The 57,671-nt window shown below is 36.6% G+C and carries 55 protein-coding genes (1 of these 55 only partly in view); 28 read left to right on the top strand and 27 right to left on the bottom strand.

The genetic code is table 11. The annotated features are described in order from the left end of the window. Positions 1–255 carry a hypothetical protein gene (locus tag J0871_RS17275; RefSeq protein ID WP_243870404.1) on the bottom strand — a complete coding sequence of 85 codons (255 nt, stop codon included), beginning with the start codon at positions 253–255 and terminating at the stop codon, positions 1–3. Between the two features lie 190 nt (positions 256–445). Between J0871_RS17275 and J0871_RS06160 the strand changes: the two genes are divergently transcribed. Next, positions 446–1,915, top strand: a complete 1,470-nt coding sequence (locus tag J0871_RS06160) for an SLC13 family permease (RefSeq protein ID WP_208224269.1) — start codon at positions 446–448, stop codon at positions 1,913–1,915. A 46-nt stretch (positions 1,916–1,961) separates the two neighbouring features. On the opposite strand, the gene J0871_RS06155 is transcribed toward J0871_RS06160, so the two are convergent. The 3 genes from J0871_RS06155 to J0871_RS06145 form a co-directional block, all read right to left on the bottom strand. Beyond that, on the bottom strand, positions 1,962–3,662 hold the full coding sequence (locus J0871_RS06155) for a SusD/RagB family nutrient-binding outer membrane lipoprotein (RefSeq protein ID WP_208224267.1): 1,701 nt from the start codon (positions 3,660–3,662) through the stop codon (positions 1,962–1,964). Between the two features lie 12 nt (positions 3,663–3,674). Further along, complete coding sequence (locus J0871_RS06150; RefSeq protein WP_208224265.1) at positions 3,675–6,764, bottom strand: SusC/RagA family TonB-linked outer membrane protein; 3,090 nt, start codon at positions 6,762–6,764, stop codon at positions 3,675–3,677. Between the two features lie 678 nt (positions 6,765–7,442). Next, positions 7,443–8,465, bottom strand: a complete 1,023-nt coding sequence (locus J0871_RS06145) for an AraC family transcriptional regulator (protein ID WP_208224263.1) — start codon at positions 8,463–8,465, stop codon at positions 7,443–7,445. Between the two features lie 578 nt (positions 8,466–9,043). Between J0871_RS06145 and J0871_RS06140 the strand changes: the two genes are divergently transcribed. From J0871_RS06140 to mptB, 9 genes are all read left to right on the top strand, one after another. After that, positions 9,044–9,379 carry an arsenosugar biosynthesis-associated peroxidase-like protein gene (locus tag J0871_RS06140; protein WP_075325720.1) on the top strand — a complete coding sequence of 112 codons (336 nt, stop codon included), beginning with the start codon at positions 9,044–9,046 and terminating at the stop codon, positions 9,377–9,379. A gap of 66 nt (positions 9,380–9,445) precedes the next feature. Further along, entirely contained in the window at positions 9,446–10,504 is a 1,059-nt protein-coding gene (arsS, locus tag J0871_RS06135) for an arsenosugar biosynthesis radical SAM (seleno)protein ArsS (protein WP_208224261.1), read from the top strand. A 24-nt stretch (positions 10,505–10,528) separates the two neighbouring features. Then, positions 10,529–11,146, top strand: a complete 618-nt coding sequence (locus tag J0871_RS06130) for a TIGR04282 family arsenosugar biosynthesis glycosyltransferase (protein WP_208224259.1) — start codon at positions 10,529–10,531, stop codon at positions 11,144–11,146. A 3-nt stretch (positions 11,147–11,149) separates the two neighbouring features. Beyond that, on the top strand, positions 11,150–11,962 hold the full coding sequence (locus tag J0871_RS06125) for a purine-nucleoside phosphorylase (protein ID WP_208224257.1): 813 nt from the start codon (positions 11,150–11,152) through the stop codon (positions 11,960–11,962). Positions 11,963–12,061: 99 nt separating this feature from the next. Continuing rightward, entirely contained in the window at positions 12,062–13,348 is a 1,287-nt protein-coding gene (locus J0871_RS06120) for an NAD(P)/FAD-dependent oxidoreductase (RefSeq protein ID WP_208224255.1), read from the top strand. Continuing rightward, the gene (locus J0871_RS06115) at positions 13,345–14,928 is read left to right on the top strand and encodes a 4Fe-4S dicluster domain-containing protein (RefSeq protein WP_208224254.1); all 1,584 of its coding nucleotides are present in this window, start codon (positions 13,345–13,347) and stop codon (positions 14,926–14,928) included. Before J0871_RS06120 ends, J0871_RS06115 begins: the two co-directional genes overlap by 4 nt. Positions 14,929–15,015: 87 nt before the next feature. Next, positions 15,016–15,714, top strand: a complete 699-nt coding sequence (locus J0871_RS06110; protein WP_346014332.1) for a glycosyltransferase family 2 protein — start codon at positions 15,016–15,018, stop codon at positions 15,712–15,714. Beyond that, positions 15,714–17,180 (top strand): cellulose synthase family protein, encoded by a 1,467-nt coding sequence (locus tag J0871_RS06105; RefSeq protein ID WP_208224252.1) that lies wholly within the window; start codon positions 15,714–15,716, stop codon positions 17,178–17,180. The genes J0871_RS06110 and J0871_RS06105 overlap by 1 nt, the downstream gene beginning before the upstream one ends. 124 nt (positions 17,181–17,304) lie before the next feature. Next, entirely contained in the window at positions 17,305–18,714 is a 1,410-nt protein-coding gene (mptB, locus tag J0871_RS06100) for a polyprenol phosphomannose-dependent alpha 1,6 mannosyltransferase MptB (protein WP_208224251.1), read from the top strand. Here mptB and J0871_RS06095 read toward each other — a convergent pair. From J0871_RS06095 to mvaD, 11 genes are all read right to left on the bottom strand, one after another. Beyond that, the gene (locus J0871_RS06095; protein ID WP_075325712.1) at positions 18,685–19,311 is read right to left on the bottom strand and encodes a lipid-A-disaccharide synthase N-terminal domain-containing protein; all 627 of its coding nucleotides are present in this window, start codon (positions 19,309–19,311) and stop codon (positions 18,685–18,687) included. The genes mptB and J0871_RS06095 overlap by 30 nt on opposite strands. 102 nt (positions 19,312–19,413) lie before the next feature. Beyond that, a complete protein-coding gene (locus tag J0871_RS06090) occupies positions 19,414–20,385 on the bottom strand; it encodes a deoxyhypusine synthase family protein (RefSeq protein WP_075325711.1) in 972 nt (323 codons plus the stop codon). Next, the gene (gene speB, locus J0871_RS06085) at positions 20,378–21,253 is read right to left on the bottom strand and encodes an agmatinase (RefSeq protein ID WP_075325710.1); all 876 of its coding nucleotides are present in this window, start codon (positions 21,251–21,253) and stop codon (positions 20,378–20,380) included. Before speB ends, J0871_RS06090 begins: the two co-directional genes overlap by 8 nt. A 46-nt stretch (positions 21,254–21,299) precedes the next feature. Then, on the bottom strand, positions 21,300–22,703 hold the full coding sequence (locus J0871_RS06080) for an arginine decarboxylase (protein WP_208224250.1): 1,404 nt from the start codon (positions 22,701–22,703) through the stop codon (positions 21,300–21,302). 285 nt (positions 22,704–22,988) lie between these two features. Continuing rightward, positions 22,989–23,831 (bottom strand): pseudouridine synthase, encoded by an 843-nt coding sequence (locus J0871_RS06075; protein WP_075325708.1) that lies wholly within the window; start codon positions 23,829–23,831, stop codon positions 22,989–22,991. A gap of 95 nt (positions 23,832–23,926) precedes the next feature. Beyond that, positions 23,927–24,403, bottom strand: a complete 477-nt coding sequence (locus tag J0871_RS06070; RefSeq protein ID WP_208224249.1) for a nucleoside deaminase — start codon at positions 24,401–24,403, stop codon at positions 23,927–23,929. Positions 24,404–24,424: 21 nt separating this feature from the next. Beyond that, complete coding sequence (locus J0871_RS06065; RefSeq protein WP_208224247.1) at positions 24,425–25,330, bottom strand: geranylgeranylglycerol-phosphate geranylgeranyltransferase; 906 nt, start codon at positions 25,328–25,330, stop codon at positions 24,425–24,427. A gap of 12 nt (positions 25,331–25,342) precedes the next feature. Further along, complete coding sequence (locus J0871_RS06060) at positions 25,343–26,281, bottom strand: mevalonate kinase (protein WP_208224245.1); 939 nt, start codon at positions 26,279–26,281, stop codon at positions 25,343–25,345. A 34-nt stretch (positions 26,282–26,315) separates the two neighbouring features. Further along, positions 26,316–26,642 carry a hypothetical protein gene (locus J0871_RS06055; protein ID WP_208224243.1) on the bottom strand — a complete coding sequence of 109 codons (327 nt, stop codon included), beginning with the start codon at positions 26,640–26,642 and terminating at the stop codon, positions 26,316–26,318. Further along, positions 26,630–26,830 carry a hypothetical protein gene (locus J0871_RS06050; RefSeq protein ID WP_208224241.1) on the bottom strand — a complete coding sequence of 67 codons (201 nt, stop codon included), beginning with the start codon at positions 26,828–26,830 and terminating at the stop codon, positions 26,630–26,632. The genes J0871_RS06055 and J0871_RS06050 overlap by 13 nt, the downstream gene beginning before the upstream one ends. 53 nt (positions 26,831–26,883) lie before the next feature. After that, the gene (mvaD, locus tag J0871_RS06045) at positions 26,884–27,984 is read right to left on the bottom strand and encodes a diphosphomevalonate decarboxylase (RefSeq protein ID WP_208224239.1); all 1,101 of its coding nucleotides are present in this window, start codon (positions 27,982–27,984) and stop codon (positions 26,884–26,886) included. 231 nt (positions 27,985–28,215) lie between these two features. On the opposite strand from mvaD, the gene J0871_RS06040 reads away from it, so the two are divergent. Then, positions 28,216–28,692, top strand: coding sequence for a TspO/MBR family protein (locus tag J0871_RS06040; RefSeq protein ID WP_208224237.1), 477 nt, complete (start codon positions 28,216–28,218; stop codon positions 28,690–28,692). On the opposite strand, the gene J0871_RS06035 is transcribed toward J0871_RS06040, so the two are convergent. Together J0871_RS06035 and J0871_RS06030 are read right to left on the bottom strand one after the other, a co-directional pair. Next, positions 28,689–29,909, bottom strand: coding sequence for an NAD(P)/FAD-dependent oxidoreductase (locus J0871_RS06035; RefSeq protein ID WP_208224236.1), 1,221 nt, complete (start codon positions 29,907–29,909; stop codon positions 28,689–28,691). The two genes, J0871_RS06040 and J0871_RS06035, sit on opposite strands and share 4 nt — an antisense overlap. A 50-nt stretch (positions 29,910–29,959) precedes the next feature. After that, the gene (locus J0871_RS06030) at positions 29,960–30,646 is read right to left on the bottom strand and encodes a glycerophosphodiester phosphodiesterase family protein (protein ID WP_208224234.1); all 687 of its coding nucleotides are present in this window, start codon (positions 30,644–30,646) and stop codon (positions 29,960–29,962) included. 203 nt (positions 30,647–30,849) lie between these two features. Between J0871_RS06030 and J0871_RS06025 the strand changes: the two genes are divergently transcribed. From J0871_RS06025 to J0871_RS06000, 6 genes are all read left to right on the top strand, one after another. Further along, entirely contained in the window at positions 30,850–31,698 is an 849-nt protein-coding gene (locus J0871_RS06025) for an SDR family oxidoreductase (RefSeq protein ID WP_208224232.1), read from the top strand. A gap of 33 nt (positions 31,699–31,731) precedes the next feature. Beyond that, entirely contained in the window at positions 31,732–32,256 is a 525-nt protein-coding gene (locus J0871_RS06020) for a YetF domain-containing protein (RefSeq protein WP_208224230.1), read from the top strand. 3 nt (positions 32,257–32,259) lie between these two features. Further along, a complete protein-coding gene (locus J0871_RS06015; protein ID WP_208224228.1) occupies positions 32,260–32,529 on the top strand; it encodes a SemiSWEET transporter in 270 nt (89 codons plus the stop codon). 104 nt (positions 32,530–32,633) lie between these two features. After that, positions 32,634–33,332 (top strand): guanitoxin biosynthesis heme-dependent pre-guanitoxin N-hydroxylase GntA, encoded by a 699-nt coding sequence (gntA, locus tag J0871_RS06010; RefSeq protein ID WP_208224226.1) that lies wholly within the window; start codon positions 32,634–32,636, stop codon positions 33,330–33,332. A 2-nt stretch (positions 33,333–33,334) separates the two neighbouring features. Further along, a complete protein-coding gene (locus tag J0871_RS06005; RefSeq protein WP_208224224.1) occupies positions 33,335–33,952 on the top strand; it encodes an FMN-binding negative transcriptional regulator in 618 nt (205 codons plus the stop codon). Then, on the top strand, positions 33,943–34,521 hold the full coding sequence (locus tag J0871_RS06000) for an urea carboxylase-associated family protein (RefSeq protein WP_208224222.1): 579 nt from the start codon (positions 33,943–33,945) through the stop codon (positions 34,519–34,521). The genes J0871_RS06005 and J0871_RS06000 overlap by 10 nt, the downstream gene beginning before the upstream one ends. Before the next feature lie 78 nt (positions 34,522–34,599). Here J0871_RS06000 and clpX read toward each other — a convergent pair whose 3' ends face one another. The 8 genes from clpX to J0871_RS05960 form a co-directional block, all read right to left on the bottom strand. Next, positions 34,600–35,832 (bottom strand): ATP-dependent Clp protease ATP-binding subunit ClpX, encoded by a 1,233-nt coding sequence (gene clpX, locus J0871_RS05995; protein ID WP_208224220.1) that lies wholly within the window; start codon positions 35,830–35,832, stop codon positions 34,600–34,602. A gap of 52 nt (positions 35,833–35,884) precedes the next feature. Continuing rightward, a complete protein-coding gene (clpP, locus tag J0871_RS05990) occupies positions 35,885–36,562 on the bottom strand; it encodes an ATP-dependent Clp endopeptidase proteolytic subunit ClpP (RefSeq protein ID WP_075325692.1) in 678 nt (225 codons plus the stop codon). Between the two features lie 107 nt (positions 36,563–36,669). Further along, entirely contained in the window at positions 36,670–37,992 is a 1,323-nt protein-coding gene (gene tig, locus J0871_RS05985; RefSeq protein WP_208224218.1) for a trigger factor, read from the bottom strand. Positions 37,993–38,081: 89 nt separating this feature from the next. Further along, positions 38,082–38,423: a phage holin family protein gene (locus tag J0871_RS05980; protein WP_208224216.1), complete on the bottom strand. Its 342-nt coding sequence runs from the start codon at positions 38,421–38,423 to the stop codon at positions 38,082–38,084. A gap of 87 nt (positions 38,424–38,510) precedes the next feature. Next, positions 38,511–40,046, bottom strand: a complete 1,536-nt coding sequence (locus tag J0871_RS05975; RefSeq protein ID WP_208224214.1) for a G-D-S-L family lipolytic protein — start codon at positions 40,044–40,046, stop codon at positions 38,511–38,513. A 10-nt stretch (positions 40,047–40,056) separates the two neighbouring features. Next, positions 40,057–41,304: an outer membrane protein transport protein gene (locus J0871_RS05970; RefSeq protein ID WP_208224212.1), complete on the bottom strand. Its 1,248-nt coding sequence runs from the start codon at positions 41,302–41,304 to the stop codon at positions 40,057–40,059. Between the two features lie 119 nt (positions 41,305–41,423). After that, positions 41,424–42,188: an alpha/beta fold hydrolase gene (locus tag J0871_RS05965; RefSeq protein ID WP_208224210.1), complete on the bottom strand. Its 765-nt coding sequence runs from the start codon at positions 42,186–42,188 to the stop codon at positions 41,424–41,426. A 25-nt stretch (positions 42,189–42,213) separates the two neighbouring features. Beyond that, entirely contained in the window at positions 42,214–42,927 is a 714-nt protein-coding gene (locus J0871_RS05960; protein WP_208224208.1) for a pyridoxine 5'-phosphate synthase, read from the bottom strand. 90 nt (positions 42,928–43,017) lie between these two features. On the opposite strand from J0871_RS05960, the gene J0871_RS05955 reads away from it, so the two are divergent. The 8 genes from J0871_RS05955 to murI all read left to right on the top strand — a co-directional run bounded on the left by J0871_RS05955 (position 43,018) and on the right by murI (position 50,986). Beyond that, complete coding sequence (locus J0871_RS05955; protein WP_208224206.1) at positions 43,018–43,674, top strand: CBS domain-containing protein; 657 nt, start codon at positions 43,018–43,020, stop codon at positions 43,672–43,674. Beyond that, positions 43,671–44,555, top strand: a complete 885-nt coding sequence (locus J0871_RS05950) for an NAD kinase (protein ID WP_075325684.1) — start codon at positions 43,671–43,673, stop codon at positions 44,553–44,555. Before J0871_RS05955 ends, J0871_RS05950 begins: the two co-directional genes overlap by 4 nt. Before the next feature lie 100 nt (positions 44,556–44,655). Further along, a complete protein-coding gene (locus tag J0871_RS05945; protein ID WP_208224204.1) occupies positions 44,656–45,360 on the top strand; it encodes a DUF6089 family protein in 705 nt (234 codons plus the stop codon). A 1-nt stretch (position 45,361) separates the two neighbouring features. Then, positions 45,362–46,102 (top strand): isoprenyl transferase, encoded by a 741-nt coding sequence (locus J0871_RS05940; RefSeq protein WP_208224202.1) that lies wholly within the window; start codon positions 45,362–45,364, stop codon positions 46,100–46,102. A 7-nt stretch (positions 46,103–46,109) separates the two neighbouring features. Continuing rightward, positions 46,110–48,728, top strand: a complete 2,619-nt coding sequence (bamA, locus tag J0871_RS05935) for an outer membrane protein assembly factor BamA (protein WP_208224200.1) — start codon at positions 46,110–46,112, stop codon at positions 48,726–48,728. Positions 48,729–48,761: 33 nt separating this feature from the next. Further along, complete coding sequence (locus tag J0871_RS05930) at positions 48,762–49,565, top strand: OmpH family outer membrane protein (protein ID WP_208224198.1); 804 nt, start codon at positions 48,762–48,764, stop codon at positions 49,563–49,565. 43 nt (positions 49,566–49,608) lie between these two features. Continuing rightward, positions 49,609–50,118, top strand: a complete 510-nt coding sequence (locus tag J0871_RS05925; protein ID WP_075325679.1) for an OmpH family outer membrane protein — start codon at positions 49,609–49,611, stop codon at positions 50,116–50,118. 70 nt (positions 50,119–50,188) lie between these two features. After that, a complete protein-coding gene (gene murI, locus J0871_RS05920) occupies positions 50,189–50,986 on the top strand; it encodes a glutamate racemase (RefSeq protein ID WP_208224196.1) in 798 nt (265 codons plus the stop codon). Here murI and J0871_RS05915 read toward each other — a convergent pair. Beyond that, complete coding sequence (locus J0871_RS05915; protein WP_346014331.1) at positions 50,983–51,951, bottom strand: type IX secretion system membrane protein PorP/SprF; 969 nt, start codon at positions 51,949–51,951, stop codon at positions 50,983–50,985. The two genes, murI and J0871_RS05915, sit on opposite strands and share 4 nt — an antisense overlap. 150 nt (positions 51,952–52,101) lie before the next feature. Between J0871_RS05915 and J0871_RS05910 the strand changes: the two genes are divergently transcribed. After that, the gene (locus J0871_RS05910; RefSeq protein ID WP_208224193.1) at positions 52,102–53,025 is read left to right on the top strand and encodes a NifU family protein; all 924 of its coding nucleotides are present in this window, start codon (positions 52,102–52,104) and stop codon (positions 53,023–53,025) included. An 11-nt stretch (positions 53,026–53,036) separates the two neighbouring features. Here the strand turns inward: J0871_RS05910 and J0871_RS05905 are convergent, their stop codons facing one another. Then, positions 53,037–55,289, bottom strand: coding sequence for an inorganic phosphate transporter (locus J0871_RS05905; protein WP_208224191.1), 2,253 nt, complete (start codon positions 55,287–55,289; stop codon positions 53,037–53,039). A gap of 238 nt (positions 55,290–55,527) precedes the next feature. On the opposite strand from J0871_RS05905, the gene J0871_RS05900 reads away from it, so the two are divergent. Both J0871_RS05900 and J0871_RS05895 read left to right on the top strand, forming a co-directional pair. Further along, complete coding sequence (locus J0871_RS05900) at positions 55,528–55,728, top strand: dodecin family protein (protein ID WP_075325675.1); 201 nt, start codon at positions 55,528–55,530, stop codon at positions 55,726–55,728. Positions 55,729–55,795: 67 nt separating this feature from the next. After that, on the top strand, positions 55,796–57,671 hold the 5' portion of the coding sequence (locus J0871_RS05895) for a thioredoxin domain-containing protein (protein WP_208224189.1). The gene runs 167 nt beyond the window's last position; 1,876 of the gene's 2,043 nt are visible here — the first part of the coding sequence; it begins with the start codon at positions 55,796–55,798; the stop codon falls past the right edge of the window.

Below are 57,671 nucleotides of genomic sequence, written 5' to 3'. Positions count from 1 at the left end.
TTAGGTTCGTTCGCGATCTTTATACGCCTCTTTTATAGAATCTGCAATGTATTGACCCTCGCTGGAAAATCGCGAAACCTTATTACCAATAAACAATACCATAGTTTCATTCTGGATAGACTCAACATCTGTTGAATCTATTTGCCAGGTAAGGTCGTAAGTAGCTTTGTATTTAAATTGATCTTCTATCTCTTTGTTTTGTGCAAAAGTGGAAGAAAAAATCAGGCTGAAAATAATCAAAAGGAAGGTCTGCATTAGTGATGATATATTAATAATTAGATTGAAATGATGAATAATTCTTCAATATTAAGAATATATTTATCCTAATGAAAATTTTAACTAAATAAATAGTAGTTAAACTAAAAAAAAAGTTGTTTCTATATTTAAAGAATTATCGGGCTTTATTAAATTTAATATCTTGGTAGCTCCTTGAGAACCTTATCTAATGAATAAATTTATAAGAGCGCTAATTTTAATAGCGGGGCCATTATTATTTTTTATCCTTCAAATCATTGGGGCACCGCAATCTATGCCGCCGGCAGCTTTTGATATCCTTTGTATTACCATTTGGATGGCGCTCTGGTGGGTTACCGAGGTAATCCCAATTTCGGTCACCGCTTTATTGCCCATTGTTATGTTCCCCTTAACCGGCGCTTTAGATATTGAAGCCACCACCGCTGCTTTTGGGCATAAATACGTGTTTTTATACCTGGGCGGATTTGTTCTCGCGGTAGCTATAGAAAAATGGGATCTACACCGAAGAATTGCCCTTAACATCATCAACCTTATTGGAAGCAAAATAAAATTTATAATCCTCGGCTTTATGATAGCCACAGCATTTCTTTCTATGTGGATCTCCAATACCGCAACTTCAGTTATGATGCTTCCAATTGGCACCGCAATAATAAGTCAGTTAAAAAACAATCCTTTTAGCAACGAAAATGAACCTTTAATCTTTGGTAAAGCATTAATGCTAGCTATTGCCTACAGCGCCTCTATTGGTGGAATTGGAACGCTAATAGGAACACCACCAAACCTGGTTTTTGCTGGAATTGTTGAAGAGTTATACGGAATAGAGATCAGTTTTTTAAAATGGGCAATGTTAGGGATTCCTATCTCGGTTTTCCTGTTGTTTATCTGCTGGAAATACTTAACCAGTTTTGCTTTTAAATTTGATAAAGCTGAATTCCCCGGTGGAAAAGCCGAAATTAACAAACTACTGAAGTCTTTAGGAAAAATAAGCAAGCAGGAAAAAAGGGTGCTGGTTATCTTCGGTTGCACCGCTTTTTTTTGGATCACAAGATCATTTTTAATTCAGCCTTTTTTACCCTTTATAGATGATACTATAATAGCTATTGTTGCGGCAATCGCACTCTTTATTGTTCCATCGGGAAAAGAAACAAAACCTTTATTAAACTGGGAAGAAGCGGTGAAAATTCCGTGGGGAATTATTTTACTTTTTGGCGGCGGAATGGCACTGGCAAAAGGTTTTAGTGAAACAGGTTTAGCCGTTTGGATAGGTGAACAACTCACTTATCTACAAAACCTGCCCTTATTTCTATTAATATTAATTCTTGTCGCTGCCGTTAATTTTCTAACCGAAGTAACCTCTAACCTGGCTACTACGGCAATGCTACTTCCAATTTTAGCGCCTATGGCTTTGGCAATGGGACTTCACCCCTATTTATTATTAATAAGCGCTACACTGGCCGCATCCTGCGCTTTTATGTTGCCGGTAGCAACTCCTCCAAACGCGGTAGTCTTTGGTTCGGGTTATTTAAATATTCCAGACATGATAAAAACCGGATTATGGATGAACCTGTTTTCTATTCTTTTAATAAGTATTTTGGTGTATTTCTTTTTACCAAGCATCTGGGGTTTTAAAGTGAACGAGATCCCAGAAGTTTTTGCATAAAAAAGGGGGAAATAATTTCCCCCTTTTTCATTCAATTAAATTCAGGCTAATTCTGTGCCCACCATAATTCAGTTCCCTGTTCATCTGGTCCCTGTTCCTGTATGGCCGCTTCAACATTTGCTCCGTTAGTATTGTATTCCTGGTTTCCATATCTCATTCGTTGAGGATATTTCCCATTAAGGGTCCCAGCCGCGTAGATATCAAAATCTGACACTCCACTCGCTAATTCAGATGGATAGCCTGTATCTCTTACAACTGCCCATGCTTCAAAACCATCGGTATAAGAAACAATCCATCTTTGGATAGCGATTTTCTCTAAGTTTTCTTCATCGGTTCCGTTTAATTGAGCCATTTCTTCATTCGCAATAAAGGTCTCGATCTCACTCTCCTCTACTCTCCAAATTTTCATCGCCTGTCTTATCCCTTCCTGATATAATTCTTGCGCATCACCAGTACCAAGTCCTTTTATAATAGCTTCCGCTTGTAAAAAATTTCCTTCGGCTGCAGTGAACACAATTTCCGGAAATATTTCAAGTCCCTGGTTTTTTGGGTTAATAATCCAATCTGCCGGTTCAGAAAACAAATCGTTTTTAACGTGTGGAAAAATTTCAGGATTCAACCTTGATGGTTGCCCTACATAATAATCCTGATCTTGAGGAACTGAAATGGTAAATTCATCTCCCGATCCATTTCTAGTATAAGGAACCCCCGCATTATCTAACTCCCCTAATACGAAATCAACATGTTTATCAAAAAGAGAAGATCCTGAACCTTCTGCCGGTTTTGTGAATGTAAATTCGCCTCCAATTATTGGTTTGGCATATCTTGATAATCTAGGATCATTATTCTCCCGTAAATAGTCAATTAAAGTTTTGCTTACATTCCAATGAGAACCAATTCCCGCAAAATTATGCCATACATCTCCGTAAGCAGCATTTCCAAACTGATCTATCTCAGTATCTTTTTCCATAAGCGCATTATCCATTTCACTACTTAGCAGCGGTGCCTGGAGTGCTTCAGAAATAGCTGTTCCAGCAAAATCTGCTCCTGGTGCACCCTGTGCTCTTAACGCCATTCTAAGTTTTAAAGTGTTTGCCAACTTTTTCCATTGTTGAAGATCTCCATTAAAAAACAAATCGTTTTCTGCGAGAAGTTCAATTCCCTCTCCAGTTTCTGTTTGATCTCCAATAATCGCCATGGCCTCATCTAACTCTGCTATTACGCCACGATAAATTTCAGATTGACTATCTAATTTGGGAGTAATAATATCTGGATCTAAAGCTTCAGAATAAGGTACCATTCCAAAGGTATCTGTATACATTTGATAGTAAAGACCTTTCATTACTAACCCAATAGCGTAGAAGTTTTGGTTTTCCAGATCACCACCTTCTTTCACAAAATTCTGATAAACACTTAAATTACTCACATAACCAGCAATCCAATCATAAGCAGCATCGGTATAGGCAGAATTATAATCATAAGCGAGTGCACCGGTCCACCATGCTCCATTAAATCCAAAGGTAAATTGGCCAGCATACCTATCAGCATGTATTAACTGTGCTCTCCAATAAGGAAAACGATTGGGTGCATAAAGTTCTATCTGAATGCCTGTAAGAAAGTATTTAGCACTTACTTCATCAGATCCAAACGCATCAGGTCTTGTATTGATCTCCTCAAAATCGGAACATCCTGCAAGTACAAAAACCAACAACAGAGTTGCGCTAATTGTCTTTAAAATTCCTTTCATAATTATATTTTATTAAAATTTAATATTAATGTTTAAACCAAGACTACGAATAGTTGGTGCATTGTTAAGGGAAATTCCCTGTCCGGAAAGCCCTGTACCAATTGAAGCATCAGGATCAATATCATCAGCGGCTTTGTAGATGAAAAATAAATTTCTACCAATTAAACCAACCGAAGCAGAAGTTAAACCTATATTATCTATAGACTCTCCTGGCAACCTATAAGTTAAGGCAAATTCTCTTAATCTCACATTGGTTTGATCGTATACATAGTTTGATGTGATACCCGAATAATTGCTCCAGTATTGTTGTGCTGAAATCTGGATATCATTTGGCGCCCCTGTACCTTCATTAATAGCATCTATAGTTACACCTCCATCTCTAAATTCTAAACTTCTTTCAGACACACCTGCTGCATCGAGATAGGAGGAAGTAGCAGAGTAAATTTCGCCTCCAAATCTACCGTCTACAAGAAATCTCAAATTCCAGTTCTTATACGTAAAGTTGTTTGTTAAACCACCAATAAAGTCTGGTTGTGCATTCCCCAGCTTCACTCTTTCATTAGACGCTACAGGAAAACCTTCGGCATTTACTACTCTTTCACCGTTTTCGTTAGTTTTCCAGGTTGTTCCATAAATATCACCGATTCCACCACCAACTTCTGCTCTTATAGACAAGTCTCCTAATGAGTTTAACACGGTATAATCTAAACCATCAATTAGCTCTACCAGTTCATTTTTATTTCTTGACATATTTGCTGAAATATCCCATCTAAAGTTCTCATTCTGGATAGGTACTCCTCCAAGCATAATTTCAAATCCGTTGTTTTTTACTTCTCCAACATTTTCTTTAAAGAAACTAAAACCTGTTGCAAAAGGCACGGGAACATTAAAAATCATATCATTTGTAATGATCTCATAGATGGAAAAATCTCCATAGAAACGATTTTTAAACATATTAAATTCTACCCCAAATTCAGTAGACTTTACGCTTTCTGGTCTTAGATCTGGATTTAGTTTTACACTTGGTCCTTCTAAAACTGTTAAGCCTAAATACCCCTGTTGCGGAACACTAAAGGTTTGGTATAATTGATAAACATCAGTATCATTACCTACTTCTGCCCAGCTCGCTCTTAATTTAAGCATATCAAGAAAGTCCCTGTCTGGATCTATAAAACGGTTTACCAAAAGCGAATAACTTACCGAAGGATAAAAGAAAGAACGGTTATCTTCACTTAAGGTAGACGACCAGTCGTTTCTGGCTGTTAGGTCCAAATACATAAAATCATCATAAGAGAAACTAAAAGACCCGTATAATGAATTTATTTTTTTAACTCCTAAAGGAGTATGTGTACTGGTTTGTACGTTGGTGTTATTTAAAAATGACCGGGATGGCAATCTAAACTGATTTCCACTAACACTCATTCCCTCAAAAGTACGTTTAGATAAACTACCCCCAACGTTAGCAACCAGGTTTAATGTTTCGGTAAGGTCTTTATTTGCAGTTATTAAAAAGTCGCTATTAATTTCTACGTTTTTACGATTAGAAAAGTTTAGACGACCGTCATAAAAGAAATGATGTCCATAGTCCTGGATATATTCTGACCTTACATTGGTAACATCTCCCCCAACTCTTATAAAGGCTGAAAGCCAATCGGTAAACTCATAATTTAGTTTAGAAAAACCTAGAAAACGATCCCTGCGCTCGTCGTTCGTATCTTGATTTAACATCCAATATGGATTACCAATACTTTTATTTTGCCCTGCATAACTTATTGCTCCATACTCGTCTGGAAACATCCCAGGGTTACTCCATAAAGAAGGCTTATACCTTTTAAGATCATCTATAGCAACATTTCTTGGCATGCTATATACATATGCTAAAACACCTTCTGTACCAACGTTTACTCTGTTCTCAAGTTCTTGAGTAAAATAAGTTGCTTTACTATCTAGAGTTAGTTTATCGGAAAGATCAATTACCCCTCTTAAATTTAGGTTATGGCTGTGCAGTTCAGAATTTGGAATAACTGAAGTAGTTTGGTTATTAGTATAAGAAAACCTTACACTATGGTTTTCCCCACCCTGATCCATTGCAATAGTATTAATGCTCTTAATTCCATTTTCAAAGAAATTCTCAACATTATCTGGTTGTGCATTGTAAGCTCGTTTTTCACCGGTGTAGTACAATTGTTGAGAGCCATCTAATCTAGGCCCCCAGGAATTAGATCCAAAATTATCTAAATCTGAATAAACAGCACCATTAGTACCCTGCCCATATTCATTTTGAAAATCTGGAAGAAACATGGTTTCTTCTACTGAAATGTTAGAGTTTAGTGAAATACCTAAACCAGAGCCTCTCGTTCCTTTCTTTGTAGTAATCAAAACTACACCACTTGCTGCTCTTGATCCATACAGTGCCGCAGCGTTTGGACCTTTTAATACCGAAATAGATTCAATATCAGAAGGATTAATATCGGTAATTCCTCCCCCTGTTACGGTACTATTGTAGATGCTCCCACCAGACTCATTTCCTGAAGCATCAATAGGAATTCCGTCTACCACTACCAGCGCCTGATTATTACCTGTTAACGTATTATTACCCCTTATGGTAATACGTGATCCAGAGCCTACTCCGCTGGCCTGGTTAACCACTAAACCTGCCACTTTTCCTACAAGTGAGCTGGCAACATTATAATCTTTTACTGTATTTACTTCTTCCGAGTCTAACTCGGTCACGGCATAACCCAGTGATTTTTTCTCCCTGGTTAAACCAAGAGAAGTCACCACTACCTCATCCAGTGCCTCGGTATCGGGAGATAATTCTAAGTTGATTAAATTTTGCCCACTTACTGAAATCTCCTGAGACATAAAACCTACCATAGAAAAAACTAAAGTAGCATCTTCTGGTACCTCCAGTGAATAATTCCCGTCAAAATCTGTAGAAGTCCCATTACTGGTCCCCTTCTCCAGTACAGTAACTCCCGGTAAGGGCATTCCATTTTCAGAATCTGTTACTGTTCCGGTTACTGTTTTCTCCTGCGCAATTAAGTTTTGATTAAATGAAAAAAACATTAATCCAAGCAGGAATAATAATTTTTTACCCATGTGTAATTAGTTTTAGTTAGAATTTCACGCTCATTAGCGCATTTAAATTATAAAAATTAGTTAAACAATAATCAACTTAACCATTTTAATTAAGGAAGTTACCCAAAAAAACCCACCCATATAGTTAAAATGACTATCATAATCCTAATTGTTTAAGCTAAAATAACAAGAAGTAAATTAACTTAACTAATTTTTTTAATTAATTATCAACAGTAAGTCAAATTAATCTCTTAAAAAAATTAAGAAAGTATTATGAAGTAAATTAGCAGGAAACCCTGTTAAAAGAATGAATTGATGGTGAATTCAGGAATATAAAACCTTGTTTTGAGGGTATAATGAAGAAACCTGCTTTCAGAAAAGAGCAGGTAATATTAAAATCTTGAAAGAACTAGTTGAAAAATATAAGGTTGTTTGCCTAAGGAAGAACGTAATATTTGGAAATAAAGGCTTAACAGAATGTCTTGAGTATTTCTCTGGCAGGTTTAATAACTTTTCTGAGAATTTTAATTTCTATTATTAGCTTTAAGCATTCAGATTAATGTATGACTAAAAATGCCCGGAATTAAATCCCACCTTTAAATGAAAAAACTTCTAAATCTTGTACATTTTTTTTCTGAAGAGTACAATGTTTAGAAGTTAAGCTGCCACTAATAACAGTAAAGGAGTGCTTCTTTAAAATTAATCAACTTCCTTCTTTCTTGTTTTCAAAAAGTATTTAGGATTTACTCCATATTTTTCTTTGAAGATCTTCGAGAAATAACTCCTGTTATTTAAACCAATCGCGGTTACAATTTCAGAAATATTCTTTTCTGAAGTCATTAGCATTTCTTTGGCGGCTTCCAGCTTTTTATGCTGCATATATTTATTTACCGTAAGATCGTAAACATATTTAAAACCTTCCTGCAGTTTATTTACGTTTGTTCCCGCCTCTTTTGCCAGGGCTTCTACTGTTAGATTACTTCCTAAATCACCCTGAATGCGTTTTACCACATAATCTACCTTTTCAATGTCAGACTGTCTTAGTATCTGCGGAAGCTTATCGCCATCTTCGTCATCTTCATACTGGGCAATTTGAATAACGAGCATTTGAAATGTTTTACCTTCCAAATAAAGAGAACGTAAGAAACCGGTGAATTCCTTAGTATTAATCTCATTCATAATATCGGCAGCTTTTATACTATAGTTGCCCTGGTAGAAAAACTGCTTTTCGGCCACCGCATCCTGAAACAATCCTTTTAGTGTGGGTTCAAGATCTTTAAAATCGTAGTTACGCCTATGGGCAAAAACAGATCTAATAATTTCAAGGCTGGAAATGTGAGTTGCCTCGTTGGCTTTAAAATACAGTACGTGCCCATTATACCCGCTACTGGATACAATTATATTTTGATAAGCTTTTATTTCATTTACTTTCTCAGCATCCTGGAAAGAATGACCAATTGATCCCGCTGAGCAAAAAATAAACTTTAAGGGATGCACCGTGTTTAAGGCAAAATGAATTTCTACATCTTCATAAAACTTGCAGTTGTAAGAAATGAAGCCCATTCCAGAGTCAAAACTAATTCCCCTAATATAGCCTTCGCCCACTTCTTGTGGCAATTCTATGGTGTATTCTCCACTTCCATTTTGAACTGGTGCATTAAGGTTTTCAGAAATATCCTGAATAATTTCATCTACTGGTAAAGTTTTTACATTTATCCTCATAAACTAAACGTGGGGAAGCCCCTTTATTTCGAATTTTAAAACTTAATATTAGTTTTATTTTAAATACAAACGAAGTGTTTTAACACTCGTTGAATTTCTGTAAAGTTAGAATATCCTTCGCAAATAGCAGTAAAAGCCATTAACAAATCGGTTTTAAGTTAATATTTAGAGCTTTTGCGTTAAACACTTTGCTTAATTGCAAGCTCAAAATACGCAATTGCGCCCGATTTCACGTCATAAACCGTAACTTTTATCTTAAAAACGGCAAGCAAAACAAATTAACAATCAGATATTTACATATTATTAATCGCGCCCTCTCCTACCCTGGTTAGGTACCAAATATATCGAATACTATGGATATTATTTTTCTTCTTTTGGGCCTTGAAGCTTTGGCAATAATTATTGTTTCCACATTTTTTGTAAAAAAAATAATTAAAACACTAAGAAAGAAGTAGCTGCCAACTACCTTTTAAATTCTCAAATTTCAAAACTTCCCTTATTAAAGCAAACATTCATTGGGTAAGTAAGTTTTAATGGATATTTTAGACAAAAATTGTATAAATCAAACTTGTCACAAAATGTCTAAGACTTACTATAATCCAGATGATTTAAGAAAATTCGGCGAAATTACCGAATGGAGTGAAGAATTAGGAAATAAATTTTTTGATTACTACGGAAAAGTTTTTGAAGAAGGAGCACTTTCTGCTAGAGAAAAGTCGCTTATCGCTCTTGCGGTTTCGCACGTGGTAAAATGCCCATATTGCATTGATGCCTATACTAAAGACGGCTTGCAAAGAGGAATCACCAAAGAAGAAATGATGGAAGCAGTACATGCGGGCGCAGCCATAGAAAGTGGAGCTACCCTTGTACACGGGGTACAGATGATGAACAAATATGATAAATTGAGTATGTAAATTTTCTTCTGAAATATTTAATACAAAAATCATTTTCTTCAAATTAGCATAAAATGTAATTTTTACATGGCTTTACTCAAATCCTTATCGGCTAGAAAAGACGATCTTTCAAAACCCGAGAATCAGCTTTCCTTTTTAAGCAACGGAATTTTTAAAGAAGGAGAACTTCCCTTTTTTAAAGATAAAATTGCCAAAACCGGTAATTACCCGTTAAAACCTAAAAAACTGGAAATCCTTCAGCTTAATTTAGGTTATATGTGCAACCAGGTTTGTTCGCATTGTCACGTAGACGCTGGTCCCGATCGCAAGGAAATTATGACCAAAGAAACCATGCAGCAGTGCCTGGAGGTTATTAAAACCACTAAAGCCCATACCTTAGATCTCACCGGTGGTGCTCCGGAAATGAACCCGAATTTTAGATGGTTTGTAGAAGAAGCTTCAAAAGCAGGGATTAAAGATTTTATTGTTCGGTCTAATCTTACAATCATTCTGGCGAACAAAAAATATCATGACTTACCAGAATTCTTCAAAAAATATAATGTTCACGTAGTTTCCTCACTTCCCTTTTATAAAAAGGAAAAAACAGATAAACAGCGCGGAACTGGTGTTTTTGATAAATCTATCAAAGCCCTACAAATGCTTAACGCTGTGGGCTACGCACAGCCAGAAACAGAACTAAAATTGGATCTGGTATATAATCCATCAGGGGCCTTTCTACCTACCAATCAACAAGCACTGGAACAGGATTTTAAAACCGCACTTAAAGAAGATTTTAATATAGATTTTGATAATCTTTTTGCCATTACTAACCTACCCATAAGCAGGTTTCTGGAATTTTTAATCGCTTCAGAGAATTATGAAGATTATATGTATGCGCTTGTAGAGGCATACAATCCCGCCGCGGTAGAAAGCGTGATGTGTACCAATACCATTTCGGTGAGTTGGGATGGCTGGTTATACGACTGTGATTTTAATCAAATGTTAGAATTAAAAGTAGACAGCAAAGTGCAGCACATTAGTGATTACAACGAAGATTTGCTCAATAACCGGGAAATAAGAATTTCACAACATTGTTACGGCTGTACTGCAGGCGCAGGAAGTAGCTGCCAGGGAACAGTTGCATAATTTTCACTTCTTAAATTTTAAACTTTGAGCCTTAAACCTACCGAAGCTTTATTAATTATCTTTACCAGGAATCCAGAACCGGGAAAAGTAAAAACCAGGCTTGCCACAGATGTTGGTGATATAACTGCTTTTAAAATTTATAATTTCTTGCTGGAACATACAGTTTCGGTTACTAAAAATCTTGCTGTTAGCAAAGAAGTATATTATTCTGAAGGAATTGCCCAAAACGATATTTGGGAAACAGAGATTTTTACTAAAAAACTTCAGCAGGGAGAAGGCCTTGGAGAAAGAATGAAAAACGCCTTTGAAGAAGGCTTTAAAAATGGCTACCAAAATATTATAATTATTGGCAGCGATCTTTACGATTTACAGCGGGAAGATCTGGAAAAAGCTTTTCAATTACTTCAGGAAAAACATGCGGTAATTGGCCCCGCTACAGATGGCGGCTATTATTTATTGGGAATGAATCAATTGCTTCCAGAAGTATTCGAGAATAAAAAGTGGGGAACCTCATCAGTTTTAGAGGATACTTTAAAAAACTTAAAAGGAAAAAATATTGGTTTGCTTGAAGCCAGGAACGATGTAGATTATTATTCGGATATTAAAGATCATAAAGATTTTCAGCAATTTTTCAAAAATTAAAAAATGATTAAAGAAATACAGGAAACTACTAAATACCTGAAAGAAAAAGGATTCGAAAACCCTGAAATTGGAATAATCCTGGGGACCGGTTTAGGTCAGCTCCTGGACGAGATAAAAATAGAAATTGAGGTTAGTTACAATCATATTCCGCATTTTCCAACCGCAACGGTAGAATTCCATAAAGGGAAATTAATTTTTGGAGAACTGGAAGGAAAAAAGGTGATGGTCATGCAGGGGCGTTTCCATATGTATGAAGGCTATACGATGCAAGATGTAACTTTTCCTGTGCGCATTATGCACCAGCTTGGTATTAAAAAACTACTTGTTTCCAATGCTTCCGGCTCGGTAAATTTGAAGTTCAAAAAAGGTGAACTTATGCTAATTGAAGATCATATTAATTTGCTGGGAGATTCTCCTTTAGCCTTTAAAGGAGTTTCACAAATGGGCGAACGTTTTGTGGATATGAGCGCGCCTTACGATGCTGAAATGAATAAAGCATTTGAAACTATCGCTAAAGAAGAAAAAATCACACTACACAAAGGAGTTTACGCGGCACTTTTAGGTCCGCAATTAGAAACCCGTGCCGAATATAGAATGTTACAGGTTTTGGGAGCAGATGCTGTTGGAATGAGTACCGTTCCCGAAATTATCGTGGCCAACCATTTAAAATTACCGGTTTCGGCTATTTCAGTAATTACCGATGAAGGTGATCCCGATAACCTGAAACCGGTAAATATTGACGAAATTATCGCAATGGCCGAAAAAGCAGAACCAAATATGATTAAGCTTTTTAAGGAAGTAGTAAAATCTGTTTAAGCGAACTATCTCTGAACAAATTCAAAAGGATATTTAGAAAATAATATTTTAATTTCGAAGCAAGCCCTGGAGCTTTTAAATCTCGATTATCGAGCACATATGGAACACATTGTTATTATAGGAAATGGAATTGCAGGAATTACCTGTGCGCGGCATATCAGGAAGAATTCCGACGCAAAAATTGCCGTAATTTCTGCGGAAAGCGATTATTTCTTTTCCCGCACCGCATTGATGTATGTGTATATGGGCCATATGAAATGGAATCACCTAAAACCTTATGAAGACTGGTTTTGGGAGAAAAATAGAATTGAATTAAAAAAAGCCTGGGTTGATACCATAGATTTTGAAGAAAAAACATTGCATTTTTCTACAGAAGAAACAATGAACTACGATAAGTTGGTTTTGGCAACGGGTTCGGTTTATAACAAATTTGGCTGGGAAGGTCAGGATCTAAAAGGGGTTCAGGGATTGGTTTCTAAGCAGGATCTAGAACTACTGGAAGAAAACACCAAAAACTGTAAAAGAGCAGTAATTATTGGCGGCGGACTTATTGGCGTGGAACTTGCCGAAATGCTCAAAACCCGAAATATTGAAGTCACTTTCCTGATTCGGGAAGAAGCTTTTTGGCATAATGTATTACCAATTCAGGATGCCCAAATGATCTCTAAACATATCAAATCCCACGGCGTAGATCTTAGAGAGAAAACAGAACTGGATAAAATAATTGGAGATGAAAGCGGAAGAGTTAAATCTATAATCACAAATTCCGGAGAAGAAATTGAATGCCAATTAGTGGGACTTTGCACCGGAGTTAGACCAAATATAGATTTTCTTAAAAATTCGGCTTTGGAAACAGATAAAGGAATTCTGGTAGATGAATTCTTACAAACCAATATCAAAGATGTATACGCTATTGGCGATTGTGTGCAATTAAAGCAGCCTTTATCTCATCGTAAACCCATTGAAGCAGTCTGGTACGCCGGCCGTATGATGGGTGAAACACTAGCGCAAACTTTAACCGGAAATGCTATGAAATACAAACCCGGAAACTGGTTTAATTCGGCTAAATTCTTCGATATTGAATATCAAACTTACGGCAATGTTTCAGCAAAGCCGGGCGATAACGAAATGCATTTTCACTGGCAGCATAAAGATAATACCAAAGCTATTACCATAGCTTTTGATGCGAATTCCAATAAATTTCTTGGAATTAACACCTTCGGAATTAGGATGCGCCATTCAGTTTTTGATCAATGGCTTAACGAAAACAGGAAAATAGATCACGTTTTGGCTAATCTAAAACAAGCCAATTTTGATCCTGAATTTTACACTCGTTACGAAAAAGACATTTTTAAAAGTTTTAAAGAGAATCTACAAAAAGCATGAGCAAAATAGAACATAACATGTCTCTTACGGCAGAAGCACCGGCAAAACTTTCTACCACGCAAAGACTGGCCAGCGGTATTGGTTTGGTTGGCCTTTTTATCTTAGTGCTTGCAGTTGCGAACGTGAATTTTCCCAATAAAACTTTATTCCTAAGTTTATCCCTGGGGCTTATCGCAGCTGGTACCATAATTTTTGCAAACGACCTGTATTTGGGTAAACACGAAGGAATAAAAAACGACGGAGTTTGGTTTAAATCACTTAGTGGCCGCGGTTTTTGGGCCTGGATCCTGGGCATTAGCCTTACGCTTTTTTACGTGGTATTATATTGGTATCCGCAATATTTAGGTTTGAATGCCGATGGCGAAAATACCGGGATCATCTCACTTTTCGATCCGTTAAGCCAATTCATTAGCGGAAATCCTGCCAGTCAATGGTTTGTTTACGGTACGCTTTACACGCTGGCAATCCTTATTTTCGGCTATAAATTTATTCTCAAATATCGCAATAATCGCTACGAGGTAATTCGCACTTTTTCGGTGATGTTCTTTCAGTTGGGTTTCGCGTTTCTACTTCCCGAAATTTTAATTCGCCTAAATCAACCTTACTATAATCCCGCCAATATTTGGCCGCTTAATTACGATTTGTTTACCGATTATAAGATCAACGAATTCCTTTCGGCAGGTAATGTTGGAGTAATTATGCTAGCTTTTGGTTTGATTTCCATTTTTGTAATCACCCCAATTTTAACATACAAATACGGTAAACGTTGGTATTGCAGCTGGGTTTGCGGCTGTGGCGGACTCGCAGAAACCGCCGGCGATCCATATCGTCATCTTTCGAATAAATCTCAATATGCGTGGAAAATTGAACGCTGGGTGATTCATAGCGTTTTGGTTTTTGTTACCGTAATGACCATCGCGGTTTTATACTCATTTTTGGGCGACAGCGCCAATGATTTCTGGCTTACCAAAGATGTTTTCCTTTGGGGTTCGGCCGGATTTCTCACTTTACTTTTTGCCGTAATTATGATCTTTAAACGCAAAGAATTAGCGAAAGATGCTAAATATGGTGCTATTGGTTATTTGGTAGTGATTTTAGCAATTATTGGGATTAATTATTTTAGCGGAAATGGGAATATTTTCTTTTTTGCCGGTTATCAACTTAGGGAATGGTACGGCTTTTTGATTGGCGCTGCATTTTCGGGTGTAATCGGCGTAGGCTTTTACCCAATTTTTGGAAGCCGTGTTTGGTGCCGTTACGGTTGCCCAATGGCAGCGATCTTAGGAATGCAACAGCGACTTTTTTCTAGATTTAGAATTACAACCAACGGCGGCCAGTGTATTTCCTGCGGAAATTGCTCTACCTATTGTGAAATGGGAATTGATGTTCGCGCTTATGCTCAAAAAGGTGAAAATATTGTGCGCTCCAGTTGCGTAGGCTGCGGAATTTGTTCTGCAGTTTGCCCAAGAGGCGTTTTAAAACTTGAAAATGACGATATGGACGGACGCATAAATTCGGAAGAAGTGCTGTTGGGAAATGATCTAGATCTAATGGATTTAGTAAACCAGAAATCGAAGTAAATGCCGAAAAAAAATCAGGAATCTGAGAGGAAAACTCCGACCAATGACTCAGAAAAATATTCTGCCAATAAAAAGAATTTTCGTGATATAAAACCCTCTGGAGGGATTAAGGTTATTATTCCGGCTTATAACGAAGAAGAGTCCATAGCTAAAGTCATTTCAGAAATTCCCGAAATTGTACAGGAAATAATTGTGGTAAGCAATAATTCTACCGATGCCACCGAAGAAAATGCTAAAAACGCCGGTGCCACAGTACTTCAGGAAAAGCGAAAAGGTTATGGTTATGCCTGTTTAAAGGGAATGGATTATATTTCTAAACAAGAAAACAAACCCGATATTATTGTTTTCCTTGACGGCGATTACAGCGATTTCCCGGCCGAATTAACTAAAATTATCGCACCAATTATTGAAGAAAACAAAGACCTGGTTATTGGCTCCCGAGTAAAAAGATGGCGAGAAAAGGATTCTATGACTTTTCCGCAAATATTTGGAAACTGGTTAGCCACTTCACTAATGAAGCTATTTTTTAATGCCCACTTTACAGATCTTGGTCCTTTTAGAGCAATTAAATACGATAAGTTGCTTGAACTTGGAATGCAGGACAAAACTTACGGCTGGACGGTAGAGATGCAATTAAAAGCCTTAAAAAAAGGATTTTCTTACACTGAAGTCCCCGTACATTACAAAAACAGGATTGGCACTTCCAAGGTTTCCGGCACCGTGAAAGGTGCTATCTTTGCAGGAGTAAAAATCCTGGGTTGGATCTTTAAATACAGTTTTAAGTAATGGATTTAGCCATTATCATTATATACACGCTTGCGCTGCTGCTTATTTTCTTCTACAGTATCTCGCAGCTGCAATTATTGTTGAACTACCTGAAAGCCAAAAAACGGGTAGATGCTTCGGAAAAATTTGATCTAAAAAATCCTGCGGAAACACCTTTCATTACTATTCAACTCCCACTCTACAACGAACTTTATGTCGTGGAACGCCTGCTGAAAAATATTGCAAAAATTGATTATCCTCGTGAAAAATTAGAAATCCAGGTTTTAGACGATTCTACCGATGAATCTATTGAGAAAATTAAAACCCTGGTAGATCAACTTCAAAAAACCGGACTCGACATCCAGCATATTACCCGAAAAGACCGAAGCGGTTTTAAAGCCGGTGCTTTAAAAGAAGGTTTAAAAATCGCTAAAGGAGAGTTTATCGCCATTTTTGATTCCGATTTTATGCCGAAAAAAGACTGGTTGTTACAAACCGTGCCCTATTTCAAAGATCCTGAAATTGGGGTGGTGCAAACTCGGTGGGGACATATTAATCGGGACTATTCCTTGCTCACAAAAATTCAGGCATTTGCGCTTGATTTTCATTTTATCCTGGAACAAACGGGTCGCAATTTTGGAAGGCATTTTATCAACTTTAACGGAACGGCAGGAATATGGAGAAAAGAATGCATTTTAGACGCAGGAAACTGGAGCGGAGACACTTTAACCGAAGACCTTGATCTAAGCTACCGCGCACAACTTAAAAACTGGAAATTCAAATACCTGGAAGATGTCGAAACTCCCGCCGAATTGCCGGTGGCAATAAGCGCGGCGCGTTCGCAACAATTTCGCTGGAATAAAGGCGCTGCAGAGAATTTTAAAAAGAACTTCAAGAAGTTACTAAAAGACAAATCGGTTCCCTTTAGCACTAAGTTTCACGCATTCTTTCATCTTCTAAATTCCAGTATGTTTTTAATCATCCTAGTCCTGGCGGTTTTAAGTATTCCGGTATTATTTATTAAAAACAACAATCCGCAGTTTGGCTGGTATTTTAATTTGGTAGCTTTCTTTTTAGTAAGTACGCTTATTTTCTTTCTATGTTATTACGCGGCTTATGCGAAGATTCACGGGAAGAGTTTTAAAAGCTTTTTGAAGTTTATAGGAATGTTTTTTACATTTTTTTCGGTAGCGATGGGATTTTCGGTTCATAATTCTCTGGCGGTTTTGGAAGGACACCTGGGGAAAAAATCGGCTTTTATTAGAACTCCAAAATTCAATGTTAGTTCGCTAAACGATTCCTGGAAAAAGAATATTTATATTCAGCAGAAATTCTCTTTAAGCATTGGGGTTGAATTTGCTTTATGGCTATATTTTGGTTTCGGACTCTATAGTGCTTTTATGCTGAACGACTTTAGCCTGGCCATTTTCCACCTGATGCTGTTTATAGGCTTTGGATTTGTGGTTTTTAGATCGGTTAGAATATAGTAGGATGAATCACAAGCCGTCCTTGCGTCATTACGAACGAAGTGAAGTAATCTCTTCATTATTACTACAAATACAGATTGCTTCGTCCCTCGCAATGACAACTAATTTTTAATAATAATATGCTGTGCTGGATTTCCTTAAAAATCATAAGTTTTCCATTCTCCTAATCTTAACAGGAATTGCATTTCATTTGTCTTTCGCTTACGATCTAAACCGCGCTGATTTTATAAAGCTAATCAGTCTTTATACCGGCTTGTTTTTTATCAGTTTGAAACTTATTCAGTTAGAAAAGAATAATTTCTGGTTGTTAGCCGGAACCGCAGTTTTATTCCGGTTCGTTTTTATTGCAGCCACGCCAAATCTTTCCCAAGATTTTTACCGCTTTATCTGGGATGGAACTTTAATTCTGGAAGGAATGAATCCTTTTTTGTCCGTTCCTAATGACTTCTCGCCTACGCTCTCGCTAATGCAACAGAATTTAATAGAAGGAATGGGCAGTTTGAGTGCCGGCAACTTCACCAGCTATCCACCGATAAATCAATTACTGTTTGCGATTTCAACATTTTTAGGCGGTAAAAGTATTTTGGGTTCCGTGATTGCGATGCGATTTTTTATGATCCTGGCCGACCTGGGGACGCTATATTTTGGAAGAAAATTATTGCAAAAATTAAAGCTACCTGCCCACCAGATCTTTTGGTTTATTTTAAATCCGTTTATCATTATAGAGCTCACCGGAAATCTTCATTTTGAAAGCGTGATGCTTTTCTTCTTAACCTGGTCTATTTATTTATTACATCAGAAAAAATGGATTTGGAGCGCAATTTTATTGGGGATTTCAGTTTCGATAAAATTGCTTCCGCTATTGTTTTTGCCGCTTTTATGGAGTTATTTCTTAAAGAAAAGAAACTTTAAAAACCTACCTGACAATGCATTGATTAGAAACAAAATAAGACAAATTAGGGAGCTAAATTTTCAGCAGTTATTGATATATTATTTAATTGCGGGAACCACCATTTTAATTAGTTTTCTACCTTTTCTTTCTTCGGAATTTATCTCCAATTTTTCAGCAAGTATTGCGCTATGGTTTCAGAAATTCGAGTTTAACGCTGGTATTTATTATATAATTAGATGGATTGGATTTCAGCTAAAAGGCTATAATATTATTGCAACCGCTGGTAAGATCTTACCCTTAATTGTAATTTTAATTCTAGCAGGACTGGCCGTTTTCAGAAGAAATAATTCAACCGAAAAGCTAATTCATACTATGCTTCTGGGAGTCTCGGTTTACTTTTTTCTTTCAACAACCGTACATCCCTGGTATATTGCCACCCCACTTTTGCTTTCGGTTTTTACCAAATTCAGGTTTGCACTGGTATGGTCGTTTTTGGTAATGCTAAGTTATTCGGCTTATACCATTAACGAATTCCAGGAAAATTACTGGTTAATTGCGGTTGAATATATTCTTGTTATAGGAATCTTCCTAATAGAAATTTTTAAACCGAAATTACTCACCAGACTTCCGTATTATAAATAAATTCCTGATATAAACAATTCCCCCAAAAAAGTGGGCGGCAATTAAAACCGGGTCATCCCGAAAAATGCCGTAAGTAAAAATAAGAATTGATCCCACGAGGCTTATAATCCAGAATTTAAGCGGTAAATCTGACTCCTGGTTTCTTTCGGCATGAATCCATTGATAAATAAAACGCGCAGTATAAATAAGTTGCCCCACAATTCCAAGAGCAATAAGCCATATAGAAATATTGTCGCCTTTAATAAGATCTTCCCAGTCTAACTGCCCAAATAAGCCGATATATAATGCGATTAGAATTGGCAAAACAATGACATAAACCTTGAACATTATGCCAGATTCTCCCCATTTACCCTGTAACTGAAGGTTTCTAAAATAACCGCCATACACCAGGAATTGTCCTAGCATAATAGCCATATCGTCTCGAAGATACCCGTAGATAAAAAGTAAAACAGCACCCTGCAGGCTCAGCTTCCAAAATAGCGTTGGTGTTTCAATTTTTTTGTTTTTCTCTGATTTTATCCACTGCATTATTAATCTTGCAGAAAATAAAAGCTGGGCTAAAAAACCAATGGCATATACTATCCAACTACTACTCATATCTTCATCTCAACTTAACTAAAAAATGGCACAAAAAAAGCTGTTCAATAATACATTAAATGCATTTCTGAACAGCTTTAAAGTCTAATAATAATTTGTTAATTACATATCTAACAAATAAGCAAAGATTAAGGGCGCAACAATGGTTGCATCACTTTCTATAATATGTTTTGGAGTGTTTATATCTAGTTTTCCCCAGGTAATTTTCTCGTTAGGAACCGCTCCCGAATAAGAACCGTAACTGGTAGTTGAATCTGAAATCTGGCAGAAATAGCTCCAAAAAGGAGTATCGGTTCTTTCCATATCCTGGTACAACATTGGCACCACGCAAATTGGGAAATCGCCCGCAATACCACCACCAATTTGGAAGAAACCAATTCCCTCTTTAGAATTGTTGGTGTACCAATCGGCAAGAAAAGTCATATACTCAATTCCCGACTTCATGGTGCTGGCTTTTAATTCACCTTTTAGCACATAGGAAGCAAAAATATTACCAAGCGTACTATCTTCCCAACCGGGAACAACCATTGGTAAATTCTTTTCGGCTGCGGCATACATCCATGAATCTTTAAGATCTATTTCGTAATGCTCTTCCAAAACCCCGGAAAGTAATAATTTATAAAGGAATTCATGCGGAAAATAACGTTCGCCACTAGCTTCAGCATCTTTCCAAATCTTTACAATATGCTTCTGAATTCTTCTAAAAGCTTCTTCTTCCGGAATACAGGTATCGGTCACCCTATTAAGGCCTTTTTCAAGTAAATCCCATTCATCCTGAGCGGTTAAATCACGATAATGTGGTACTCTTTTATAATGAGAATGAGCCACCAAATTCATTACATCTTCTTCAAGGTTTGCACCGGTACAGGAAACAATATGCACCTTATCTTTGCGAATCATCTCGGCAAAGATTTTACCTAATTCAGCGGTACTCATTGCTCCTGCTAGCGAAACCAACATTTTTGAGCCGCCTTCAAGTTGCTTTTCGTAATCTTTTGCAGCATCTACAAGTGCTGCGGAATTAAAATGTAAATAATATTTTTCTATAAATTGGGAAATCGCTCCTTTACTCATCTTCGTCTTCTTCGTTATAATTTTGGTATTTAAATTTGTAGCTCAGCATTTTATAGTAAAGCTTTGCCGCTAGAAAATCTGATGATTTTTCATTCTCATTTGGGCAAAGTTCTACAATATCAAAACCTACAACATTTTTCTTTTTAAACATCATTTTTAGGAATTCCAGCGTCTCGTACCAGAAAAGGCCTCCTGGCTCCGGCGTTCCGGTTGAGGGTAAAATAGAAGGATCAAAAGCATCTAAATCTATAGTGATAAATACATTTGGCGTCATTTGTCCAATAGCATCATCCTGCCAGTCTTCATAAAGATCGTGGGCAAAATACACCTGGTTCTCATCCATATGTTCTACTTCAGAAACATCCATAGAACGAATTCCAACTTGCAATAAATTTGTCTTTTTACTAGCCTCATGCAATGCGCAGGCGTGATTACAAGTAGAACCTTCATATTCTGGTCTAAGATCGGCATGGGCATCTAATTGCACCACGGTAAGATCCTCAAAACTTTCATTAAAAGCTCTAATAGTCCCGATAGAAACTGAATGTTCTCCTCCAAAAATAGTAACAAACTTCTCCTGCTTTATGTAGTTTTTTACCGTTTTATATACGGTATCTACCATTTTCTCGGGTGAAGAATCTTCGGTTACTGCAGGTGCTAGATAAATTCCTTTTTTATAGACTTCAGATTTTGTTTCAATATCATAAAGTTCCATATTCTCTGAAGCTTCTAAAAATGCGTCAGGGCCCTTATCTGCTCCTTTTTGCCAGCTACTGGTTCCATCGTACGGCACCGGTATTAATACCACTTTCGCGTCGTCTATTCGCGAGTATTTATCTGGTATTCCGGCGTAATTCTTTTTACTCATTGTAATGCTAAATTGGTTGTTGTTGGTTATATAAATTTATAAAAAATTAATTGCTTCCATTATAACCCAGAATTTTAAGCATATCCTCGGCATTTTGTTCAGGGCTAAATAAACTGGTCTTTATATTTCCATCTTCGTCTTTATCGATAAGAAGATGTTTTGGCTGCGGTATTAAACAGTGGTGCAAACCACCGTGACCACCAATAGTTTCCTGGTAAGCCCCGGTATTAAAAAAGCCTATATAAAGTGGTTTATCCTTTTTATACTTCGGAAGATAAATGGCGTTTACATTCTGCTCTGAGTTATAATAATCGTCACTGTCACAAGTTAACCCTCCAAGTAAAACTCGTTCATATTCATCATTCCAACGGTTTACCGGCAACATCACAAACTTTTTGCTTATCGCCCAGGTATCTGGTAGCGTGGTAATAAATGAAGAATTAATCATATTCCATTTCTCACGATCGTTTTGTTGTTTTTGATACAAAATTTCGTAAATAGCACCGCCGCTTTCTCCTACGGTAAAACTTCCAAATTCGGTGAAAATATTAGGCACATCAACTTCAGCTTCTTCGCAATATAATTTGATTTGATTAATGATCTCATCTACCATATAGACGTAATCGTACTCAAAGTGAAGTGAATTTTTTACCGGGAACCCTCCACCAATATTTAGGCTGTCCAGCTCTGGACAAACTTTTTTCAGATTTACATAAACGCGTAAACATTTCTGTAACTCGTTCCAATAATAGGCTGTATCACGAATACCCGTATTAATAAAGAAATGAAGCATTTTTAGAGAAACCTGGTCGTTTTCCTTTATTTGCTTATTATAAAAAGGTACAATGTTTTTATAGCCTATTCCTAACCTGGAAGTATAGAACTCAAATTTTGGCTCCTCTTCAGAAGCAATCCTGATTCCTATAGGAAATTTACCGTTAATCTTTTCAGACAAAAGGTCTATTTCTTCGTAATTATCTATAATTGGAATACAGTTCTTATGACCATCATTTAACAGTCTGGAAATGTTTTCTACGTATTGATCGCGTTTAAACCCATTACATAACACGTAAGTATCGTTGGTAATTTTACCAGATTTTTTAAGCTGCTCTACAATATTAATATCAAAAGCCGAAGAGGTTTCAATATGGATATCATTTTTTAAAGCTTCGTTCAAAACGTGCTGAAAGTGTGAACTCTTGGTACAATAACAATAATTATAGCTTCCTTTATAATCATGTTTTGCCATAGCATCTGCAAACCACTTTTTGGCCCGGCCAATATTTTCTGAAATTTTGGGTAAATAAGTGAATTTTAATGGAGCGCCATATTGCTTTACAAGCTCCATTAAGTCTATGTTATGGAATTTTAATTCGGTGCCTTCCAGAGTGAATTCTTCCTGTGGAAAATAATAAGTCTGGTCTATTAAATCGCTGTATTTCGTATTCAATTGATTGGTTTATATATTAAAGGTAAAAATTTAGGCATTAATTTTTCGCATCAAAAAAAATGACTGGTAAATTAATGTTAAGAAAGTGAGTTGAATTAATTGATTTGAAGCCTGAAAGGGTTTCAGAAAAAATAAAATTAAAGAGCGGAGAGCGCTCACATTTGTTTAGGTTATAAAATCCTGTCAATTAATTGTATGCATTAAAGTTTTTAAATAAAAAACCGGAAAAGGAAAATCCTAATCCGGTTCAAAAATATTAAAAAACTTAATACGGAATCACTTTTTTTAAAGCATTCCCAAATTTATAACTTCCTGATCTGTAAGCCTTCTAAATCGGCCTCTTGGTAGGTCTTTTTTTGTAAGTCCGCCAAAAACTACACGATCCAGTTTTTCTACTTCATAACCCTGACTTTTAAAAAGTCGCTGAATAATATGGTTTTTTGTACTGTTGGTTTCTATCCCAACTTCGTTCTTTGGTCTCTCAGCAATATAACTAATATCCTGAATGTTTACTTTCCCGTCTTCCAGGATCACACCGTTCCTAATTTTCTCTAAGTGTTCTACAGAAAGTGGTTTGGTTAGATTTACCTGGTAAATTTGTCTAATTCCATTTCTTGGCTTACCAAGTCTTTTAGCTAGAGTACCATCGTTAGTAAAAACCAATAGTCCCATGGCCTGGGTATCTAATTTCCCTACAGGATCAAGCTTCGCTTTGGTAGCTTTAGCCATAATATCCATTACGGTTTTTCCTCCTTTTTCGGTACTTCCGGTAACATAAACCCCTTTTGGCTTATTAAGAACAAAATATTCAGGCTTATCTGGATTTACGCTTCTTCCATCAAATTTCACCTCATCGGTTGGGGCTACTTTAAAGCCCATTTCGGTCACCACTTTTCCATTAACGGTTACATTTCCGGCAGAAATAAAGATATCGGCATCACGGCGGGAACAAATTCCGGCGTTTGCAATATATTTATTTAAACGAATTCCATCGGTTTTGGAAGGGGTTTTAGGAGCGGACTGCTGCTTTTTTATAGGCGCATTGCCGCGGGCCATAGACTTTTTAGAGTTTCCACCACCCTGTCTTCCGCTAACTTTTCCACCTTTAGATTTATCGTTTCTACTCATATCGCTAATTTTTTGCAAAGGTACTCTATTGATTTATAGTGGCATTCTATTTCGCCTAAAGATTTTACACCATATTTTGATTAAAAACCAGTTATTTAATAATCTACCCGATCTCCTTTAGCTTCCCACTTTTGAAAAACCGGAAGTCCTTCTTCCCGCATTAAATTTTTAAAAGGAATTTTACGATCGTCCATTTTCAGCGCAATCTCATCGTAAATAAACTGGTCGTCAAAACCTATTTTAGCTGCATCTTCTCTGGTTAGCGCGTAATAAACTTTTTTAGGGCGCGCCCAGTAAATCGCTCCCAAACACATGGGGCAGGGCTCGCAGGAAGTATATAAAATACAATTTTCTAATTGAAAATCCTGCAATTTTTCACAGGCTCTTCTTATGGCAACAACTTCTGCATGCGCTGTGGGATCGTTACTGGCTGTAACTTTATTGTTAGCTTCAGCTATAATTTCGCCATCTTTTACAACTACAGCTCCAAAAGGACCGCCCTGGCCTTTATCCATTCCTTCTTCGGCTAATTGAATAGCTCTTTTCAGAAAATAGCTATGATCTTTTTTCATATAAATTTTTGAATAAAATGATTAGAATACTCTGTTGAGCACTTCTTGAATATCTATAAGTAGAATGCTGAACACACCTACTACAATTATTAATTTTAGAATATTATGAAGCAATAGATATTGCCATTTTGCCTTGCTGAAATAAAGAAACAATAGGAAAAATACAAGTAACAGCAGCGATACATAGAAATAGTAATTCATATACCCCGTGTCATACCGCGTGATTAAAAGCAAAATAGGAACAATAGCCAAAACACATAAGACTGAAAGAAATAGCTTACTAAGTCGTTCACCATAAACTACCGGGATGGTCTGGTAATTTTGAATTAAATCGCCTTTCATATTTTCCAAATCTTTCACTAATTCCCGCATCACAATCATTAAATAAAGGAAAGTCGCGTGGATAAAAATTACAGTTTCAAAATTCTTATAATACACAAACACCACAAAAAATGGTGTAATTGTTAAAATGGAAGCCACGAGATTCCCCAGGAATAATATTCGCTTTAAACGATGGGAATACAACCAAATAGCAAAAATATAAATGGAAAAGAAAACTACTGCTCTAAACGAAACATAACTCGCAAAGAAAATAGCGAGCAAATTAAGTATGAAATAGACTGAAAGTTTTGTACGCTGACTTACAAACCGGTCTAACATTGTTTTTTTAGGCCTGTTAATAAGGTCTTTTTCGCTATCGTAGAAATTATTGATAATATATCCCGAAGCGATTACCGTTGCTGAAGAAAGTATGAGAAAAAATAAATTATCGTCAAAAAGAATTTCACGTAAAGGCAGCTCTGGCGCTAAAATAAATGCCGAAGTAAGATATTGTGCTACAATAAGCACCAAAATATTATAACCACGAACCACCGAAAACAAACTAAGCATTTTCAGCAATAAGCGCTTATTAGAAGAGGACGCCATGAAGGGTGAAATTTAGAAGTTATAAACCACTTCTAATTTGTAATCTTTAAGAGCTTTTCTGGCTTTTTCAATATCTTCAGTAAAACCTAAAATATAGCCACCACCGCCAGAACCACAAAGTTTCAGGTAATAATCGTTGGTATCAATTCCGTGTTTCCATAGTTTATGAAATTGGGCAGGAATCATTGGCTTAAAATTGTCCAGCACAACGTGAGAAAGCCTTTTTACGTTACTGAATAAGGATTTCACGTCCCCTTTAAGAAAATCGTCTACGCAGGCATCGGTATGTTTTACAAATTGCTCTTTAAGCATTTGACGGAAACCTTCCTGTTTCATATTTTCCATAAAAATTCCAACCATAGGGCCGGTTTCTCCAGTACTCCCGCTGTCTAATAAAAATACCGCACCCTGGCCATTTTCCGTTTGAGATGGAATGCCGGCGGGCTCAATATTATCTTTAGAATTTATAAGAATTGGTATACTTAAATAACTATTAAGCGGATCTAAACCTGAAGATTTTCCGTGGAAAAAAGATTCCATTTCTCCGAAAACTTTTTTCAGCTTTAATAATTTCTCCCGGGTAAGATTTTCTAAAACAGTAATTTTCCCCGTTGCATATTTATCGTAAATAGCAGCAACTAAAGCACCACTACTTCCCACACCATACCCTTGCGGAATGGTAGAATCAAAATACATGCCCTTTTCAATATCTGCATTTAAAGCAGCTATATCAAATTGCACAAGCTCTGGATTGTTTTTCTGAAGTTCGTTAAGATAATCGGCAAAACGGCGTAAACTTTTATTGGAAGCAATAGCTGCTTCAGAAGGATCTTCATCTACTTTTAAAGCTCCATTATAAAAATTATAAGGAATGGATAAACCTTTGGAATCTTTTATAATTCCATACTCTCCAAAGAGAAGAATTTTTGAATAAAATAAAGGTCCTTTCATATTCTAATGTTTTAATTCAATGGAAGCTTTGATTTTAGCCTTCACTTAAACTTGCAATTTCTTTACAATAATTATTCATTATTGTGGTAACCAGATAGTGTTGCTGCTTTTTTTCAAAAAACACATACCAGGTTGTACGCTTATTAGGTTTGTAAAAAATATAATAAGTACCTAAGAAGCGTAAGTTCTCCGGAGTAATTTTATGCGGAAAACTATCTATTTTCGTTGTAATAAAATCAACAATTTCATCAACATAATTTTGTGCATTTTCTTTAAAAGAAAAATAGTCTTGCCTAAAAAGAGTATACACCAAATTATCAAAATACTCTAAGGTGGATCTGGTAAAAATTACTTTTTCCACGGATATTCATTAATCCTTTTACGCATTTCTGCTTTAAATTCTTCGCCAGTTAAACCATTTCCCAATTCCTTATGGAAATCGAATTCCTCATTCCTGTCCTTAATAGCCTTAATCTCATTAAGAACATTTTCATCTTCCAGGTCTTTCAACCAATCCAGCAGTTCGAATTTTTTAAAATCTACTTGCATAGCGAATGCTTTTAGCTAAAAATACGAATAATTATTAAACCCTGTTTTTTAGCTTATTGTATAGAAACAACTTTTTCTGCTCCCTTTCCTACAACATCGCAAATATACTGCCCTTTTTCACAATAGGCAACAAGCTCATTCTTAATGAATTCTAAAACTTTTGCTTTATTTGCCTCGGGATAAAGCACATGTACATTAGCACCTGCGTCCAATGTGAAACAAATAGGCGTTTCGGTAGCTTCCCTAAACTCCCAAATTTTATTGATAATCTCTAATGTATTAGGCTTCATTAAAATAAAATAAGGATTGCTACTCATCATCATCGCGTGAAGTGTAAGCGCCTCACTTTCTACAATAGAAATAAACTTTTCTAAATTTCCAGAAGCAAAAACCTCTTTCAATTTATCTAAATTTGAGTGTGCCTGGGCAAAACGATTTTCAGCAAATGGATGGCCGTGCATTAAATTATGACCAACACTGCTGCTCACCTGTTTTTGACCTTTGTCTACCAACAAAATAGTATCCTGGAAACTTTTAAAAACTTCATTAACTTCAAACGGATATTTTATTCCGAAGAGATCACTGCTTCCCGGGATATCTTTATGTTCTCCCCACTCAATTAATTCACCTTCCAAACTGCGGCAGGCGCTTCCTGAACCTAATCGTGCTAAGAATGAGGCTTTTTTATAAAAATATTCTTCGTTATTAGTTTGTATAGCTTCTAATTCCTTTTCCAAACTCATTACGCAAAGCGCGAGAGCACTCATCCCACTGGCCGAAGATGCAATCCCACTGCTATGCGGAAAAGAATTTTCGGTATAAATCTTAAAGCTATATTCTTTTAAAAACGGGCAGTAAGTTTCAATTCTTTCAAAAAATTGCTGAATTTTTGGTTTAAAATCTTCCTTCTTTTTTCCTTCAAAATAAAGTTCAAAATCAAAAGATTCAGATTTCTCTGATTTTTTCTGAAATTCCAGTTTGGTAGTGGTTTTGCAATTATTCAAGGTGAAACTCACCGATGGATTTGCCGGAATCTGGTTTTCCTTTTTTCCCCAATATTTTACCAATGCGATATTGCTGGGAGATTGCCAGGTAACTTCTCCTTTCTCTATATTATTCGAAATTTGCTTTGAAATAAAATCCTTTTCAGGCATAATCAGTATTTTAAAACTATGAATATTGGAGCTTAATAAACCAAATATTCCAAATTAAGAAGCAAAGATATGTTTTATGTTTTTGGAATTTTCTTTCCCGGTTCAAATAAATTTATATTTTAGTAGTTGAAAACTCACAAGGTTAGCGACTGAAATAGTGATTTTTACACAATCTATTTTAGAAAATAAAAACTTGAGTAGTTTTAATTTTACTTTGAAAATCAACCAGAAATGACCAAAAAACTCTTTTTTCGAAGTTCGGTGGCCATTGGCATTTGTTTGCTGTTCGGTTTTATGGGCGTGATTGCTACCCAAACGGGATTTGAAGGTTGGTACCCAGAGTTGAACAAGCCCTGGTTTAATTTGCCAGATTCTATATTTGGGCCCATTTTATTTTTAATGTATGTTTTAATGGGGATTGCCGCTGGGATAGTTTGGAGTAAAGGTTTTTATCATAAATGGGTGAAAACGGCTTTATATCATTTTGGATTTCAGTTGGTGTTAAGCGGCGCCTGGTTCCTTCTATTTTTTGGCCTCCAACAGCCACTTTTAGCACTTTTAAATATTATTGCCTTATTTATTCTACTTCTTTTCACCATAAAATGGTTTAAAGTTGTAAATAATACTGCTGCTTATTTGCTTCTTCCCTATGCTATTTGGGTGCTTTTTGCGATAGCACTTAATTTTGAAATTTGGCGACTCAACTAATCTTTACTCATTGCTTGCGCGGCAAGAAAGCCACCCGTCCAGGCATTCTGAAAGTTAAATCCGCCGGTTATGGCGTCTATATTTAAAATTTCTCCTGCAAGAAATAGATTTTTATAAAGTTTGCTTTCAAAAGTTTTAAAATTAACTTCTTTAAGATCTACGCCACCGGCCGTAACAAATTCTTCTTTAAACGTGCTTTTTCCATTTACTTTAAAAGAGGCCTCGGTAAGTTGTGCGCTTAAATTTTGCAACTGATTTTTATTTAAATCGGCCCAGGTGGTACCATCTGTAATTCCTGCTGCAACTATTAAATTTCTCCATAATCTTTTGGGTAAATCGAATTGCGCATTTTTTAAAACCTGCTGTTTGGCGAGTTTGTTTTTTAATTCTTTTAGTTGATCTAAAATTTCTTCTGAAGAATAACCCGGAAGCCAGTTTAACTTAATTTCAAACTGATAATTTAGCTTTTCTAAATCCCTTGCTCCCCAGGCCGAAAGCTTTAAAATCCCCGGCCCGCTCATTCCCCAGTGGGTAATTAAAAGCGGCCCTTTACTTTCTAAATTTACTTTTTTAGAATTTATTTTTACTACTGCTTCAGTCGCAATTCCCGGTAAGTCTTTAATTCGCTCGTCTTTAATATTAAAAGTAAAAAGAGAAGGTACAGGCTCAATAATTTTATGACCGAGTTTTTTCAACAAATTCCACATTTTGGGATTACTACCGGTAGCGAGCATCATTTTTTCTGCTGAAAAATCTCCTTTACTGGTCTTTATCTCCCAAAAATCATTTTTTTGCTGAAATGTTTGAACCGCATGACTTTTTAAAACCTGAATTTTTAATCTATCGGCTTCCCGTAAAAAGCAGTCTATAATACTCTGGGAATCGTCTGAAACAGGAAAAATTCTTCCGTCGTCTTCAATCTTTAATGCTATGCCTCTTTCTTCAAACCACTGCATGGTATCGCCCGTCATAAAACTGTGAAACGGCCCTAACAATTCTTTTTCGCCACGAGGATAATTGGTGCTCAATTCCTTTGGAAGAAATTCGGCGTGGGTAACATTACATCTGCCCCCACCTGAAACTTTCACCTTGGTAAGCACATCTTTGCCTCGTTCTAAAATGGCAATTTTTAAGTTGGGGTTAATCTCTGCTGCATTTATTGCGCTGAAAAATCCGGCTGCCCCGCCGCCAATTATAATAATATCAAAATGCTGCATTTTCAGGTTTAAAAGTTTAAAAATTCGGGTTTTGAGCTTTTTATATTCCCTTAAATTAATCTATCGGGAAAATCTGAAATAATCCCGTCAACACCAAATTCCTGCATTCGCGCAATATGTTCAGGTTCGTTAACCGTCCAAACATTTACTTTAAATCCGGCCTCATGAGAAGCTTTCACATTATCTCGGGTAATGATTCCCAGAGAAGGATGAATTTTCGAAGCTTTTAATAAATTACCCAAGGCTATAGCCTCTGCCACACTTGCTTTACTCAGTATTCCCAGCGGAACGTTTTCATCGAGTTTTCGCATTTGGAATAATTCATTTTTCTGAAAACTTGAGACGATAAAATCTTCATATTTCCAGTTTCTTTCAGCAATATATTTTTTGATAATTTCTGAAGTAGCTGTGGCAGTATTTAAACCTTTTAATTCAATATTTATAGTGCATCTTCCTTCAATAAGATCTAAAACTTCAGTAAGCAATGGAATTCTAAATTTATTTTCAACTTTAAGGGCTTTCAATTCGGCCAAAGATTTTTTTGCGATTTCTCCACTCCCATTGGTAGTTCGGTCTAAAGTAAAGTCGTGAATTACCACTAACTCGCCAGTTTTACATTTATGTACATCAATTTCTATGGCATTAACTCCAAAATCCAGGGCTTTTTGAATACTCTCTAGCGTATTTTCGGCTATATGGCCTTTGGCGCCACGGTGTCCAATCTTTAATAAATTCATTTGGCAAAGGTATTCAATTAACGTTAATGAATGTTTTTTTAACCTTATTAGGTTTTTAAAGACTTCTTTAGAAAGACTTATAAATCCTTAACATTTTATTGTATAAAATGCTTCTTAATTTTATACTTCGTGCTATTTCAAATTAAGCAACCTATTAATTATGAAATATTTACAAACCAAATACAACCAAAAAACCAATTAATATGGATAACCCAGATAAATTTCCTAACCAGCAGCAGGAGCAACCGGGGAAAGAATATAAAATGAAGCCGGAACCGGAAATTATTAGAAAAAACTACAAGGGCTCGGGTAAATTAGAAGGTAAGAACGCTTTAATAACCGGCGGAGATAGTGGCATTGGCCGCAGTATCGCCGTTCATTTTGCACGCGAAGGCGCAAACGTGGCAATTATCTATTTAGAGGAAAACGAAGATGCCCTGGAAACAAAAAAGTTAGTAGAGCAGGAAGGAAAACAATGTCTTATTATAGAAGGAGATCTAAAGAAGGAAGAATTTTGTAAAAAAGCTTTGCAAAAAACTTCTAACCAATTAGGAAAGTTAAATATCCTGGTAAATAATGCGGCTATACAATTTCCTAAAGAAAATATAGATGATATAAGTACAGAGCAAATTCACAAAACTTTTGAAACCAATATCTATCCTTACTTCTATATTGTAAAAGAGGCGCTCCACCAGCTTAAGGAAGATGATGTGGTGATAAATACTACTTCTGTTACAGCTTATCGTGGTAGTGAACATCTATTGGATAATAGCAGCACTAAAGGTGCCATTGTAAGCTTTACCCGTTCTTTATCTAAAATGTTAGCCAATAAAAAAATACGAGTAAATGGTGTTGCTCCCGGCCCTATCTGGACACCGCTTATCCCTGCCACTTTTGATGATGTAACCGAGTTTGGGCAGGATACTCCCATGGGAAGAGCAGGACAACCCAGCGAAGTTGGTCCTGCCTATGTCTTTCTTGCGAGCGAAGATAGCAGCTATATTACCGGCCAAATTATCCACGTGAATGGTGGTGAAATTATTGGAGGATAGACTTAAAATCTTTTAAATTATTAAAACCTTATTATGGAAAAATGGTTTGAAGCTTCCTGGACATCTATTTTGGCAATTTTTTTAACTGCCGTAGGAATTTACATGGCGATTATAATTTTTACGCGAATTGCCGGAAAACGCAGTTTCTCTAAGATGTCCAGTTTCGATTTTGCGATGACGGTGGCTGTAGGTTCTATTTTAGCCACTACTATTTTATCTGCCTCGGTAAGTTTAATACAGGGCATTGTAGGATTGGCGGCTGTATATATTTTACAAATTTCAGCGGCGGTTTTAAGACGTTTCTCCTGGTTTCAGGAAGCGATTGATAATTCGCCATTACTTCTTATGGACGGTAAAACAATACTGTATAGTAACTTAAAAAAAGCCAGGGTTACCGAAGGTGATCTTCGGTCTAAATTAAGGGAAGCCAACGTTTTAGATCTTTCACAGGTGCGGGCAGTTGTTTTTGAAACTACCGGCGATATTTCGGTTTTGCACACCTCAGATGAAACCCAGGAATTAGAAGATTGGCTCACAAAAGATGTTATAAACAATTAGATTATGACTTTAGACTGGACCGATATTTTAGGGCTTGTGGCAGGAATTTGTACTACAGTAGCAGTTATTCCGCAGATTAAGAAAGCCTGGAAAACCAAGAAAGTAGAAGATGTTTCCCCGGGAATGTTCAGTATTTTAATCCTGGGAGTTTTTCTATGGGTTATTTATGGAATTACTCAAAAAGATCTTCCCATAATTGCCACTAATGGGGTTTCTCTTGGGTTAAATGGATTTATGCTGTATCTCATGCTTCGTTACCGCAGGAAGGAATGATAGAAGAGCTGTTAATCTTTTTAAATTTTGAACTAATTTATTCTTAAACCTCATAAAACCTTTCAGAAAACCTGATAGTTTTACAAAAATAACCATTCAACATTATGATTTCCACCAAAGAAAAATCTAAAACAAAGCAATTAAAAGCTGCTACAGATAAAACTATAGAGCTTGCCTTTAAAGACTTTGTGCTAACGCAAGACCATCCTTGTATAATGGCCCAAACTGTATTTAGCCAGGAGCACATAGACCTGCACACCTATGATGAGTTTCCCAGCCGAAAAACAGCAAAACTGATTTATAAAGATTTAGAAAAGTATATTGAAAACTACGATTTTGAATCGAATGAGTTCCATACCTTCATGGCAGTTTTTAAAAACCAGGAATCTTTTTCTGAAACTCAATTTGAAACGGCCCTTTGGAAACAATTAGAATTTCTACACGATATTGACAATAAAGCCTGGGATCCCACCGTAAGCAAAAACCCCGAAGATGATAATTTTAGCTTTAGTATTGGCGGAAAAGCTTTTTATATGGTTGGCCTGCATCCCAACAGCAGCCGAAAGGCGAGACAAAGCCCATACCCCGCAATGGCATTTAACCTGCACTGGCAATTTGAGAAATTAAGGGAAATGGGGGCGTATTATACTGTAAGAGATAAAATTAGGGAACGCGATACCGAATTACAGGGTAATATAAACCCAATGTTAGAAGATTTTGGAGATAAAAGCGAAGCCAGACAGTATAGTGGCCGTAAAGTTGGAGATGAATGGAAATGTCCCTTTCATCAAGGAAAAAAATAACTATGTACCAACCCAAAAAATACAAAAAGGATGATCCTGAATTTATCTTTAAATTTATACAGCATCATCCTTTTGCAACTTTTATAATTAATGGAGACCGACTTTTAGCTACGCATATCCCGGTGCTTACTCACGGCACTGCGCAAGATTTCATTTTATTCGCGCATATAGCAAATCATAATGAGCAGTTTAATTACCTGAAAGATGATACCGAAGCACTGCTTATTTTTCAGGGAGCCCATGGCTACGTTTCTTCCTCCTGGTATAAAGAAAAAGATATTAGTACCTGGGATTATTCGGCAGTACACGTAAATGTTAAGCTAAAAATACAATCGCGGGAAGAACTTGAAGAATCTTTACAGGAACTAGTAGCTACTTTTGAAAAGCAGCAGGAAAGCCCTTTGTATTATAAAGATATTCCTAAAGAAATGTTGGAAGACCATTTACCACACATCACAGGATTTTGGTGTAAAGTTGAAAAAATTCAGGCCATTGCAAAATTGCACCAGGGGTATGATAAAGACGATATAGCATCGGTTACTTCACATTTGGAAAAGCAAGAAAATAATTTATCTTCCGCGTTAAGCGAAAACATTAAAAAAGAGCATAAATGCAAGTAATTAAAAAACAATCTGGAGCTGCCTTTAAATTGAAAAAAGGCCAAAAACTGAAGGTGATAGACCCCGAAGGTGAACAGGTTAGCGATATGGTTCTATTTAATGCAAAAGATAGAAGGGAAAAAATATCATCGGGCAAAACCCTGGATTTTGAAGAATCTATTTTAATAAGTACCGGGAATTTTCTTTGGAGCAACCGCAGCAATAAAATGATGGAAATTCTTGAAGACACTAATGGTAGGAACGATTTTTTACTCGCTCCCTGCAGCCCAGAAACTTTTGAGGTGATGTATGATTATGAAGGATATCATCCCAGCTGTTTTGAAAATCTCTACACCAACCTGGAAAAATTTGAAATTGAACCAGACGATATTCCAACTGCGTTTAATATTTTTATGAACGTTCAGTTCGATGAAAAAGGGAAATTAAGCGTAGATCCGCCATTAAGCAAAGCCGGCGATTATGTACTATTTGAAGCCAAAATGGACCTGATTGTAGCCTTAACCGCCTGTTCGGCTGAAGATAGCAACAATGGCAGTTTTAAGCCTATACATTACGAAATAGTAGATTAATTTTTCACGAATAAATCAAAAAAAAGCGGCCGGAGATATAGAATTTCCGGCTGCTTTTAATTTATCCTAAAATGGTTTTTAAGAAACCGCTTTAAGTTTATTTATTGTTGATTTATTCAATTTATCCTCGGCATATTCCCGTGACACTTTAAGTTTGCTATGGCCACTTTCTGGCATTTCAAACATTGCATCAGTAAGGATTGCTTCGCATAAAGATCTTAATCCTCTTGCTCCTAATTTATATTCTACGGCTTTCTCTACTATATAATCCAGTGCATCATCTGTCATTTCAAACTCGATATCGTCCATTTCAAACAGTTTTTGATACTGTTTTACAATGGCGTTTTTCGGTTCTGTTAGGATAGAACGAAGCGTACTTTTATCCAACGGATTCATATAAGTAAGCGCCGGTAACCTTCCAATTATTTCAGGAATAAGTCCGAAATCTTTTAAATCCTTCGGAATAATATATTTCAGAAGATTGGTTCTTTCAATCGCGTCTTCACTTTTTGATGCGCTAAACCCAACCGCCTGCATATTTAAACGCTTACTGATGTTACGTTCAATACCGTCAAAGGCACCTCCTGCAATAAAAAGAATATTTTCGGTATCTACCTCAACAAATTTCTGATCGGGATGTTTACGACCTCCTTTTGGCGGCACGTTAACTGTAGTTCCTTCCAGTAATTTCAATAAAGCCTGCTGAACACCTTCCCCTGAAACATCGCGGGTAATTGAAGGGTTATCGCTTTTACGTGCAATTTTATCTATTTCATCAATAAATACAATTCCGCGCTGTGCTTTTTCAACGTTATAATCGGCTGCCTGAAGCAATCTTGTTAAAATACCTTCTACATCTTCACCTACGTAACCAGCTTCGGTAAGTACCGTAGCATCTACTATAGCCAAAGGTACATTAAGCATTTTCGCGATGGTTTTGGCAATAAGGGTTTTACCCGTACCGGTTTCACCAACCATAATGATGTTAGATTTTTGAATTTCTACATCATCGTCGCTTGCCGGTTGTAACAACCTTTTATAGTGGTTATAAACGGCTACAGACATTACTTTCTTGGTAGCTTCCTGCCCAATTACATATTGGTCTAAAAACTCTTTAATTACTTTGGGTTTGCTAAGCATAAGATCTGAAGACAATTCTTTGGCTTCTCCCTGCTTAAGCTCTTCCATTACAATGCCGTGCGCCTGCTCTATACATTTATCACATATATGCGCATCTAAGCCTGCAATAAGTAAATTGGTTTCGGGTTTCTTTCTACCGCAAAACGAACATTCTAATTCTTCTTTCGCCATTTCATCAAATTTCAATTTTCAATCTATAAAATAATAAACTGAAAATTAATTCTTATCCTTCTCTCGTTAAAATCTCATCAATCATTCCGTACTCTTTAGCTTTTTCAGCCTTCATCCAGTAGTCACGATCACTATCTTCTTCAATTTTTTCATAAGACTGGCCAGAATGTTTTGCGATAATATCGTAAAGTTCCTTTTTAAGGGTTAATATCTCTCTCGCTGTAATTTCTATATCACTGGCCTGACCTTGCGCACCTCCTAAAGGCTGGTGAATCATCACTCTTGAATGCGGTAAACCGCTTCTTTTTCCTTTTTCACCTGCACAAAGCAATACTGCGCCCATTGAGGCTGCCATTCCTGTACAAATTGTGGCCACATCTGGTTTTATAAACTGCATAGTATCATAAATTCCCAAACCTGCATAAACGCTTCCTCCTGGAGAATTTATATAAATCTGGATATCTTTTGAAGCATCTGTACTTTCCAAAAACAACATTTGCGCCTGAATAATATTTGCAACCTGGTCGTTTATTGCAGTACCCATAAAGATAATCCTATCCATCATTAACCTGGAAAAAACATCCATCGCGACTGCATTCATTTGTCGCTCTTCAATAATATTAGGAGTCATCCCCGTAGGAGTCACGCTGCTCACTATCTTTTGGTAATAGTTACTATTTATACCGTGATGTTTAGTGGCGTATTTTTCAAATTCTTTTCCGTAATCCATCAATTTTTCTGTTTTTAAGCTTTTTCTCTTAGCTGCCTTTCAAGTGAAAAGGCGTTAATCCAAATGGTTTAACGCCTTAAATATAAGTATAAATTTATAGAAAAAGCTTACTCGTAAATCTCTTTCACAAATTCATCGTAAGTCACTTCTTTTTCTTCAAAAGACATTTTCTCTTTGTAGAAATCAAGCAATTTCTCATTCATTAATTGCTCTGACATTCTTTTTACTTCGTCCTGATTAGAAAGAATTCTTGCCGCGATATCGTCAAGTTCTTTATCGCCAGGATTCATTTGGCCAAACTGTGCCATTTGTTCTTTGATCTTTTCTTTAGCAAAAGCTTTAAGATCTTCAAACTCTACTGTAAGGTTATTTTCGTTTACTATTTTACCTTCAATTAATTGGTAACGTAAACCTTCTTCACTTTTTTCGTATTCTTCTTTGGCTTCTTCTTCAGTCATTGGTTTTTCACCAACTGTTTGAATCCATTTTTGAAGAAATTCTTTAGGAAGTTCAAATTTAGTTTGCTCAATAAGCTGCTTGGTCACATCGTTCATTAACTGCTGATCGCTTTGCTGCTTAAATTGTTTTGCTGCATCTTCCTTGATCTTTTCTTTAAGCTCATCTTCACTGGTTACTTTACCTTCACCAAAAAGCTTATCGAATAATTCCTGGTTAAGCTCTGCCAGTTCTCTATGGTTAATCTCTTTTATGGTAAATTCAACTTCAATATCAAGATCGTGCGCCTTATCGTGCTCAATTCCTAAATGCTGAATTAGCTCATGCTCATCTTCAAAAAGACTTTTGGTCTTTAAAGTGATAGAATCGCCAACTTTAGCACCAACAAACTTATTAAGGTTTCTTTTCCCCTTAAGTTTTTCTAATTCTACTGAAGTTTCTTTCTCAATCCCTTCTTCTTCATTTTTGAAGGTACCGGCAACGATATCTCCTTCTTCAGCTTCATCTTTAGAGATCAGTTTCCCGTATTGTTTTCTAATAGATTCAATCTGGTTATTCACCATTTTTTCATCTGCAACAATGTTATAATGGGTTACCGGCTTTTCAAGTTCAAGGTTCACATCAAACTCTGGAGCCAAACCAAGTTCAAACTCAAAGCTATATTCTTCTTTATTCCAATCGAAGTTTTCCTGTTCTTTTGGAAGAGGATTTCCAAGAACATCCAGTTTTTCTTCGGTAAGATATTTATTTAGTGAATCCTGTAAAAGTTTATTTACCTCGTCTACCAACACAGCCTGACCGTATTGTTTCTTTACCATTCCCATAGGCACGTGCCCTTTTCTAAAGCCGGGAATATTGGCATTTTTACGGTAATCTTTTAAGATTTTATCAACTTTACCGGCGTAGTCTTCTTTGGCGATATCTACTTTTACTACCGCATTCAATTCATCAATATTCTCTCTGGTAATATTCATCTTGACTTGTTATAAAAATTGGAGTGCAAAATTACATTTTTTTCCCAAGCCAACAAAGTTTCAAATTATTGAATTTCAGCAATATTGTGCTAATCTTTTCCTAATAAAGAAAACAGCAAGGATTGAAAGAGTGATAAAAGCAAACTAAACAGCAAGGCTATAAAAAAGCCGCTAACTCCAAATCCTGAAACAAAAGCATCTGCCAGTAAGATAATTATCGCATTTATTACGAGTAAAAATAAACCCAGAGTAAGGATAGTAACAGGTAACGTAAAAATTACCAAAATTGGTTTTACCAGTAGGTTTAGAATAGCCAGGACAATTGCTACAATTACTGCCGTTAGATAGCCTTCTACCTCAACCCCGGGTAAAAATTTGGCCAGTACAACTACTGCAACTGCGGTAAGTAATATTCTTAATATAAAATTCATAATATTCAGATTAATTAGATTTTGAAAAATACAAAAAACGCCGGAAAAATCCGGCGTTTGTAAATCTGTATTAAAAAGTATGTGTTCTTATTGAACTTCGTTGTTATAGGTAACTGTACCGTAAGCACCTACGTTTACTTTAGGTACATCGGCATTATAAGTAGTATTAATTGCATCAATTATACGGTTAGAAACTATTGCGTTTCCTCGAGGTGTAAGGTGGATACCATCAAGTGAAAAAGCACCTCCAGTTACAAAATCTGAAGTTACAAATCCGCCGTCAAAAGAGATCCCATCTGTTGCTAATTTATTAAGCATTGCATTGGCATCTACAAATGCAAGACCATTAGCCTCTGCCAAACCAGAAATAACCTGATTATATCTAGTTGTAGCATCTCTAATTAATTCTTGCTCTGCATTTGTCAAAACGTGCTCGTCTCCTAATGGAACCGAAACCCCGTTTATCATATTTGGATTATCACCCACGGGAGTTCCAAGAATTCCAGAGCTGGTTAAAGGAATAAGATCTGTAGGTGTAGCCTGTCTTAACTGACTCAACAATCCTGCAGTTTGAGGATCAAGATTAAATGGCGCTCCCTGAATAGCCTGGCCAATATTGGTTAGCGACTCATCTTGTAGCGTTACATAGTTTTGACCTTCAGCAAAATTAATTTGTCGGCTTTGCGCTTCTTCAGCGGTAATAAAACCAGCCTGAACCAAACCAGGCAGAACCTGTGTATTGTAAGCTGAAAATTGCTGATTTAAGGCTGCAGCGGTTTGAGCATCTAGAGGTATAGCATTAACGGGAACTCTTGTAAAAAAAGGAACCGAAGCTACATCTGGAATATTAATAAGAACTCCACCACTTGCACTTGCGGCTAAAGCCTGTACCATTTCACTATATACACTGGCAAAAACGTTTGGATCTGTAATATCATTATCTGCGTATGTAGAAGGCTGCAAATTATTTAATTGATATACTCCTGTTCCACCAGTTCTAGCATAACCAAGAACATCATTATTTCCTATCCATAAAGAAAAGAAAGTTGGGTCTTGAGCAAGAGCATCTTCCATTACAGAAGCATTAGGCGCAGATGCGAAGCGAGCAAAATAAGGGTTTGCAGTTCCTACTGCTATTCCCTGAACATTTCCATATCCTGCAGCGCCTAAATGATAAGATTTAGCGCCGGGTACTCCCATATTACTAAAAGGCCCCTGTTGAACATTTCCCACTTCAGTAGTTGGTTGCATTCCTGTATATACTCGCGGAAGGGTATCGCCATTTACTACAGATAGCACCAATCGATTATTAGTTATTTGATTACCTCCAGCTAAAAGTCCGCCGGCATTATCACTCATAAAAGGAATGGTAAAATCCTCGATATCCTGGGTTTTTTCAAATTGCTGCGCAAGGATGTTTGGATAAGAATTTTCCTGCCCGGTGATATAAAGGGCGTTATCTGCATATCCAGCAGTGAGTGAATTACCAAGGGCTACGTATCGGGAAAAATCTGCTTCCCCGTTACTGTACGCACCGGCTTCGTCTACCGGGTTATCAAATTCTGGCTCGCAGGAAACAATTCCCAGCGCCAATATTGCTATATATTTAAAATACTGTTTCATCTTCTAAATTTTATAATTTGTAGGTTACACCAAGTCCAGGAATAAAGGCTGAAGTTTTATAAGTTCCCTCAAAAGGAACAGTCTCTCCATTCTCAGTATAATAATTGTAAGATTCGTCTACTTCTTCATACCTGTTGTAAAGGAAAGCGGCATCTATAGAGAATCTGTCACTTACATGTAAAGAAAGTCCGCCAGTAAATCCGTGGGCATCGTTTCTTGGAGTTTCAGGAGCAAAGTATCCTGATTGTACCGGAGATTCATCAAAATAATATCCAACTCTCAATGTAACGGTTTCGTTTGCAAGATACTGTAATCCAAACCTGTAAGTAGATGAATTCTTATAATTTCTTGGGTTATTTGAATCTGGAGTTGCATTTGCGAAGTCTATATCTAAAGATTCGTATACATCCCAATAGGTCATGTTATAATCGAATGCAAAAAGCCATTTATCCAGAAGCTCATAAGAAAGCCCTACTGAAAGCTCCGCTGGCATAGGCAATGCAGCATCAAATTGTGTATCCTGAAACGGAGTTAAAGGAGAATTTGGAACGTTTTGAAAAGTAGCGTCCCCGCCTTCTGCTTCAACCATAATTTCACTTCGGTAATTTATACCAAAACGTAAATCTTCGGTTGCGTTATACATTGCACTGGCAGACCATCCAAAAGCGCTAACCCCACTGGCATCTACGGTTACATTAGATCGGTTTCCATCAAGATCAGTTAGCGTACGGTTAAGGTTACGGTTAAAGTTTACCGATCCATTTACATAGATTGGCCCACCACCAACACTTAATTTATCTGAAATTTTTACAGAAGCCAGAGCCTGGATATAAATTGCCTGGAGATCTATATTGTTTACCAAATGAGACCCGGCCCAATCTGTTGGCCACTCTACACTACTACCGTAGGGAGTATAAGCTGCCAATCCTAAAGTTAACCAATCGTTTACACGGTAAGAACCATAGGCATAAAATGGCGTTCCTACAGCACTATCGGTTTCAGAGCTAATTCCAAATTCTGAATTTTGATATTTCACATTGGAAAAAACAGCACTGGCACCGGCTGCTACATTTATCTTGTTTTCAAGATACACAAGGCCTGCGGGGTTAAAAAATGCAAGCTCAGCATTGTTGACTACCGCAACACCGGTGTGGCCCATAGCTAGCGATCTTTGTCCCTGGAGACTCACTCTATACCCACCTGCATAAGTTACCGCAGCCATTAGACCAAAAAGGCCCAGGAAAAGTAATTTTCTCATAATTGATTTGGATTTTATTCTATACTAATAATTTACTATCTCCAAATTTAGAATAAATTACATATTACTCAACAAAAAACGATAATTTATTATGCACACATAATAAATTTAGAAGGATTTTAAAGAAAATCGGCCACAGCTTTGTAGAAATCGTTCATTTTCTCAGCGTGAACCCAGTGCCCTGCATTGCGAATTTCTTCAAATTTAACTTCAGGGAATTGTTTTTGAATAGCAGCTTCGTCTTCTTCTTTGATATAATTTGAATTAGCGCCTTTTATAAAAAGCGTAGAACCCTTAAAAATTTTATCTTGCGGAAGAGACTTACCAACTTCTTCAATATTCACTTTTAAAGTTTCCAGATTCACCTTTAGACAGTATGTGCCCTCAGATTTTCGGTTTAGATTCTTTAAAAGGAAAAGCCTGATTGGTTTTTCGGAAATAAATTCTGAAAGTAATTTATCGGCTTCCTGCCGGGAGTCTAAATCTGCCTCTTCCAGGGCCGTTAACCCATCCAGTATTTGCTGATGATGCGGTTTATAATATTTGGGCGCAATATCTACCACAATAAGTTTTTCCACCAAATCAGGATATTCGGCTGCGGCAAGCATTGCAGTTTTACCTCCCATAGAATGCCCCATTAAAATAATATTTTCTAAAGAATGTTGCTCGCAATAATCCTTCACATCTTCAGCCATTAACTCGTAGCTATGCTCATTGGTATGCGGACTTTTACCGTGGTTACGTTGATCTATAAGATGCACCTGGAAATCCTTTTCTTCAGCAAGTTTATTACCAATGGTTTTCCAGTTATCACTCATTCCTAAAAAGCCATGGAGAATTAATAAGGCTTGTCCCTCTCCCAGTATTATAGAATTCAATTTCATTGCAGTTGTTTTTTATGGAATTGTATTATTTCAGCAATTCCAGGTATTTTTCAATGGTTTTTTCCAGCCCAATGTATAAAGCTTCAGCAATTAGTGCGTGGCCAATAGAGACCTCATCTAAGTAAGGTACATTATCTTTAAAATATTTTATATTTTCTAAAGAAAGATCGTGCCCGGCATTTATTCCCAAACCTAATTGATGCGCCAGAGTTGCACATTTTTTATAAGGTTCTACCCCAGTTTTATCACCTTTTGCATATTTTACTGCAAAAGCCTCGGTATATAATTCTATTCTATCTGTACCGGTTTCCACAGCTCCTTCAATCATTTTTTTATCGGGATCAACAAATATAGAAGTACGAATACCGTTATTTTTAAATTCCTGGATTACTTCCTGAAGAAATTCTTTGTTTTTAATGGTATTCCAGCCGGCATTTGAGGTAATTGCATCTTCGGCATCTGGTACTAAAGTAACCTGGGCCGGTTTTGCCTCCAGCACCAAATTAATAAATTTTGCAACCGGATTTCCTTCAATATTAAATTCGGTATTTACAATTGGAGAAAGATCCCTAACATCCTGGTAAGTAATATGCCGTTCGTCTGGTCTTGGGTGCACGGTAATACCCTGCCCACCAAAAGATTCTATATTTTTAGCGGCTTCTACCACGTTAGGAATATCGCCGCCGCGTGCATTTCTTAAAGTCGCAATTTTATTGATATTTACACTTAATTTAGTCATTTTATAAGCTTTTGTTTAACAAAAATACAAACTTGTAAATGCCCTAATGAATTTTATTTTAATTAATTTGCATAAAAAGGAAGCGACATCATGAACATGGAAGATTTTATAATTAACGATGTCTCTATAAGGCATTTTTCTGATAAAATTGGGGAAGTCCAGGACTTGTTCAACCAGTTAACCTATTCGCATTTACCGGTAGAAAATAACGGTATTTACATGGGTTGTATTTCAGAAAACGATATTCGTTGTTTTGAAGCCGAAAAATCGCTGGAAGATTATCAATATGCCCTGGAAGGTTTCTTTGTAAGAAATACAGATTTTTGGCTGGATATTCTAGAGCGCTTTGCCCAGAACAATACCAATATTCTTCCAGTTTTAGATGAAGAAAACACCTATTTGGGCTATGTAGAACTCAACGAAATTATTGCCTTATTTAACGAAACGCCTTTTTTAAGCGAAGCGGGAAATATTATTGTAATCCAAAAAGGCATTAAAGATTATTCCTTTAGCGAAATCACCCAAATCACCGAATCTAATAATGCCAATATTCTTGGGATCTTTATTTCAAAAATTGAAAATGATGTTGCCCAAATCACGGTTAAATTAAGCCCTTCGGGTATAAATGAAATTATTCAGTCTTTCCGCCGCTATGGTTATAAAATAATTTCTGAACACCGGGAAGACAATTTCAACAAAAATCTTAGAGACCGCTCTAAGTATTTAGATAAATATATGAATATATGAAAGTAGGCATCTACGGTCAGTTTTACCATACCAATGCCGGGATCTATATAGGGCAGCTTCTGGAATTGCTGAAGCGCGAAAATATTAAAGTAGTAATTGAAGAAAATTTCCTGGATCTAATTCATTTAAACAAAACTATAAATGAAAATTACTCACACTTCAACACATTTGAAGAGTTAGATAATAGTTTCGATTTGTTTTTTTGTATTGGTGGAGATGGTACTATTTTAAAATCTATAAATTATATTAGAAATTTAGATATTCCAATTGTAGGAATTAACACAGGGAGATTGGGCTTTTTGGCAACTATTCAAAAAGAGGAAATCAAAGAATGTTTACAGAGTATTCTTGAAAAGAAATTTAGTATTTCCCGCCGAACTGTTTTAAATATTAAAACAAATCCCACCAGCCACGACCCGGTTTTTAGAAATATAGCCCTTAACGAAGTTGCAGTTAGCCGAAAAAACACCACTTCTATGATTACCGTAGATACGTGGTTAAACGACCAATATTTAAATTCTTATTGGGCCGATGGGTTAATTGTTTCTACCCCCACAGGTTCTACCGGTTACTCCCTTAGTTGTGGCGGTCCGGTTATAACCCCAGATGCAGGCTCTCTTATTATTACCCCCATTGCGCCGCATAATTTAAACGCACGTCCTTTAGTAATTAAAGACGATACTAAAATAACACTTCGGGTATCGGGACGGGAAGAATCTCATTTAGTTTCTATGGATTCCCGCATCGCAACCCTGGAAAATGATACTGAAATTATTATAGAAAAAGCACCCTACGCAATAAATCTTGTTGAACTTAAAGGCGATAGTTTTCTTCACACCCTAAGAAAAAAGTTAATGTGGGGTGAGGATAAACGTAATTAAGCAATAAATGATTTTAAAAACTGTTTAAGAATATATACAAAATTGCTCAAATTATTGTGGAGCAAACATAATTGTTATATTTGCAAACTTTTGAAAGCCTATGAGGTACCTATTAGTTGTAGTAATCATGCTTGTTTTTGCTCCAAAAACAAATTCTCAAACATTTGAAGTAGGACCATATATTGGTGGCGCCAATTATATTGGAGATGTAGGGCGAACCAATTTTGTACTACCCAGCGGACTAGTTGGAGGCGCATTGCTTAAATGGAATCGCAGCCCACGTCACGCTTTTAGATTTTCGCTTTTATATGCAGAAATAAATGCCGACGATGCAAATTCTAATGACCCCCGAAGATTAAACAGAGGCTACTCTTTTAACAATACAATTGCAGAAGCTTCGTTAGGATTAGAGTATAATTTCTGGAGTTTTGATCTGCACGAAGGCCATTCCCAAAGCACCCCATATTTGTATACTGGGATAACTTATTTTAGAGCAGATCACTTACTGCTTGATGCCGATTTTCCTAACGGTCAATTGGAAAACCAGGGCGCAAACTGGGATTTTGCTATTCCGGTAGTTTTTGGTTATAAAGAAAGTATTACCTCGCATATTGTAGGAGCCCTGGAAGTAGGTGTTCGTTATACTTTTACCGACAACCTGGATGGAAGCTGGCCTGAAGAAATTTTTGGGAACAGAATGCCAAAAAGGGAATTCGGAAATAGAAATACCAACGATTGGTATGTTTTTACGGGCGTGAATTTCACCTTCTCGTGGGGTAGGGAACCTTGCTACAGTAGATTTTAATATGGATTATAAAAAAAACATAGATCTTAAGAAACTACCTAAACACATTGCCATAATTATGGATGGTAATGGGCGTTGGGCAAGAAAAAAAGGCTTTCTTAGGGCTGCAGGGCATGAAGAAGGCACCACCGCAGTTAGAGATGTTGTAGAAGCTTCAGCCGAAATTGGTATAGAATACCTCACCCTCTATGCTTTTTCTACCGAAAACTGGAAGCGTCCAAAACTAGAAGTAGACACATTAATGCGTCTATTGGTCTCTTCCTTAAGAAAAGAAATTAAAACACTTCAGGAAAATAATATTAGATTAAACGCTATAGGAAATCTAAATACCCTGCCTAAAAAGGTATTTAGAGAACTTCACGAAGTTATTGAGAAAACTAAAACCAACGATCGTATGGTGCTTAACCTTGCACTAAGTTACGGTTCACGGGAAGAGCTAAGTTCTGCAATACGTGAAATTAGCCTGAAAGTTAAAAATAATGAAATAAGCGCCGATGCTATTGATGAATCGGTTATAAATCAGCATCTTTACACCCGAAATTTTCCGGAGGTGGATTTACTAATCAGAACCAGCGGAGAACAACGTATAAGCAACTTTTTATTATGGCAAATTGCTTATGCCGAATTATATTTTACAAAAATCTTATGGCCAGATTTTAGAAAAGAAAATCTTTTTGAAGCCATTTACAATTATCAAAATAGAGAAAGACGATTTGGAAAAACCAGTGAGCAACTCAGTTAGCGCATTCATGACGAAGAAAGTATTTACCCTTCTGGCAATAGCATGCAGTTTAATATTTAGCATTTCTTCACAAGCTCAGGGCTTACCATTAGCAGATGGCAAAAAATATATAATTGGAGATATAAAAGTTACGGGTACCGTTAGTTTTAACGAGCAAACCGTAATTGCTTATACCGGTCTAAAAAAAGGGGAAGAAATCTATATTCCCGGAGATAAAATTAGTAGCGTGATCAATAAACTATGGGATATTGATCAATTTAGTGATATTAACTTTTATATCACCAATGTAAGTGACGGCAATGTAGCCGATCTTGAAATTGAGATCCAGGAAGTTCCAAAACTTAATAAAGTTCAGGTTACCGGACTTAAAAAACGGGAGCAGGAAGAAATAATTAAGGAAAACAAACTAAGAACAGGGGCAAAAGTTTCTGAAAACCTTATAACTACCACCAAAAATTATATTGAAAGTAAGTATAGAAAAGAAGGTTATTTTAATGCTAAGGCAAAAATAAGCACCAGCGAAGTTACCGATACTACCGCAAATACCAACCTGGTAAATATGCTTATAAATATAGACCAAGGTGATCGTGTAAAAATTGCCGAAATAAACTTTTCTGGCAACGAAAAATTTTCTAACTGGAAGCTTAAAAGGGCCATGAAAAACACCAAACAAAAGAATTTTTTCCGCTTTTGGAAAAGATCAAAATTTGTTAGGGCAGATTACCAGGAAGACAAAGAAAATATTATAGATAAATATAAGGAAAGCGGTTATAGAGATGCCAGGATTGTAACAGATTCTTTGGTAGAAGTTGACGACGAAACCATAGCCTTAAACCTTAAGGTAGAAGAAGGAGATCAATATTATATTGGTAATATAGATTATTTAGGAAATTCGGTTTATACCGATGCGCAATTACAACGAGCTTTAGGAATTAATAAAGGTGATGTTTATAACGGGGTGCTCTTAGACGAGCGAATTGCCGATGAAACAAAACCAGACGGGGAAGATCTTTCTAACCTATATAAAAACAACGGTTATTTATTTTCTACCATCAATCTTGTAGAAACCAATGTTTACAACGATACCATAGATTTTGAAATACGAATAATTGAAGGAAAAGAAGCATACTTCAATAATATTAGTGTAACCGGAAACGACAAAACAAAAGATCACGTTATTTATCGTGAATTAAGAACAAAACCAGGCCAAAAATATAGCCAGGAAGATGTTGTAAATACCGTTAGGGAACTTGGACAACTTGGATTCTTTGATGCAGAGCAATTAGAACCAAAATTTGTTGATCCAGATCCGCAGGCCGGTACTTTAGACCTTGAATATTCTGTTGTAGAAGCAGGCGCCAGCCAAATAGAACTACAAGGTGGTTACGGTGGCGGTGGCTTTATTGGTACTTTAGGACTTTCTTTCAACAACTTCTCTTTATCTGGAATTTTTGATAAAGAAGCCTATAAGCCAGTACCTATGGGAGATGGGCAAACGCTTTCTTTAAGAGCACAGGCCAGTACGTTTTATCAAACGTATAGCCTGTCTTTTCAGGAGCCATGGCTTGGAGGTAAAAAGCCGGTGAGTTTGCAAACTTCTTTCTCTTATACAAGACAGTTTTTATTCGATTATATAAACAGAGAAGCCGATAGAAGCAGAAGTTTTGATATCCTGGGAATAAACGTAGGTTTAGCAAAACGTTTAACCGTACCAGACCCTTATATGACGGTATCTCACTCTGTAGGTTTTCAACGTTATAACCTAAATAATTATAATACCGGTTTATTTACGTTTGGTGATGGGCATTCTAACAATTTTACCTATACTTTTGGTCTTACAAGAGATAACACCTACGTAAACCCAATTTTCCCAATGGGAGGTTCTAAATTTAAACTTACAGCAAAATTCACACCTCCTTATTCTCTATGGAACGGTGTAGATTATGCTAATTTAGATGATCAAAGAGAGTTTCAGCTGGAAGATGATAATGGAAATCTTATAGACCAGCAAGGGAACAGGGTGACTCCAGAAAATGCTGTGGGGGATCAACGAAAAATAGATCAGAAGAAATTTAACTGGTTAGAATTCTATAAAGTTAAGTTTAGTGGTGAGTGGTTTACTCAAATCTATGACAAACTTGTACTAAGAACTAACGCCGAATATGGTTTCCTTGGAGCTTATAATAGCGATCGTGGTGTTCCACCTTTTGAAAGATTCTTTCTTGGGGGAGATGGCCTTGGTGCATTTAGTTTAGATGGTAGAGAAACCGTACAGTTAAGAGGTTATCCAAATCAATCTGTAGTTCCTTTAGATCGTCCTGCCGGAGTTAATGATGATGGTGCTACCATTTACAACAAATACTCTTTAGAACTTAGATATCCTATTACTTTAAAGCCAACAGCATCTATTTATGCACTTACCTTCCTGGAAGCAGGTGCATCTTACGATAATTTCAGGGACTTTAATCCTTTTCAGGTGAATAGATCTGCCGGCGCAGGTTTAAGAATCTTTATGCCAGCCTTTGGTTTACTTGGTATTGACTTTGGTTACGGTTTTGATCCTATTGGAGGACAACCCGGGCCTAACGGTTGGGAAACGCATTTCATTATCGGACAGCAATTTTAATTTGGCACGATATTTTCTATATTCGATTTAAGTATGCTTAAAAGAACATTTTTATTCACACTTTTTATTTTTATTGGATTAGGGGCAAGCGCTCAAAAGCCAATAAATATAGGCTTTGTGGATATGGAATACATCCTTGAAAATGTTCCAGAATATCAGCAAGCTTCATCTCAATTAGACGAGCGAGTAAAAGAATGGCGAAACGAAATTGAGCAAAAGCGAAACGAAATTAGTGAAATGAAAACCAGCTTGCAAAATGAACGGGCGTTACTCACTCCCCAACTAATTGAAGAACGGGAAGAAGAGATCGCTTACCAGCAAGAACAGGCTACAATTTATGAGCAGAAACGTTTTGGCCCGAAAGGTGATTATATGATTCAAAAAAGGCAATTAATAAAGCCAATCCAGGATCAGGTTTTTAACGCCCTTCAGGAAATAGGTGAAAACAGAGATTTCGATTTTATATTTGACCGTAATGCTGAATCGGGTATGTTATTTGCAAAAAAACGTTTTGATTTAAGTGACCAGGTTCTAAGAAGTATTAACAGAGCTTCTAACCGCAAACAAATTGAAACAAAACAGGAAGAACGAGAACTTGAGAGAGCTGAAGCGCGTACAGCAGAGGAAGATGAAGAATTAAGCCAACGCGAACAAGCTATTGAAGACCGTAAAAGCGAACGCGAAGCCTTAATAGAGGAACGCAGAAAAAAACAAGACTCTATTAAAGAAGCCAGGCAAAAAGCTTTTGAAGAACGCCGGGAAAGGATTTTAAAGGAAAGACAACAAAAAAGAGATTCTATAGAAGCGGCACGAAATAGAAAAGACACCATAAACTAAATAATTTTAAACCTTAATACTTAAACAATTAATATCAATTAAAATGAAACAATTCAGAACACTTTTTATAGCCCTTGCATTAACCATAGGAGCTACTGCATTTACAAACGCACAAAGCAAAGTTGCGCATATCGCAACCCAGGAGCTTGTAGAAACCATGCCTGCTTATAAAGATGCAATGTCTCAACTTGAAAAGTTAGAGAAAACTTACGATGCTGAGATTAAAGACATGCTTACTGAAGCTCAAAACACGATGCAACGTTACCAATCTGAAGCTGAAACAGTAACAGAAGAAGAAAACGCAAAACGAGCAAGCGAACTTCAGGCAACTGAAAGAAGAATCCAGGAACACAGCCAGAGAGCTCGTCAGGAACTTCAAAAGAAAGAAAACGATCTAATTAGACCGGTAATTGAGAAAGCTCGTGAAGCTATCCAAAAAGTAGCAAGAGAACAAGGATTTGATTATGTACTTGACTCTACTACAGGAACAGGAGTAATTCTTGCCGATGGTAAAGATCTTATGACAGATGTAAAAGCTGAATTGGGAATGTAATATTCACCCAATACATAAATAAAGATTAAAAACTGCGCCCTTTCCAGGCGCAGTTTTTATTTTTGTATCAATGAGCAATTTGCAACCCATAGGTATTTTTGATTCTGGTGTAGGGGGAACTTCCATTTGGAGAGAAATTCACGAGCTACTTCCCTTTGAAAAAACCACCTACCTCGCCGATAGTAAAAACGCTCCATACGGCGAAAAACCTATTGAAGATATTAAAAATTTAAGTCGAAAAAATACTGAAAAATTGCTGGAAATGGGCGCCAAAATTATTGTGGTTGCCTGCAACACCGCTACCACAAACGCAATTAAAGACCTTAGAAATGAATATGCAATTCCTTTTATAGGGATTGAACCGGCTATTAAACCCGCTGCTTTAAATACCAAAACCAAAACTATAGGAATTTTGGCTACCCGCGGAACCTTAACCAGCACACTTTTCTCAAAAACATCAGATTTTTATGCCAGAAATATTAATGTGGTTGAAGTAGAAGGTCGTGGCCTGGTAGAACTTATTGAAGCAGGAGATTTAGATTCTCCCCAAATGAGAAGCCATTTACTCAGACTCCTGGAGCCGTTTTTAGTAAATAAAATAGATTACCTGGTGTTGGGTTGTAGTCACTATCCCTACCTTATTCCTATTTTAAAAGAATTATTGCCAAAAGATGTTATAATTATAGATTCTGGAGAAGCAGTGGCCAGGCAAACAAAATCTATTCTTAACGAAAATAATTTATTAATAACGGAAGCGCCTTCTCAAAAACCTATCCCGGAATTTTTCAGCAATACCAATCCTAAGGTGCTTGGAAATTTAACTGAAGCCGTAAAATATGGGTATAAAGTTAACTATCTGGATTTCTAATAATTAACTGCCGGGACATTTTTCTCCCATCGCCATCTACTCTTTCCAAAATTGTATCCTATAGTAATTTGATGAAAACCATTATTACTTAAAACCACCGAGTTAAACTGGTAGCTAAAAGTATAGCCAAACATAAAATTTTTGTAATCTAAACCTAAAAAAGGAGTAATATACCGTAGCTGCTGACTTTCAACTTCGTTACCATCCGTAGTATATTCGGCACCTTCAAAACTGTTTCGATAAGAAAGTCCGCCCCATAGTTGCCCGAAATCAACTTCCCGATACACTTTCATATTTAAATCAATATTCATTTCATTGGTGGCTTCTCGTAGCTGATATAAAATTGAAGGCTCATAACTCCAATCATTATTATTATCAAAAACATAACCCGTAGAGAATAAATATTTACGCTGATTGCTCGGCACTGCGTCAGAATAGAAAAGTTCGCGCCGTACAGAAATTATATTCTTAGCCGCCAAGTGCGCAAAGAAATCCAGATAATAATAAGACATACCAATATCCATATTTCCGAAGATGTCAGAAACATTACTCCCGCTTACAATAGGATCAAATTCGGTAAACCCACTTTGATCTAATCTATGCTGAATAATCCCGGCGCTAATTCCAAAGGAAAGCTGATTTAGAAATTCATTTCTGGCGAAATGTAAATGATAAGCCACCGTTCCATAAGCACCAATTTTAGAGAAATTCCCATTTTGGTCATTAAAAACAATTCCTCCTACCCCAAGTTTATCTCCTACTCTACCATTAACCGCAAGAGTTTGTAAGCTGGGCGCATTATCTACGTCAAACCATTGCTGCCTGGCAGTAAGCCTAATTTGATTTCTATTAGCAGCACCGGCCATAGAAGGATGAAGAAGAAAAAGATTATCAGTCAGGTAATCTGAATATATAGGAATTACTTCCTGGGATTTCACCGAAGAACCGGTTAAAAAAACAAATATAATTAAGAATAGAAATTTAAAGCCTGAACTAATTTGATTAGCTCTTAAAAAAACATTATAATCTCCAGTAAATAAAGTTCTAATCCCCATAAGAAAAGTAAAGATATAGATTAACTAAGTTTTCTTTAGTACTTTTGCAAAAAAATTAATATGAGCACTTTCACCATAAATATACAAGCCACCAACAAACCGGGTATCATTAAATTTGAAACTAACAAATTTCTAACCCGGCACGAGAATTACGAGTTTAAAAATATTGACGAAGCATCCAAATCTCCTATAGCCCAACAGTTATTTTATTTACCATTTGTAAAAACGGTTTATATCGCACAAAATTTTATCGCGATAGAAAAATATGATATAGTTGAATGGGATGATGTACAGGAAGAAGTTGCCGCGCAAATAGAAGAATTTTTAAATAAAGGCGGCGTAGTGATAAAAGAAGATTCTAAAGAAGCTAAGAATGTTCCTGTAACTGTGTATGCTGAAAGTACTCCAAACCCGGGCGTAATGAAGTTTGTAGCCAACAAAAAACTGGTTTTAAAAACTGCCGAGTTTAAAAATATTGATGAAGCTAAAGATGCGCCACTTGCGCAACAACTTTTTCATTTTCCATTTGTAAAAGCCGTATTTATAGATTCTAATTACGTTTCTATCCATAAGTATGATGTTGCTGAGTGGGAGGAAATCACCCTGGAGTTAAGAGAATTTATCACTAATTACCTACAGGATGGGAAAGAAGTTCTAAAAGCCGAAGCCTCGGTACCGCAACAAACTGAAGCAGCGAGCCATCCTGCAAATCCAGAGGTAAGCCAGGAAATTAAGGATCTTGACGATACTTCTAAACAAGTTATCGCAATTTTAGATGAATACATTAAACCTGCGGTTGCCAGCGACGGTGGAAACATCCTTTTTGATTCTTATAATGCCGATAATAAAACCGTAAAAGTAATTCTTCAGGGAGCTTGTAGTGGTTGTCCTTCTTCTACAATGACGCTTAAAAGCGGAATTGAAACAATGTTAAGGGATATGCTACGCGGAAAAGTTGATTATGTAGAAGCAGTAAACGGATAATTCTATATACGCTAAAGCGTAGACTTCGCTTCCACATAAAATTCTCTGAATAACTGAATTAGACTAAGGGTAGACGAAATAAGGTCTTTAGACTCCAGTAAAAGCCCAAAATAAAGTTTTGTGTTTTTAGGACTGCTTTCTGAAGTCCTTATTCGTGTGATCTGTTTCTCTATCATTTCTGAAACCATATCGAGCAATTGTTGCTTTTCAGCAAGAATATTGTCTAAGCGCTCAAAGTCGTGTTCATCAAAGGTGTATTTTATCTCTCCAAATAACTCCTGAAGTTTTCTATCAATCTTTTTCAAATCCCTAATCTGGTTAAATTTCAGGTTTTTGTGATTGTTATTTACGTGTTCAAAAGAGTTTCTGGTAATGTATCGGGTAGAGTTTACCATTTCCTGCAAATAATCCAGCAAATGAATATAAAACCGGCTTGCTTCCACCGAATCTTCGTCTAGCGATTTTATAAAGTAATAGATATTTCCTTTTAAATCATCTACTTCGCTTTCAAGCTCTCGAACTTTCTTATTATTCTTCTTAAGTTTTCCTAAATCGTGATAACCCAGGTTATCTACGGTTTTGGTATAGCGTTTACTAATTCCAGAAATTACCTGTGAGATATTTACAGAGCTTTCTGCAGTAATTTCGTTAATAGTAATTATATCGGTACGCTTATACCTTTTCTGGCGCTTATCGGCTTTAGCTTTTTTAGCGTGAGAGAGTGTATTCTTAACGATAAAAAAGGCGGTTATAGAAACCAATACGGCTATAGCAATTAAACCTCCATAATAAATTATTGCGGCAAAAATTGCTGCTCCTAAAAAAGCCACCAAAGCCGTAACAAACCAGCCTCCAATTACATTTAAAACTCCCGCCACCCTGTAAACGGCACTTTCCTGGTTCCAGGCTCTATCGGCCAAAGAAGTACCCATGGCTACCATAAAAGTAACGTAAGTGGTAGAAAGCGGAAGTTGCCAATTAGTTCCCATGGAAATTAGAATACTGGCTACCACCAAATTCACTGAAGCCCTCACCAAATCGAATGCGGGTGGTGCTATTTCCCTGGGCTGATTTTTAGTCTTTGGAGTTTCAAACTGGTTATTTATCTGCTTTCTAACTTTCTGCGGAAGTACATCTGAAACCGCAGCACCAAACATAATAGAATACCTAACAATGGTTCGGGATAAATAATTAGCTCCAAACGGTTCTGCCCCCTCATTTTGCCTGGAAAGCTTTACGCCGGTATCTACCACGGCCCTTGCTTTTCCAGAAAACCACAAGGTAAGTACCATAACTCCGCCGGCAAATATGAGGATTATCTCTGGTGTGGGAACGCTGCCGGCGAGATCACTCATTAATAATTGAGAAGCTGGAACTCCAGAAACACTCCAAATTTCGTAAGATTGCCAGGCTGCTATTGGTACCCCAATAAAATTCACCAAATCGTTTCCGGCGAAGGCCAGGGCCAGTGCGAAGGTACCAACCACTACAATTATTTTAAGAATATTTACCCTAAAAAAACTAATAAGAATTTTAGAGAGCATAGTAAAACCAAGCAGACTAAAAATAATAATCTGTATTCGATTCTCATTTACATCGTCTACAAAGTGATCTGAAACAAAAGCCATACTGTTAAGACCTTTTATGAGGATAAAATAAAAGATCGCGGCAAGAGAAACTCCTCCAAAAATAACCCCTGTAAACTTCAGCCTTTTTTCATATTTAAAAGAAAATACCAAACGTGAAAAATACTGCACCACCGCACCCGTAATAAAAGCAATAACTATGGCAATAAGAATCCCGAAAATAACTTCAGAAGCTTTTTCAACGTTTATAAAGTTTACCAGGTGCGAAACATCATTAGTAGTGTTAAAAATCTTGATTAAGGCGACACTTACGGCTGCTCCTAATAATTCAAACATAATGGAAACCGTAGTAGATGTTGGCAAACCCATAGAATTGAAGAAATCCAACAGCAAAACATCGGTAATCATAACGGCCATAAATATGACCATGATCTCTTCAAAATAGAATTCCTGCGGAAGAAAAATTCCTTTTCGTGCTACCTCCATTAATCCACTGGAAAATATAGCGCCCACCGCCACACCAAGACTCGCTATAATAAGGATAGACCTAAGGGACACCGCTTTGGAACCAATGGCAGAATTCAGGAAATTAATAGCATCGTTACTAACCCCAACCACCAAATCGGTGATGGCCAGAATAAATAGAATTCCCAGAATTATTAAATAAACATCCTGCATGCGAATAACTTCCTTTTAACCTGCAAAAATCAGTGATTTTTTCCTTATATCGCTTTTACGAAGGTTATTAAAACTTTAATTAATAATGTAAAGCTTCAATCATTTCGCAGAAATTTTAAAAGAAGTAGACCGGTAATTTACTGGTAATAACCCCTATTTTTTAGTTTCAATTTAGTTTTCGAAGAAATTAAAGCTATCTTTAGTTAATTGAATACTAACATTTTAAAACCAATCTATTATGTCTATTGTAAAAGTTATTGAGATCCTGGCAAATTCTACCGAAAGCTGGGAAGATGCCACAAAGAAAGCAGTGAAGCACGCCGCGAAAACTGTGAAAAATATAAAATCGGTTTATGTTAAAGAGCAAAGCGCACTTGTGAATGGAGAAAACATTACCGAATTTAGGGTTAATGTAAAAATCTCTTTTGAAGTCAATTAATTTTAGCTCAAGAAATTAGCAAGGCTCTCTGGGATTCCAGGGAGCTTTTTCATTTTAAAAAATAACCATGACCACACCAAAATTCACCAATAGCCTAATAAATGAGACCAGTCCTTACCTTTTACAACACGCACATAATCCCGTAAACTGGAAGGCCTGGAATTCCCAAACTTTAAAAAAAGCGCGAGAAGAAGATAAATTATTGCTTATTAGCGTAGGCTATTCTGCCTGCCATTGGTGCCACGTGATGGAGCACGAAAGTTTTGAAGATGAAAGTGTAGCCGAAATTATGAACCAGCATTTTATAAACATAAAAGTAGATCGCGAAGAACGTCCAGATATAGACCAGGTTTATATGAATGCGGTACAGGTAATGACCGGTGCCGGCGGTTGGCCTATGAATATTGTTGCCTTACCTGATGGCAGGCCGGTTTGGGGTGGCACGTATTTTAGAAAAGAGCAATGGAAAGACGCTTTAAAACAACTTTCGGGACTTTACCAAACCAAGCCGGAGGAAATGAAAGCTTATGCCTCCAGGCTTGATGAAGGGCTTCAGCAATTACAGCTCATAAAAATTCCTGAAGAAGAAACGTCATTCTCTAAAAATTATCTGGCTAAAATTCTTGAAAAATGGCAAAATGGCTTCGATAAAAAAAATGGTGGTTCCCGCGGGGCACCAAAATTTATGCTTCCGGTAAACCAGGAATTTTTACTGCGAAGTGGCCTACAGCTAAAGAATAAAGAACTCCTTGAACATTCACTGCACAGCCTTAATAAAATCTCTTACGGAGGCGTTTTTGACCATATAGGCGGCGGGTTTTCGCGTTACTCGGTAGACGAGCGATGGCACGTACCACATTTTGAAAAAATGCTTTATGATAATGCCCAACTGGTAAGTTTATATAGCAAAGCTTATTCATTTACTAAAGATAATTGGTATAAAGAAGTAGTTTTTAAAACCCTAAATTTTATAGAAGAAGAACTTACCGATACTACAGGCGCTTTTTACTCGGCTTTAGATGCCGATAGTGAAGATGAAAACGGAAATAAAACCGAAGGCGCTTATTACGTTTGGAAAAAAGAGAACTTACAGGAACTTTTAAAAGAAGATTTTCCAATTTTTGAAGCTTATTATAATATAAATTCCTTCGGAAAATGGGAAGAGAATAATTATGTTCTTATCAGGTCTAAAAATGATGAAACCATAGCTAAAGAATTTGATCTTAGTTCATCTGAAGTGGAATCTAAAAAAGAAAATTGGACCAAAACTTTAAAAAAAGAACGTGACAAACGAACAAAACCGGGATTAGACGACAAAAGCTTAACCTCCTGGAATGCCTTGATGCTTAACGGTTATGTAGATGCCTATAAAGCATTTGGCCAACCAGATTTCTTAGAAAAAGCTCTTAAAAATGCTAAATTTCTTCAGGAATACCAGTTTAAAAAAGACTTTAGATTATGGCATAATTACAAAAACGGAAAAAGTACAATAAATGCTTACCTGGAAGATTACGTTTTTTGTACTGAAGCTTTTCTAAATTTATATGAAGCCACTTTTGATGAGAAATGGCTGGAAATTTCGAAGAAATTAGTTGAGGTTTGTTTTGAAGATTTTCAGGATAAAAAAACTGGTTTGTTTTATTTCACCTCGGCCAAAGATGAAGCGCTAATCACCAGAAATTATGAATTAAACGATAATGTAATGCCCGCCTCTAATTCTGTGATGGCCACAAATCTATTTAAACTATCTAAAATAACCGGAAACCATGATTATTACAATTTAGCTGAAAAAATGCTAAAAACGGTTCAACCTCAAATTGAGACCCAGCCCCAATCTTATGCCAACTGGCTGAATTTAATGCTTAATTTCACTGAAACCTATTATGAAGTAGCCATTACAGGACAAAATGCATTAGAAATAAGAAAAAAACTTCAGCAGGAAT

Origin of the sequence: Salegentibacter sp. BDJ18 (assembly GCF_017579965.1) — a bacterium.
In the GTDB taxonomy this organism is placed as follows: Bacteria; Bacteroidota; Bacteroidia; order Flavobacteriales; family Flavobacteriaceae; genus Salegentibacter.
The sequence above is the reverse complement of the archived record's forward strand: the minus strand, read 5'-3'. Positions and strand labels throughout refer to the sequence as shown.

Excerpts from the sequence above, each read along its gene's own strand:
- J0871_RS17275 (WP_243870404.1), bottom strand. The coding sequence starts at position 255 with ATGCAGACCTTCCTTTTGATTATTTTCAGCCTGATTTTTTCTTCCACT.
- J0871_RS06160 (WP_208224269.1), top strand. The coding sequence starts at position 446 with ATGAATAAATTTATAAGAGCGCTAATTTTAATAGCGGGGCCATTATTA.
- J0871_RS06155 (WP_208224267.1), bottom strand. The coding sequence starts at position 3,662 with ATGAAAGGAATTTTAAAGACAATTAGCGCAACTCTGTTGTTGGTTTTT.
- J0871_RS06150 (WP_208224265.1), bottom strand. The coding sequence starts at position 6,764 with ATGGGTAAAAAATTATTATTCCTGCTTGGATTAATGTTTTTTTCATTT.
- J0871_RS06145 (WP_208224263.1), bottom strand. The coding sequence starts at position 8,465 with ATGAGGATAAATGTAAAAACTTTACCAGTAGATGAAATTATTCAGGAT.
- J0871_RS06140 (WP_075325720.1), top strand. The coding sequence starts at position 9,044 with ATGTCTAAGACTTACTATAATCCAGATGATTTAAGAAAATTCGGCGAA.
- arsS (WP_208224261.1), top strand. The coding sequence starts at position 9,446 with ATGGCTTTACTCAAATCCTTATCGGCTAGAAAAGACGATCTTTCAAAA.
- J0871_RS06125 (WP_208224257.1), top strand. The coding sequence starts at position 11,150 with ATGATTAAAGAAATACAGGAAACTACTAAATACCTGAAAGAAAAAGGA.
- J0871_RS06120 (WP_208224255.1), top strand. The coding sequence starts at position 12,062 with ATGGAACACATTGTTATTATAGGAAATGGAATTGCAGGAATTACCTGT.
- J0871_RS06115 (WP_208224254.1), top strand. The coding sequence starts at position 13,345 with ATGAGCAAAATAGAACATAACATGTCTCTTACGGCAGAAGCACCGGCA.
- J0871_RS06105 (WP_208224252.1), top strand. The coding sequence starts at position 15,714 with ATGGATTTAGCCATTATCATTATATACACGCTTGCGCTGCTGCTTATT.
- J0871_RS06095 (WP_075325712.1), bottom strand. The coding sequence starts at position 19,311 with ATGAGTAGTAGTTGGATAGTATATGCCATTGGTTTTTTAGCCCAGCTT.
- J0871_RS06090 (WP_075325711.1), bottom strand. The coding sequence starts at position 20,385 with ATGAGTAAAGGAGCGATTTCCCAATTTATAGAAAAATATTATTTACAT.
- speB (WP_075325710.1), bottom strand. The coding sequence starts at position 21,253 with ATGAGTAAAAAGAATTACGCCGGAATACCAGATAAATACTCGCGAATA.
- J0871_RS06075 (WP_075325708.1), bottom strand. The coding sequence starts at position 23,831 with ATGAGTAGAAACGATAAATCTAAAGGTGGAAAAGTTAGCGGAAGACAG.
- J0871_RS06070 (WP_208224249.1), bottom strand. The coding sequence starts at position 24,403 with ATGAAAAAAGATCATAGCTATTTTCTGAAAAGAGCTATTCAATTAGCC.
- J0871_RS06065 (WP_208224247.1), bottom strand. The coding sequence starts at position 25,330 with ATGGCGTCCTCTTCTAATAAGCGCTTATTGCTGAAAATGCTTAGTTTG.
- J0871_RS06060 (WP_208224245.1), bottom strand. The coding sequence starts at position 26,281 with ATGAAAGGACCTTTATTTTATTCAAAAATTCTTCTCTTTGGAGAGTAT.
- J0871_RS06050 (WP_208224241.1), bottom strand. The coding sequence starts at position 26,830 with ATGCAAGTAGATTTTAAAAAATTCGAACTGCTGGATTGGTTGAAAGAC.
- mvaD (WP_208224239.1), bottom strand. The coding sequence starts at position 27,984 with ATGCCTGAAAAGGATTTTATTTCAAAGCAAATTTCGAATAATATAGAG.
- J0871_RS06040 (WP_208224237.1), top strand. The coding sequence starts at position 28,216 with ATGACCAAAAAACTCTTTTTTCGAAGTTCGGTGGCCATTGGCATTTGT.
- J0871_RS06035 (WP_208224236.1), bottom strand. The coding sequence starts at position 29,909 with ATGCAGCATTTTGATATTATTATAATTGGCGGCGGGGCAGCCGGATTT.
- J0871_RS06030 (WP_208224234.1), bottom strand. The coding sequence starts at position 30,646 with ATGAATTTATTAAAGATTGGACACCGTGGCGCCAAAGGCCATATAGCC.
- J0871_RS06025 (WP_208224232.1), top strand. The coding sequence starts at position 30,850 with ATGGATAACCCAGATAAATTTCCTAACCAGCAGCAGGAGCAACCGGGG.
- J0871_RS06020 (WP_208224230.1), top strand. The coding sequence starts at position 31,732 with ATGGAAAAATGGTTTGAAGCTTCCTGGACATCTATTTTGGCAATTTTT.
- J0871_RS06015 (WP_208224228.1), top strand. The coding sequence starts at position 32,260 with ATGACTTTAGACTGGACCGATATTTTAGGGCTTGTGGCAGGAATTTGT.
- gntA (WP_208224226.1), top strand. The coding sequence starts at position 32,634 with ATGATTTCCACCAAAGAAAAATCTAAAACAAAGCAATTAAAAGCTGCT.
- J0871_RS06005 (WP_208224224.1), top strand. The coding sequence starts at position 33,335 with ATGTACCAACCCAAAAAATACAAAAAGGATGATCCTGAATTTATCTTT.
- J0871_RS06000 (WP_208224222.1), top strand. The coding sequence starts at position 33,943 with ATGCAAGTAATTAAAAAACAATCTGGAGCTGCCTTTAAATTGAAAAAA.
- clpX (WP_208224220.1), bottom strand. The coding sequence starts at position 35,832 with ATGGCGAAAGAAGAATTAGAATGTTCGTTTTGCGGTAGAAAGAAACCC.
- clpP (WP_075325692.1), bottom strand. The coding sequence starts at position 36,562 with ATGGATTACGGAAAAGAATTTGAAAAATACGCCACTAAACATCACGGT.
- tig (WP_208224218.1), bottom strand. The coding sequence starts at position 37,992 with ATGAATATTACCAGAGAGAATATTGATGAATTGAATGCGGTAGTAAAA.
- J0871_RS05980 (WP_208224216.1), bottom strand. The coding sequence starts at position 38,423 with ATGAATTTTATATTAAGAATATTACTTACCGCAGTTGCAGTAGTTGTA.
- J0871_RS05975 (WP_208224214.1), bottom strand. The coding sequence starts at position 40,046 with ATGAAACAGTATTTTAAATATATAGCAATATTGGCGCTGGGAATTGTT.
- J0871_RS05970 (WP_208224212.1), bottom strand. The coding sequence starts at position 41,304 with ATGAGAAAATTACTTTTCCTGGGCCTTTTTGGTCTAATGGCTGCGGTA.
- J0871_RS05965 (WP_208224210.1), bottom strand. The coding sequence starts at position 42,188 with ATGAAATTGAATTCTATAATACTGGGAGAGGGACAAGCCTTATTAATT.
- J0871_RS05960 (WP_208224208.1), bottom strand. The coding sequence starts at position 42,927 with ATGACTAAATTAAGTGTAAATATCAATAAAATTGCGACTTTAAGAAAT.
- J0871_RS05955 (WP_208224206.1), top strand. The coding sequence starts at position 43,018 with ATGAACATGGAAGATTTTATAATTAACGATGTCTCTATAAGGCATTTT.
- J0871_RS05950 (WP_075325684.1), top strand. The coding sequence starts at position 43,671 with ATGAAAGTAGGCATCTACGGTCAGTTTTACCATACCAATGCCGGGATC.
- J0871_RS05945 (WP_208224204.1), top strand. The coding sequence starts at position 44,656 with ATGAGGTACCTATTAGTTGTAGTAATCATGCTTGTTTTTGCTCCAAAA.
- J0871_RS05940 (WP_208224202.1), top strand. The coding sequence starts at position 45,362 with ATGGATTATAAAAAAAACATAGATCTTAAGAAACTACCTAAACACATT.
- bamA (WP_208224200.1), top strand. The coding sequence starts at position 46,110 with ATGACGAAGAAAGTATTTACCCTTCTGGCAATAGCATGCAGTTTAATA.
- J0871_RS05930 (WP_208224198.1), top strand. The coding sequence starts at position 48,762 with ATGCTTAAAAGAACATTTTTATTCACACTTTTTATTTTTATTGGATTA.
- J0871_RS05925 (WP_075325679.1), top strand. The coding sequence starts at position 49,609 with ATGAAACAATTCAGAACACTTTTTATAGCCCTTGCATTAACCATAGGA.
- murI (WP_208224196.1), top strand. The coding sequence starts at position 50,189 with ATGAGCAATTTGCAACCCATAGGTATTTTTGATTCTGGTGTAGGGGGA.
- J0871_RS05910 (WP_208224193.1), top strand. The coding sequence starts at position 52,102 with ATGAGCACTTTCACCATAAATATACAAGCCACCAACAAACCGGGTATC.
- J0871_RS05905 (WP_208224191.1), bottom strand. The coding sequence starts at position 55,289 with ATGCAGGATGTTTATTTAATAATTCTGGGAATTCTATTTATTCTGGCC.
- J0871_RS05900 (WP_075325675.1), top strand. The coding sequence starts at position 55,528 with ATGTCTATTGTAAAAGTTATTGAGATCCTGGCAAATTCTACCGAAAGC.